The organism is Paraburkholderia humisilvae, assembly GCF_902859855.1.
Classification (GTDB): Bacteria; Pseudomonadota; Gammaproteobacteria; order Burkholderiales; family Burkholderiaceae; genus Paraburkholderia; species Paraburkholderia humisilvae.
Map to the genome: position 1 here is coordinate 114,855 of NZ_CADIKH010000002.1, position 57,671 is coordinate 172,525.

Here is a 57,671-nt window from a genome sequence, read left to right on the forward strand (position 1 = left end):
GCCCGGTCGAGGTGTCGGCGGAGATTCTTGCGACGCTGCGTCAGCGCGCCGAGGATACGCTCGGCGATGAACTGGTCGGCGCCGTGATCACGGTGCCCGCGTATTTCGACGAAGCGCAACGCCAGGCGACGAAAGACGCCGCGCGACTGGCCGGCCTGAATGTGCTGCGCCTGCTGAACGAGCCGACCGCCGCGGCGATTGCCTACGGGCTCGACAACGGCTCCGAAGGGCTCTACGCGGTGTTCGATCTGGGCGGCGGCACATTCGATCTGTCGATCCTGAAGCTCACGAAGGGCGTGTTCGAAGTGCTCGCGGCGGGCGGCGACTCGGCGCTTGGCGGCGACGACTTCGACCATCTGCTATATCGTCATATGCTGGCGCAAGCGGGCATTGCACCGCAAACGCTCACGCCTGAAGACGTGCGTTTGCTGCTCGATACCGTGCGCACGACGAAAGAGGCGCTGTCGAGCACGCCGCAGGCGACGCTCGACGTCACACTTTCGAACGGCGTGCAACTCCATCAGACGATTGACGAGCCCACGTTTGCGGCCGTCACCGAAGCGCTTGTGCGGCGCACGCTCGGTCCGACGCGCAAAGCGTTGCGCGATGCGAAAGTGACGCCGGCGGACATCAAGGGCGTGGTGCTGGTCGGCGGCGCGACGCGCATGCCGGTGATCCACCGCGCGGTCGAATCGTTTTTCGGGCAACCGCCGCTCACCAATCTCGATCCGGATCAGGTCGTCGCGCTTGGCGCGGCGATCCAGGCGGATCTGCTGGCCGGCAACCGCGGCGCCGACGGCGACGAATGGCTGCTGCTCGATGTGATTCCGCTGTCGCTTGGCGTCGAAACGATGGGTGGTCTCACCGAAAAGATCATCCCGCGCAATTCGACGATTCCAGTCGCCCGCGCGCAGGATTTCACGACATTCAAGGATGGCCAGACGGCGATGGCGATCCACGTCGTGCAGGGCGAACGCGAACTGGTGTCGGATTGCCGCTCGCTTGCGCGCTTCGAACTGCGCGGCATTCCGCCGATGGCGGCCGGTGCGGCGCGCATCCGCGTGACCTACCAGGTCGATGCCGATGGCCTGCTATCGGTGTTCGCGCGCGAGCAGCATTCGGGCGTCGAGGCGTCGGTGGTCGTGAAACCGTCGTATGGTCTGGCCGACGACGATATCGCGCGCATGCTCGAAGACAGCTTTAGCGCCGCGGAAGTCGATATGCGCGCTCGCGCGCTGCGCGAAGCGCAGGTCGAGGCGCAGCGGCTGATCGAAGCGACGGATGCGGCGCTTGTCGCAGACAGCGAACTGCTCGACGCCGACGAACGCGGCGCGCTGGATACGCTGCTTGCCGCGTTGCGCAACGTCGCGCGCAGCGACGACGTGGACGCGGTTGAAGCGGCGACGAAGGCGCTCGCAGCCGGCACCGACGAATTCGCGGCACGCCGGATGAACAAGGGCATTCGCCGCGCGCTCGCGGGCCGCAAGCTCGATGAGATCTGAACGCGCCCGGCTGCTGCCCACGATCACGTCACGTCTGTCATGGGGCGCGTGCCAAAATCGGACGCGCTGTCAGTAAAATAACAGGATGCTGCCGGGCTGCGCCAAGCCGGTATCAGGCGCGGCAGCAAAACCGTATCAAGCGGAACCCCCTATGCCTCAAATCGTTGTACTGCCTCACGTCGAACTGTGCCCGGAAGGTGCGGTGATCGACGCCGTGCCGGGCAAGAGCATCTGTGACACGCTGCTCGAGAACGGCATCGAAATCGAGCACGCGTGCGAGAAGTCATGCGCGTGCACGACATGTCATGTGATCGTGCGCGAGGGCTTCGATGCGCTCGAGCCGTCAGAGGAAGACGAGGACGACCTGCTCGACAAAGCCTGGGGGCTCGAGCGCGAGTCACGGCTGTCTTGCCAGGCGATCGTGCCGGAAAGCGACGACCTGGTCGTTGAAATTCCGCGCTACTCGATCAATCACGCGAAGGAAAATCACTAACAAGGAGTACGCAGCCATGAAGTGGACCGATACGCAGGACATCGCAATGGCGTTGACGGACAAGCACCCGGAGATTGATCCGCAACAGGTGCGGTTCACGGATCTGCATCGCTGGATAATGGAACTGGATGGTTTCGACGACGACCCGAACCGGTCGAATGAGAAGATTCTCGAAGCAATCCAGGCCGCGTGGATCGAAGACGCGGATTATTGATTCACGTCGCGACGCAAGTCGGCCGCACACAAAAAAGGCGATTCCTTCGGGACTCGCCTTTTTGCATTCGGCGGCGCGGTCTTAACCGGCGACCAGCGCGCCGTTCTCGATCCGCACGCGCTCGCCTTGCTGGAACGGCGGTGGCTGGTGATACGTGAAGTACCGCATCTTGCCGTTCTCCATCCGTACGCGGACCGAATAGCTGGTTGTCGTGCGCAGGTGCTTTTCGACCGAATTGCCGGCGAAACCGCCGCCAAGCGCGCCGAGCACGGTCATCGCGGTGCGGCCTCCGCCGCTACCGAACTGATTGCCGATCACGCCACCCGCGACCGCGCCACCGACCGCGCCGATTCCAGTGCCGTGACCTTCCTGCTTGACTTCCGATATCGCGACCACGGTGCCGCAACTCGAGCATACGTCTGGGCGAGCGGCCTGTTGCGGCGGCGCGTATTGTTGTTGTGGCTGCTGCTCAGGCGCCGGTTGCGGCTGCTGCGCAGCCTGCGCGGGTGGCTGCGCGGGAACAGGAACAGGGACGGGCACCGGCTGCGGCTGCGCTTGCTGCACAACCTGCGGCTGCGGCTGCTGTTGCGGCTCGTATTGCGCCGGATTGGCGGCTTGCGCCGTGTCGACGACCGGTTGCGAAGCGATTTGCGCGGTTTGCGTCTGATTGGATTGCTCGTTGTCGCTGGACGCTTTCGGGAATACGCCGGTAATCGCGGCGGTAGCGGCGAGGCTCGCGACGATGACCGCGCCTGCGGCGGTCGCGATCAGCGGATGCAGGCGGCGTGGCGACGAAGAAGAGGGGGTGTTGTTCGGCTTGTCCATGTTGGGGCTCCGTCTCTGGCAGAGTCGACCATTGATCATGCATACAGTGTCCGACAACGGGATTGGCGCAGGGTTTCAATTTGTAACGTCTTCTGTATCGAATGAACGATCGCGTCACGTGTCACGTGTCGTGCGGCATGCCGTGCCGCCCCGCACCGCTTACCGATAGTTACAAACGATCAGTCCGGCGCACACAAAAGACAACGCCCGCATACGGTGTCCGACCGTATGCGGGCGTTTGTTTGTGCACGCACGCGAAGGCGTGTGCGCAGTCGTGTCGCCATCCGCCGCGTCAGTCTTCGCGCCGCAGGTGCGGGAACAGGATCACGTCGCGAATGCTTGGGCTGTCGGTGATCAGCATCACAAGGCGGTCGATGCCGATGCCGCAGCCGCCGGTCGGCGGCATCCCGTATTCAAGCGCGCGGATATAGTCGGCGTCGTAGTACATCGCTTCTTCGTCGCCGGCATCTTTCTGATCGACCTGCTTGCGAAAGCGCGCGGCCTGGTCTTCCGGATCGTTGAGTTCCGAAAATCCGTTGGCGATTTCGCGGCCGGTGATAAAGAGCTCGAAGCGCTCGGTGATTCCTTCGACCGAATCCGAAGCGCGCGCAAGCGGCGATACTTCGATCGGATAGTCGATGATGAAGGTCGGCTCCCACAACTGGGCTTCAGCGGTTTCTTCGAAGAGCGCGAGTCGCAGCGAGCCGAGCGCCGCGTTCAGGAACTTCGGCGCACTCGTGTCGACGCCGAACTTCTTCAGTTCCGTGCGCAGGAACGCCGCGTCCGACAATTGCGCTTCCGTGTAGTGCGGTGCGTGTTTAAGGATGGCCTGCGTGATGGTCAGCCGGTGGAACGGCTTCGACAGATCGAGCTCACGCCCCTGGTAGCTGATGGTGGCCGTGCCGAGCGTATCGATCGCCGCCTGGCGGATGCACCGCTCGGTGAAGTCCATCAGCCACTTGTAGTCGGTGTACGCGGCGTAGAACTCCATCATCGTGAATTCCGGATTGTGGCGCGGCGACACGCCCTCGTTACGGAAATTCCGGTTGATCTCGAACACGCGTTCGAAGCCGCCGACAATCAGCCGCTTCAGGTACAGCTCCGGCGCGATGCGCATGAACATCTGCATATCGAGCGCGTTGTGATGCGTGACGAACGGCTTCGCCGCGGCGCCGCCCGGAATCGGGTGCAGCATCGGCGTTTCGACTTCCATGAAGCTCGCGTCCGACATGAACTGGCGGATCGATGAGATCGTCTTCGTGCGCGCGATAAATGTCTTGCGTGCTTCCGGCGTGACGATCAGATCGACATAGCGCTGCCGGTAGCGCATTTCCTGATCGGCGAGGCCATGGAACTTGTCCGGCAGCGGACGCAGCGCCTTCGACAGCAGTCGCAGTTCGGCGCAGCGCACCGACAGCTCGCCCTTGTTCGTGCGAAACAGCACGCCGCGCGCCGCGATGATGTCGCCGAGGTCCCACTTTTTAAACGCTTCGTAAGTCGCTTCGCCGACGTCAGCGGGCGTGACGAAGAACTGGATCTGGCCCGAGCCGTCCTGCACCGTCGCGAAGCTCGCCTTGCCCATCACGCGCTTCAACATCATCCGGCCGGCGAGCGCGACACCGGGCGCCTGCGCTTCGAGCGCTTCCTTGTCCGTTTCGGCGTACCGCGTCTGCAGATCGGCGGCGTGGTGGGTCGGCTTGAAATCGTTCGGGTACGCGACGCCTTGCTCGCGCAGCCCGCGCAGCTTTTCGCGGCGTTCCGCGATGATCGGGTTGTCGTCGTCGGCCGCGGCGGTGGTTGGGGTCGTCGGTTCGGTCATGATGATGGTCGGTAGGCGGGGAGGCTTGCGGGCAAGGCGAACGGTACTCGACGCCACCCCGCGACAAAACACGCGGCCCGGCTATTCATGCCGTGCCGCCGAATCTGCAACTCAAATACCCTGTTTCAGGCTCGCGCTGATAAACGCGTCGAGATCGCCGTCGAGCACGCTCTTCGTATTGCTGATTTCGACGTTGGTGCGCAGATCTTTAATACGGCTGTTGTCGAGCACGTAAGAGCGGATCTGGTGGCCCCAGCCCACATCCGACTTGCCCGCTTCGAGCTTGTCCTGCTCGGACTGGCGCTTGCGCATTTCCGCTTCGTAGAGGCGCGACTTCAGCATCGCCATCGCTTCCGCGCGGTTACGGTGCTGCGAGCGATCGTTCTGGCACTGCACCACGATGCCGCTCGGCATGTGCGTGATGCGCACCGCCGAATCGGTCTTGTTGATGTGCTGGCCGCCGGCGCCGGACGCGCGGAAGGTATCGATGCGCAGGTCCGCCGGGTTGATTTCGATCTCGAACGATTCGTCGATTTCCGGATACACGAAGACCGACGAGAACGACGTATGGCGACCGCCCGACGAATCGAACGGCGATTTGCGCACGAGCCGGTGAATGCCGGTCTCGGTGCGCAGATAGCCGTACGCGTATTCGCCTTCGACCTTGATCGTCGCACTCTTGATGCCGGCGACGTCGCCTTCCGATTCCTCGAGCACTTCGGTCTTGAAGCCCTTGCGCTCGCAATAGCGCAGGTACTGGCGCAGCAGCATCGACGCCCAGTCGCACGCTTCGGTGCCGCCGGCGCCGGCCTGGATATCGATAAACGCGTTGTTCGGGTCGGCCGGGTTCGAGAACATCCGGCGGAATTCGAGGTCTTCGATGCGTGCCTGGAGCTTCGCCACGTCCTCGTCGCAGGCGACGAGTGTCGCTTCGTCATTTTCCTCGCGGGCCATGTCGAACAGGTCCTGCGTATCGCGCAGGTCGTTGTCGAGCGACGCAAGAACGTCGACGACACCCTCGAGCAGCTTCTTTTCCTTACCGAGCGACTGCGCGTGCTGCGAGTCGTTCCAGACGTTCGGGTCTTCGAGTTCCCGGTTGACTTCGACGAGCCTTACCGCTTTGGCGTCGTAGTCAAAGATACCCCCGTAGCTCGCCCGCGCGCGTGCGCAGGTCTGCCAGAGAGGCTTCGATCGCGTTGAGACGTTCCGCTTCCATGTCGATCTTTTGAGGCTTCGTAAAAAGGTGAAATTATAGCCGATCGACGGCCGGCGCCGGCCTGCAACACAGGGATTGCGCACGGATTTACGGCGCATTCGCAGGGATTCCACGCGGGATTCCGGGCGTGAGTCGCGCGTGACGCGTGCCTGACTCGTGCGCGTTTCACGCGCGTTTCGCCCTCGCTTCGCCCTCGCTTCGCCCTCGCTTCGCCCTCGCTTCGCCGATCCCACGCGCGTGGACGCCGCTTGAGACGGCGGCGCGCAGGATGCGTCAGGCGACGTCGCCGAGCGCGTGTTCGACGATCAGTTGCACGCGCGACATGCCGTTCCACGTATCGCGCGAGAGCCGATAGGCGACGGTCGCGCGCGCCGGCAGCGTCTCGGTATGGTTGAACCAGATTGCGTTGAAGCGCTGGCGGCCGCGCGCGAGCTGCAGCTTCAGGTGCTTGTCCTTCACGAGCGCCTGTGACATCACGTCGAACTCGCCGGAAAAGAGCGGCGCTGGAAAGCCCTGTCCCCAGACGGCCGCGTCGAGCATTTCGACGAATTGAGGCGTGAAGTACGCATCTTCGAGATCGCCGTCGGTTTCGACGGTGCGCGCGAGCGCGTCGTCGGTCAGCCACTCGCGGGCGACGGCTTCGAATGCGGCTGCAAAGCGCGGCAGGTCGGCCGTTGCAAGCGTCATGCCGGCTGCCATCGCATGGCCGCCGAAGCGCACGATCAGGCCCGGCTCGCGCTTCGAGATCAGATCAAGCGCGTCGCGCAGATGAAAGCCGGCGATCGAACGGCCCGAACCTTTGATGAGCGTGCCGCTGTCGTCGGCGAGCGCGAACGTGAACGAAGGCCGGTGGAACTTCTCTTTCAGCCGGCCGGCGACGATGCCGATCACGCCCTGGTGCCAGCTTGCGTTGAACAGCGTGATCGTCGCGGTGCCGTCGGGGTTGACCGTGGCGAGGTCGTCGAGCGCCTGCTGCTGCATGCCGGCTTCGATTTCGCGGCGCTCGCGGTTCATGCCGTCCAGTTGCTGGGCGAGCTGCCATGCGCGGCCGACGTCGTCGGTGGTCAGGCACTCGATGCCCAGCGACATATCGGCGAGACGCCCGGCCGCGTTGAGCCGCGGACCGAGCGCGAAACCGAGATCGAAGCCGGCCGCACTGCGTGCATCGCGGCCCGCGGCGCGAAACAGTGCGGCGATGCCTGGCTGCATGCGGCCGTTGCGGATCCGCTGCAATCCTTGCGCGACCAGCACGCGGTTATTGCCGTCGAGCTTCACGACGTCGGCCACCGTGCCGAGCGCGACGAGGTCGAGCAGGCCGTCGAGGCGCGGTTCGGGACGCGCGTCGCCGAATGCGCCGCGTTTGCGCAACTCGGCGCGCAGCGCGAGCAGCACATAGAACATCACGCCCACGCCCGCGATGCATTTGCTCGGGAAGGTGCAGCCCGGCTGGTTCGGATTGACGATCGCGCGCGCGGCGGGCAACGCGTCGCCGGGCAGGTGATGGTCGGTGACCAGCACATCGATGCCGAGCGCGTTTGCCGCGGCGACGCCATCGACACTCGCGATGCCGTTGTCGACAGTGATCAGCAGATCGGGCTTGCCGTTCGGCCGCGCAGCGGCGAGCGCGACGATCTCGGGCGTGAGTCCGTAACCGTATTCGAAGCGATTCGGCACCAGGTAATCGATCTGCGCGCCGAACATCCGCAGTCCGCGTACGGCGACCGCGCATGCGGTGGCGCCGTCGCAGTCGTAATCCGCGACGACCAGCATGCGGCGCCTGGATTCGAGCGCGTCGGCGAGCAATGCGGCGGCTGTGTCGCAGCCGCGCAGCGCGGTCGGCGGCACGAGTCGGGCGAGGCCGGTTTCGAGTTCATCGGGCAGGCATACGCCGCGCGCCGCGTACAGACGCGCGAGCACCGGATGCAGGCCGTGACGGGTGAGGGCTTCGGCGTCGGCCGGTGGGCACGCGCGGGTAACAATGCGAGTCATGCGGGCATGGGCAGGCGGGTATGGCCTGCGGCAAAGAAGGGGAGGGGGACGCAGACCGCAAACGCCGCACGGCGGGCGGCGTGAACGCGGTGTGAGTCGCGGGTGACGGGAGCACTCATGGAAACGCTCATGCGCGGCCGGTCATTCGATGAAAAGCGATGCGAACAGGCGCCGTCGCCAGAACTTGCGCAGATCGCCGCGCGTGACGGACAGCGTGACGGAGCCGGTGTCGCCGCATAGCGTGAGACCGAGTTCGCCCAGTTCGCCTGCTTCGAGCGCGGCGAGCGCCGGGGCGAACCAGTTGCGCTCGAGTGCGGCGAAGGCGGTGTTCCAGTTTGCCCAGTCCTGCGAGATATACGGAATCGAGAATGGGTCGAGTTCGACGAGTGTGGTGGCGGCCGCGCCCGATGGATGCGTCGCATCGCTCATGCGCGTTTCAGCGAATGAAGGCGGTGGCGCATCGATCGCGGCATGCGCGGCGAGCGCGAGGCCGCGCGTCGCGGCGGCTTCGGAGAGCACTCGGGAGAACGGACTCGTCACCGGGCGCACGACCCCTTGCGCGTGAAACCAGATCGAGTTGACCGCGGGCAGCCCGCGCGCTTCGCGTGCTTCGTTGACGGGATGTTCGAACCACGCCATCTGCACTTCGTTCTGCAACTTCATCCACGCGCGCGAGCGTTCGCCCGTGTGCGCTTCGTGCGGCAGCCAGATCTCGATATTGCGGCCGCTGGCGCGCAGCGGCGACGCGCCGGCTAGAGCGCTGAACGCATCGGTCGACAGATACCAGCGCGACGGCTGCGGCGCTTCGATCCGCACACCGAGCTCTTCGATCAGCGGACGGGCGACGGCAAGCAGTGTGGCAGCATCGGCATCGGAGAGTTCGAGCGACGCGGGATCGATCAGCACCAGATGGTCGTGCGCGATCCGCACGTGGACGGGCTGTACGCAGGCCCAGCTTGCGGCGCCCGGATCGCCGCCGTCGGCGAGCAGCATGTAGGGGGCGAGCGGCGCTTCGTCTGCGGCGGACGTGCCGGCGGTGCCAGTGGTGGTGGCCGGCGTTGACGCGTTTGCGCCCGGCAGCGCGCCGAATTGACGTGCGACCCATCGCTCATGCGGCAGCGTGCGCTGGAAGTCTTCGCCGATTACCCGTTCGACCAGCGTCGCGCGCGCGACCAGCTTGTCGAGCGCGGGAGTCTGGAGGTTATGCAGCGCGGTGGAGGCGTCGGCTGCGGACGGCAGCGCGAAAGGGATGAGCAGGTGCAGGCGGTTGGCAGGCATGATGCTGCGCATTGTAGGGCAATCTGTCGGGGGGATCGATTTGCGTTGGGGGGAGTCACGGGAGACAGTCAATTCTTGTTGTTCGTAGTGTCCGAGATCGGCTCCGGGGTAACACTCATGTACTGTTTGATATTCGGCTGTCCGAGCGCGACAAGGTTGAGCATCGCGACGCCAAGCGGTCGTGCAAATTCATCGTCAAGTGCGAAATTGAACTCGTCCAGAAGGATCGGCATTTCGAGCCGGTTTGTCATTAGCGCGGCAAGCTCGGTTGAATTGACTGCCTTTACGGTTAGCAACTGGCGGTCCTCAGCATAGGACGAAACGACAGAGTAGGCTGAGTGATTCATGAATAGGCTCAATTTTCTGTTTCGGGTTCGACTTCCAACGACGACACTTCATCCCACGTTGTACGCTCGGCTTCGATGCGTGCGAGCTGTGCACGATAGCGATCCATGACCGGCACGTCGAGCGCCGCGTCGTAGTTGTCGACACCCCAAAACGAAGACGCTTACGGTTTTCGCGGCGGCCAGGCGAGGCCGGCAACGGGCGGTGCGGGTTCCGGAATCACGACAATCGACCCGCCTTGCACCACATATCCTGCAGCGTCAGGACGATCTCCAAAGCAGGGGCCGTCTTCGCCAGGCGCTCGTGCCAATAAAAGTTGTCGCCCAGAAAGCGTCTCACACGCTTGACCAGATCCGCGTCGTCGGCCCACAGTCAGGGTAGGCCGCCAGCGCAAATTTCTGTCCTGCTGCGATCGCCTCGCGCTCTTCTGTTGACGCAATCACGCTCCGTAAGTACCTCTCGCGCTTGTACAGCATGTACCGGTGCCACGAATCCGTTTTCAGTTCCGTTCCACCTCGCGCTCCCGTAATGAACATGGGCCGGATACGACCCCGAGCGCGGATACTACCGTCTCCACCGTCTCAAAATAGCCCGTCAAGCGCGCCTTCGGCCGATTCGGCGACAATGTATGGCAAACTTCGCGGTCGATTCGGGTCAGGCAAGACTGAAGATTCATCAAAGTGGCGTGGCCAATCCGCCGCGGCGCTGAACCATCCGTCATAATTCGCGCCAAACCACTACGGCGCGGCCTACAGGCCGCAAGGAAACGTCGCTTTCGCAGCACCTGATGGCAAGCCGCGGTGGGCCGGTCGCATCGAGCCGGTCGCAGCCCGCCAGCCGTAGTCCGCTGCGGCCGCCCGACGCGCCGCCGCTGTACACCGCAGTTGCATAACCCGCAGACAAGGATTCGCTTGAAACTTCCGTACGAATGGCAAATTGGCTGGCGCTACACCCGCGCCGGCAAACGCACGACCGGCAACGGCTTTATCTCGTTCATCGCGCTCGTGTCGATGTCGGGCATCGCGCTCGGCGTCGCGGCGCTGATCGTCGTGCTGTCGGTGATGAACGGTTTTCAGAAAGAAGTGCGCGACCGCATGTTATCGGTGCTCGCGCACGTCGAAATCTTTTCGCCGACCGGCTCGATGCCCGAGTGGCAGCTCACCGCAAAGGAAGCGCGTCAGAACAAGGAAGTGATCGGTGCGGCGCCTTACGTCGAAGCGCAGGCGCTGCTCACGCGCCAGGACGCAGTGAGCGGCGTCGCGCTGCGCGGTGTCGATCCGTCGCTGGAACCGCAGGTGTCCGATATCGACAAGGAGATGCGCGCCGGCCGGCTCGCGGATCTGCTGCCCGGCGACTTCGGTATCGTGCTCGGCGCGGACCTCGCCGCGAGTCTCGGCGTGACGGTTGGCGACAAGATCACGCTGGTCGCCCCGGAAGGCACGATTACGCCCGCCGGCATGCTGCCGCGTCTGAAACAATTCAGCGTTGTCGGGGTGTTTGAGTCCGGCCATTACGAGTTCGACAGCACGCTTGCGCTCATCAATATCCGCGACGCGCAGGCGCTGTTCCGTTTGCCCGCGCCGACAGGCGTACGCCTGAAGCTCAAAGATATGCAGCGCGCGCCGGAGGTCGCGCATCAGCTCGCGCGCACGCTGTCGGGCGACCTGTACATCCGCGACTGGACGCAGCAGAACAAGACCTGGTTCTCCGCGGTGCAGATCGAAAAGCGCATGATGTTCATCATCCTCACGCTGATTATCGCGGTCGCGGCATTTAACCTCGTATCGTCGCTCGTGATGACGGTGACCAACAAGCAGGCCGATATCGCGATCCTGCGCACACTCGGCGCGCAGCCGGGCTCGATCATGAAGATCTTCGTCGTGCAAGGCATCACGATTGGTTTCATCGGCACGGCGATCGGTGTCGCGCTCGGCTGTCTGATCGCTTGGAGCATTCCGTGGCTGGTGCCGATGATCGAGCATGTGCTTGGCATCCAGTTTCTGCCGCCGTCGGTGTATTTCATCAGCGAGCTGCCGTCTGAGCTCGTGCCCGGCGATGTGGCCAAGATCGGCGTGATCGCTTTCGTGCTGTCGTCACTCGCAACACTCTATCCGAGCTGGCGCGGGGCAAAAGTTCGTCCGGCGGAGGCGCTGCGCTATGAATGACCGTCCGAATCCGCAAGCTATGCGAAATTCCAGCGATACCAGCGGGCTTCATCCGTACGTGCTCGAAGCGACCGGCATCTCGAAGGCGTTCGTGCAGGGGGGGCTGAACGTGTCGGTGCTGAACAACACGCAGCTGTCGGTGCGGCGCGGCGAGAAGCTCGCGATTGTCGGTGCGTCGGGTTCCGGCAAAAGCACGCTGCTGCACGTGCTGGGCGGCCTCGACGACCCGAGCGCGGGCGTCGTGTCGGTGCTGGGCAAGCCGTTCACGAAGCTCTCCGAGCGCGAGCGTAACGATCTGCGCAACCGCGCACTCGGCTTCGTCTACCAGTTCCATCACTTGCTGCCGGAATTCAGCGCGCTCGACAACGTCGCGATGCCGTTGCGAATCCGCCGGATGACCACCGAGGACGCGCGCCGCGAGGCACTCTCGATGCTCGAACGAGTCGGTCTCGCACATCGCGCGAAGCATCGCCCCGGCGAACTGTCGGGTGGCGAGCGGCAACGCGTCGCGATTGCGCGGGCGCTGGTCACGAAGCCCGCCTGCGTACTCGCCGACGAGCCGACCGGCAACCTCGACGGCGGCACGGCCGATACGGTATTCAACCTGATGCTCGAATTGTCCAGCACGCTCGACACCAGCTTCGTGATCGTCACGCACGATCAGGACCTGGCCGCGCGCTGCGATCGCGTGGTGCGCTTGCGCGACGGCGTGCTGTACGAGGAGCCGCCCGTTCCGGTCTGACCTTCACCTCAGGCAACCGCTGCACTCGCGAGGCCGTTCGCATGTGGATCGATACGCACTGCCATCTTGATGCTTCAGAGTTCGACGCAGACCGCGATGCGATTGCGGCCGCGGCGCGCGATGCAGGCGTCTCGCGTATCGTGATCCCGGGCGTGCAACGCGCGGGCTTCGCGGGCGTGCGTGAGCTTGCGCATCGTGTCGATGGCGGCGCGTACGCGCTTGGCATCCATCCGCTCTACACACCGCATGCGCAGGAGAGCGATCTCGACGCACTGCGCATGGAAATCGAAGCGAGCCTCGACGATCCGCGCTTTGTCGGTATCGGCGAAATCGGTCTCGACTATTTCGTGCCGGGGCTCGACGATGCGCGCCAGCAATTCTTCTATCACGAGCAACTGAAGCTCGCCCATGAGTTCGATCTGCCGGCCATCTGCCATGTGCGCAAATCGCAGGACCAGGTGCTGAAAGGGCTGCGCCGGCAACAGGTGCATCGCGGCATCGCGCACGCGTTCAACGGCAGTTTTCAGCAGGCGCAAGCTTTTATCGACCAGGGCATGCATCTTGGCTTCGGCGGCAATCTGACGTTCGAGCGGGCGCTGCAGATCCGGCGTCTGGCGGCGCAACTGCCGCTTGATGCGATCGTCGTCGAGACCGATGCGCCCGACATTCCGCCTGCATGGCTCTATCGGCAGCGCAATACGCCGGACCAGATTCCCGCGATCGGCGCGAGTCTTGCGCAGCAGCGTCATATCGACGAACACGAGCTTGCACTATGCACAACGGCTAACGCGCATGCCGCGTTGCCGCGGCTCGCTCTTTCCTCTGCATAATCGACAGCGGTGATGCGCAACGGGCGCTGGAGGCCGGCGGCCGCGCGTGCTGAAGCGTGCGGCGGCGCGCTGCCGCTGGCCCGCGCACGCCGTGAGTCGGCGCGGAGGGGGCATGCGGGCAGTGTGGTGCGGGTTTGCGTTGGGTGTCGTGTGGCTGCAGCAGCAGGCGGCGTTGCCCGGATTGTTTGGCGCGACGTTGCTGGTCCTGACGGTTTGCGTCGCGAGCGGCAGCGCGCTTTGGGGGCTGGGCGGCCACGGTGAACGCGTGGCGCGCAGGCGGGCCGCGTGGTGTGCGGTGTGGCTTGCTGCGTTTTGCATTGGCTTTGGCTATGCCGCATGGCGTGCGCACGCGCGCCTCGCGTATGCGCTGCCTGTCGACTGGGAAGGGCGCGATATCGAAGTGCGCGGCCATATCAAAGGACTGCCGAGCTATACCGGCGATCGCGCAGCCAACGGCGATGGGGGCGACGGCGGCGTGCGTTTTCTGTTCGTTGTCGAAGCGGCGGATGCGCCTGTCGAACACTTTCCTCGCACATTGCAGCTGTCGTGGATCCCACAGGGTGCACCGCTGCCCGAAGGGCTCACGCCAGGCGCGCGCTGGCGCCTTGTGGTGCGTCTTAAGCGCGCGCATGGCAATGCGAACTTCGGTGTGCGCGACGCGGAGGCGGCGCTTTTTGCCCGCAACATCCGCGCAACCGGCTACGTCACGCGTCCCGCCGCGGCGCAGCGGCTCGAAGGCGACGCGCGCGGCGTCGGCGTGACCGTGGACCGCTGGCGCGCTGCGTTGCGCGCGCGCATCGATCAGGTGCTCACGAATGCGCCGCATCGGGGCATCGTCATCGCACTGGCGATCGGCGCGCAGGATGCCGTGAGCGCCGCCGACTGGCAACTGATGCGTGCGACCGGCACGAGTCACCTGGTCGCGATCTCAGGACTGCATATCGGCTTTGTCGCTGGGCTCGCCGCCTGGTTTGCCAGTGCCGTCTGGCGGCGCTCCGGCTGGATCGGCGGGCGTCTTTGCATCGCCTGGCCGCTCGTGCTGCCCGCGCAGAAGGTGGCCGCTCCATGCGGCGCGCTGTTCGGCGCGTTTCATGCGGCGCTCGCCGGGTTCAACGTGCCCGCGCAGCGAGCGTTGTGGATGCTTACCGTCGTCGCGCTGTCGTTCGTCAGCGGACGCAGGGTTGCACCGTCCGTCGTGCTGGCATGGGCGCTCGGGCTCGTGCTGCTGATCGACCCGTGGGCCGTCACGGCGGCGGGCTTCTGGTTGTCCTTCTGCGCGGTGGCCGCGATTCTGTTTGCGACGTCGGGGCGAGTGGCGCCGCGCACTGACAGCGATGGACGCGATGGGTCCGGCGGCCTCGATGCGCGCGGCCTGGTCGACCTGGATGGTTCATACACGAGCGGCGCGCACAGGGACGCTGTCGCGCGCGTTGCGAGCAGGCGTCGCGCGAGCCGTATCGCCGCCGCATCGCGTGTGCACGCGCGCACGCTCGGCCGCGCATTCGGCGCGCGTATCCGCAGCGGCGCACACGTGCAGTTTGCTGTCACGGTTGCGCTTGCGCCGCTCACGGCGTACTGGTTTGCGCAGATTCCGTTGATCGGCCCGCTTGCGAACGCGTTCGCGATTCCTTGGGTCAGCGTGCTGGTGACACCGCTCGTGTTGGCTGGCGTCGCGTTGCCCGCACCGCTCGATGGATTCGCGTTCAACATCGCGCACCACCTGCTTGAAGCGCTCGCGGTCGGCTTGCATACGGTATCGGGGCCGGCGTGGGCGCTCTGGCGGCTGCGCCAACCTGACGCGTGGGCGCTGGCCGCGGCGGCGGCCGGTGTCGCATGGTGTCTCGCGCCGCGCGGCTGGCCGCTGCGCTGGGCGGCGCCGCTCGCGTGGCTGCCGCTACTGGTGCCGCCGCCATCGGGGCCGCCACCGGGCACATTCCGGCTGACCGCGCTCGACATCGGCCAGGGTTCGGCGATCGTCGTCGAGACGGCGCATCACGCGTTGTTGTTCGATGCAGGGCCGGGGCCCGAGTCGACCTACGCCGGTGAGCGGGTGGTCGTGCCATATCTGCAGGCAGCCGGTGTGAACACGCTCGATACGCTCGTCATCAGCCACGCCGACTCCGATCACTCGGGCGGCGCGGCGGCGGTGCTCGACGGGGTGGAAGTGCGTCAGTTGCTGGCCGCGTTGCCACCCGATCATGCACTGTGGAGCAGTGCGCGCGCCGCCGGCGCACAGACGCTTCCGTGCGCGGCGGGGCAGCATTGGCAGTGGGACGGCGTCGATTTCACGATGTTGTGGCCGGACCCGGGACCTTTGCAAGGCAGACCCAATGCCCATTGCTGCGTGCTGCGCGTGAGCATAGGCAGCACAAGCAGCACCGTTGCGGCGGCGCCTCGCGAAGTCGCCCCGCCGCTTGCCGCGTTGCTTGCAGCGGACATCGAAGCGCCCGTCGAACGAAGCCTGCTCGCACGCGAGCGCGATGCGCTGCGTGCGCAGATCCTGCTGGTGCCGCACCACGGTAGCAAGACGTCGTCGACCGAGCCTTTCCTCGACTCGATCGATCCGCTGATCGCGGTATTTCAGGTAGGCTATCGCAACCGCTTTCACCACCCACATCCAGGCGTCTTCGCGCGATACGTCGCGCGGCACATCGAGCTGCCGCGCAGCGACGCAGACGGGGCAGTGCGCATTGAAGCCGGCGTGGCCGGACCACGCGTGCTCACGCTCGAATCCTATCGGCGTACGCACCGCAGATACTGGATGGATCCCTAAGCGCGAGCGCGTTGCATCACCTGTCTTCAACGACGCATCCGCAACGGGCGAACAAGACCCTGCAACGACGAACGGAGACAGCAGCGCTTGAAAAACGTCATTCACTTTTCACATGCGAACGGCTTTCCCGCGTCGACCTACCGCACTGTCTTCGCCGAACTGGGCGACGCCTATGAACTGCGTTACATCGAACGCATCGGCCATGATCCGCGCTTTCCGGTCACGCGCGACTGGCCGCATCTCGTCGAACAACTGCTCGATGACATCGGGCGCACGTACGAGCATCCGGTGTGGCTGGTCGGCCATTCGCTCGGCGGCTATCTGTCGCTGATGGCCGCGCTGAAGAAACCCCATTGGGTGCGCGGCGTGGTGATGCTCGATTCGCCGGTGATCGCCGGCTGGCGCAGCGGCATGCTGCGCGTATCGCAGTGGACGGGCCTCGACGAGCGGCTCTCGCCCGCGGCCGTGACGCGCACGCGCCGCATGCATTGGGCGAGCCGCGACGACGCCTGGCGGCACTTCCATGCGAAGCCCGCGTTCGCGCGCTGGGACGAGCGCGTGCTGTCCGACTATATCGATTTCGCCGTGCCGCAGTCGGCGGCCGACGGCGCGCGCACGCTCGCGTTCGACCGCCGCACCGAGTACCTGATTTACCGGACCCTGCCGCACACGCTCGGCTCGCGGCTCGCACACGGCGTGCCGGTGCCGGTCGGCCTGATCGCGGGCACGCACTCGAAGGAGATCCGCCAGGTGGGACTGGCGGCGACACAGCGCGCGACGGGCGGTCATATCGAATGGATCGACGGCAGTCATTTGTATCCGATGGAAAAGCCGCTCGAGACGGCGCGCGCGGTTCAGCGGATGCTGCATGAACTGGAGCGGCGCGCGTAACCGACACCGGCGGGATATCGGCGGGATTAGCGGCCGGACACCGACCGTGCATGCGAGTTGCAATTGCCGCGTAATCCATGCGCAATGACGGCGCGCGCGAGGGCACGGATACCCCGATCGGTTCGTGCATGGAGCGCCTGCCATTCGTCGCTTGCGCGCCGGTTTAAGCTGCACGCGAATGACAGATGAGCGGCACACGGGCGTCGAAAAAACGACACACAAAACGGCCCGGATCGAGGTTTTATCGCTGGGTTGAGCCCTTGCTTTCGGGTATAATCCGTTTTTCCTGCGAGCATCCAGCGATGACCAAATATGTTTTCGTCACCGGCGGCGTAGTGTCCTCCCTCGGCAAAGGTATTGCCGCCGCCTCCCTCGCCGCGATCCTCGAATCGCGCGGTCTCAAAGTCACCCTCCTCAAACTCGATCCCTACATCAACGTCGACCCCGGCACGATGAGTCCGTTTCAGCACGGCGAAGTGTTCGTGACCGAGGACGGCGCGGAGACGGACCTGGATCTCGGCCACTATGAGCGCTTCATCAGCACGAAGATGCGCAAGGCCAACAACTTCACGACGGGCCAGATCTACGAGTCGGTGATTCGCAAGGAGCGCCGCGGCGATTATCTCGGCAAGACCGTGCAGGTCATCCCGCATATCACGAATGAAATCCAGGCGTTTATCGAACGCGGCGCCGCATCGGCGACGTGCGGTGAGCCGGATGTCGCGATCGTCGAGGTGGGCGGCACCGTGGGTGACATCGAATCGCTGCCGTTCCTCGAAGCCGCGCGTCAGATGAGCTTGCGCCTTGGCCGCAACAGCGCGTGCTTCGTGCACCTGACGCTGGTGCCGTTCATCGCCACCGCGGGCGAACTGAAAACCAAGCCGACGCAGCACAGCGTGCAGAAGCTGCGCGAAATCGGTATCTATCCGAACGTGCTGCTGTGCCGCGCGGACCGCCGCATTCCAGATGACGAGCGCGCGAAGATATCGATGTTTTCGAATGTGCCCGAAGACGCGGTGATCTCGGTGTGGGACGTCGACAGCATTTACAAGATTCCGCAGATGCTGCACGACCAGGGGCTTGACGGCATCATCTGCGACGAACTGAAGTTGACGCCGCCGGCGGCGGATCTGTCGATGTGGGCGCAACTGGTTGACAAGCTCGAGAACCCGAAGCACGAAGTGACGATCGGCATGGTCGGCAAGTACGTCGAGCTGACCGAGTCGTACAAGTCGCTGATCGAGGCGCTGCGTCACGCGTCCATCCATACGTCGACCAAGGTCAACATCGAATACATCGATTCCGAAGAGGTCGAAGCGAACGGCGTCGACAGCCTCAAGCATCTCGATGCGGTGCTCGTACCAGGTGGCTTCGGCCGGCGCGGCACCGAAGGCAAGATTGCCGCAATCCGCTATGCGCGCGAAACCAGGGTGCCGTATCTGGGCATTTGCCTTGGCATGCAGCTGGCGGTGATCGAGTTCGCGCGCGACGTCGTCGGCCTCAAGGATGCGAACAGCACCGAGTTCGATGCGGCCACGCCGAACCGCGTGGTTGCGCTGATCACCGAGTGGTACGACCGCGAAGGCAAGGTTGAGAAGCGCAGCGAGGAATCGGACCTGGGCGGCACGATGCGGCTCGGTTCGCAGCGCTGCCCGATCAAGCCGGGCACGATGGCCGCCGAAATCTATGGCAAGGACGTCAACGAGCGGCACCGTCATCGTTACGAAGTCAACAACCGCTTCGTGCCGCAGCTCGAAGCGGGCGGTCTGATCATCAGCGCGCGCACGCCGAGCGAAGATCTCCCCGAAATGATGGAGCTGCCGCGCGATATGCATCCGTGGTTCGTCGGCGTGCAGTTCCACCCCGAATTCACCTCCACGCCGCGTGACGGGCATCCGCTCTTCAAATCGTTCGTCGAAGCCGCTCGTGCACACCAGCAGGCGCATCAGCGGGCGCGCACGGAGGAGAAGAAAGAGGAAAAAGTATGAAGCTCGCCGACTTCGAGATCGGTCTCGACAAACCGTTCTTTCTGATCGCCGGCACCTGCGTCGTCGAGTCGGAGCAGATGACGATCGACACCGCGGGCAAGCTGAAGGAAGTCTGCGCGAAGCTTAAGGTTCCGTTCATCTACAAGTCTTCGTACGACAAGGCAAATCGCAGCAGCGGCAAGTCGTTTCGCGGTCTCGGCATGGACGAAGGCCTGCGCATCCTGTCCGAAGTGAAGCGTCAGCTCGGCGTGCCGGTACTGACCGATGTGCACAGCATCGAGGAGATCGAGCAGGTCGCGGCAACGGTCGATGTATTGCAGACCCCCGCGTTCCTGTGTCGGCAGACCGATTTCATCCATGCATGCGCGCGTTCGGGCAAGCCGGTGAACATCAAGAAAGGGCAATTTCTCGCGCCGCACGACATGAAGAACGTGATCGACAAGGCGCGCGATGCGGCTCGCGAAGCCGGGCTTTCCGAAGACCGCTTCATGGCTTGCGAACGCGGCGCGTCATTCGGCTATAACAACCTCGTGTCCGATATGCGCTCGCTTGCGATCATGCGCGAAACCGGCGCGCCGGTCGTGTTCGATGCGACGCACTCGGTGCAATTGCCCGGCGGGCAGGGCACCAGCTCCGGTGGGCAGCGCGAGTTCGTGCCGGTGCTCGCGCGCGCAGCGGTCGCGACCGGGGTCGCGGGGCTGTTTATGGAAACCCATCCGAAGCCCGCGGAAGCGAAGTCCGATGGACCGAACGCTGTGCCGCTCTCGCGCATGGCCGATCTGCTCGAAACGCTCATTACGCTCGATCAGGCCGTCAAGCGCACGCCGTTCCTCGAACACGATTTCAATTGATGCCGCGCGCCGTGCGTCAGCTGCGTATCCGGAGGACCGTCCGCCCGACAGTCCGCCCGGCAATCCGTATAGACTGCACGCACGCCGCGAGCCGCCCGATGGCCGTCGATCCGCACGGGCGCCGCACCCGCCGCAACGCGGCATTCGCGCCGCACGTTCACAAGCAACGAATCCACCGTAACTTCCTGAGGAAACTATGAGTGCTATCGTAGATATCATCGGTCGCGAGATTCTCGATTCGCGAGGCAATCCTACCGTCGAGTGCGACGTGCTGCTGGAATCGGGCACGATGGGCCGCGCGGCGGTGCCGTCGGGCGCGTCGACCGGTTCGCGCGAAGCGATCGAACTGCGTGATGGCGAAACGGGCCGCTACAGCGGCAAGGGTGTGCTGAAGGCGGTCGAGCACATCAATACCGAGATCTCCGAGGCGATCATGGGTCTCGATGCGTCTGAGCAGGCGTTCCTCGACAAGACGCTGCTTGAACTCGACGGCACCGACAACAAGTCGCGCCTCGGCGCCAATGCGCTGCTCGCCGTGTCGATGGCGGTCGCGAAGGCCGCCGCGGAAGAAGCCGGCCTGCCGCTCTACCGCTACTTCGGCGGCTCGGGCGCGATGCAACTGCCGGTGCCGATGATGAACATCGTCAACGGCGGCGCGCACGCGAACAACAGTCTCGATATCCAGGAATTCATGATCGTGCCGGTCAGCCAGCCGACCTTCCGGGAAGCGCTGCGCTGCGGCGCCGAGGTGTTCCACGCACTAAAGAAAATTCTGTCGGACCGCGGCATGAGCACGGCGGTCGGTGACGAAGGCGGCTTCGCACCGAACTTCGGCAGCAACGACGAGTGCCTGTCGACCATCCTGCAGGCCATCGAAAAGGCCGGCTATCGTGCCGGCGAAGATGTGCTGCTCGCGCTCGATTGCGCGGCGAGCGAGTTCTATCACGACGGCAAATACCAGCTCGCGGGCGAAGGGCTGCAACTGTCGTCGGCGGAATTCACCGACTATCTGGCGACGCTGGCCGACAAGTTCCCGATCGTGTCGATCGAAGACGGCATGCACGAGAGCGACTGGGAAGGCTGGAAGCTGCTGACCGACAAGCTTGGCAAGAAGATCCAGCTGGTCGGCGACGACCTCTTCGTGACGAACACGCGCATCCTGAAGGAAGGCATCGAGAAGGGCATCGCGAACTCGATCCTGATCAAGATTAACCAGATCGGCACGCTGACGGAAACCTTCGCGGCGATCGAGATGGCCAAGCGCGCCGGCTACACGGCGGTGATTTCGCACCGCTCGGGTGAAACCGAAGATTCGACGATCGCGGATATCGCGGTCGGATTGAACGCCGGACAGATCAAGACCGGCTCGCTGTCGCGCAGCGACCGCATTTCGAAGTACAACCAGCTGCTGCGTATCGAGGAAGATCTCGGCGACATCGCGAGCTACCCGGGCAAATCCGCGTTCTACAATCTGCGTTGATTCGCTTAATCTGCTCACGGTTGTCTCGCAGTTGACTGATTGACCCCGCCGCCCTGCGTTTAGCGCAGGGCGGCGCGTATTTACTGCTCAAGCCTTCATGCGCCTTGTCACTGTCGCTTTGGTCGTCTTGTTGGTGCTGATCCAGTTTCCGCTGTGGTGGGGGCACGGAGGGTGGCTCCGCGTACACGAACTGCAACAGCAGTTGGACCAGCAACTGAAGAAAAACGCGGACGAGAAGGTTCGCAACGAGCGTATCGAAGGGGAAGTCCAGGACCTGCAGAACGGCACCGCCGCAGTCGAGGAGCGGGCCCGTTACGAAATGGGGATGGTCAAGGACAGCGAAGTGTTCGTGCAGTTCGTGTCGCCGAATGCGCCATTGCCGGCATCGAATACACCGACGGCGGCGACCTCGACGCGCGGGCAAATGTCGGCTGCGCCGTTGCGCGTGGTGCCGAATCCCGAGTCGCGGCCGAAGGCTGAGCGCAACCGGCACGGTACGAAGAAGGGCGCGGACGAGAGCGACAAGAAAAAAAGCGCGGGTTAAGCGGGCAGGCTCTGCGAAAAATCGAAGCGCGAGTGACTCCGTACGATTCCACGTGGATACGCAGCCATGATCGGCCTTATCACTGGCCCCATCACCAGCCCCATCCCCAGCCGGGACCCCAACCGGTGCCCCAGCCAATCCCGGTGCCCCAGCCGTGTCCCCAGCCGCCGCTGGAATAGCTGCCGAAGACGCTGACCGGCGCGGGGTAGTACCTCGGCCACGCTTGCGCCGCGGCTTCGGCGGCCATCGCCTGATCCTGCTCGGCGAGCACCTGCTGGTCGATCGCGTTGTAGCGCGCGCGTTCCTCAGGCGTCAGCACGTGCGCGGCAGCGATCGCGTCTGCCTGATCGGCAGGCAGACGGCTGTAGATCGGCGACGGGCCGGGCGGATCCATCACACATCCCGCAAGCGCGGCCGCGCTGCCGACGAGCAGCAGCGTCGCGACGGTGCGCATCTGATCAATCCGGTGGAGGGGCAGTGACGAAAGCATACTCATGGCGGCCTCCATCAGTCGGATGCCTGAGTAAAACGGGGAAATGTCGCGCGCATACGGCATAGGGCTGTCGACATGGTGGACCGCGTTCATCTTGCCGCGCCGTCGGGCGGCACGCAAGACGCGGGCGGGGCAGGCGCCGATCGTCGACCCGCCGCGCGTGCCAGGCTCGTGCGTTAGTGCCGCTGATCGGCGGCCGGCGCGACGCCCTCGGAGAGCCCGCTGGCGACGAAAAGCTGCGCGACGTCGACCGGGTCGAACTCGTAGCGCTGATTACAGAACTCGCAGTGAATCTCGACGTGCCCACGTTCCTCCAGCACGCTGTCGACTTCTTCGCGCCCCAGCATCTTCAGCATCCTGCCGACCTTTTCGCGCGAGCATGTGCATTCGAAACGCGTATTCGCCGGCTCGAAATGGTGCACGTTCTCCTGCCAGAAAAGACGCCGGAACAGCGTGGCGGGCTCCTCGCGCAACAGTTCGTCCTGCGACAGCGTGCCGCCGAGCGTGCACACGCGTTCCCACGTATCGGCATCGAGTTCGCCCGGATGCGGGACGATACCGCCGTCGCCCGGCAACTTCTGCAGCAGCATGCCGACTGCGCGATCGCTGTTTGCGGCAAGCCATAGCCGCGTGTCGAGCTGTTCCGAGTGGCGCATGTAGTGCTCGAGCACTTGTGCGATCGATTCGAGCGGGCCGTCTTCACCGGACAGCGGCACGATGCCCTGGTACGGTTGCTGGCCGGGCTGCTTGTTACGCGGGTCCAGCGTAATCACGCAGCGGCCGTGGCCGCTCGCGTTGATGAGCTCGGGGACGTTCGCGTGTTCGCCGATCGTTTGCGCGGCGGCATCATCGGAGAACTGCGCGGAAAACTTCGCGGTCGCGCGCAGCGACAGATCCGAATTGCACTGCACGACCAGCATCTTGACCGGACCGTCGCCGTAAATCTGCATGATCAGCGTGCCATCGAACTTCAGGTTGGCCGATAACAGCGCGCACGCGGCCATCATTTCGCCGAGTATCGTGCGTACCGGCGCCGGATAATCGCGGCGCGTCAGCACCTCCTGCCAGGTGTTACGTAGCGACACGATTTCACCGCGAACAGGCGCCGCGCTGAACATGAATTTTTGCAACTGGTCACTCACAACTTTCCCTCGATAATGTCGCGCAGCGGGGTGCCGCCGGTGTCAACGCCGGCTGACTTACCCGACTCGCACGAGCTGCGCCTTGTAAAATTCGCGACGCGTGATGTAACTCTCCGCGGCGCGCCGCATACCGGCGATATCCGCTTCCGTCAGTTCGCGCACGACTTTCGCCGGTGCGCCGAGAATCAGCGAATTGTCCGGAAACTGCTTGCCTTCGGTGACGACCGCGCCCGCGCCGACCAGACAGTTGCGGCCAATCACCGCACCATTCAAGACCACCGCCTGAATCCCGACCAGCGCGCCTTCCCTGATCGTGCAGCCGTGCAGCATCGCCTGATGGCCAACCGTCACGTTTGCTTCGATGGTCAGCGGGTAACCCGGGTCCGTGTGCAGTACCGCGTTCTCCTGAATGTTACTGCCGGTGCCGACGGTGATCGGCTCGTTGTCCGCACGCAGCGACGCACCGAACCAGATGCTTGCATTCTCTTCGACGGTGACTTTGCCGATCAGCGTCGCGGTATCCGCGACGAACACGCTTTCGTGGACGGTGGGGGCTGCATCGCCAAGCTTGTAGATTGCCACTATGTCTCCCGGGTGATCTGGGTGGGCGCGGCCGCCGACGGCGGCCGCGCCGGCGAAGTGCGGCGGCGCGCCGCAGGGTTGAAGCGCGTATTGTAAACGGTTGCGCATATCCGTCGCGCGAGGTTGCCGCGAGGGTTGCCCGTGAAGGGCACGCAGACCGGTGTTCGGCGCGGGGTTCGACGATATCAGGCCGGCATGCCGCCGATTTTCGGTCTGCTCGATGTCTTTTCGACTATCTGTTCGGCTACCATCGGGCGCCTTGCCGATTTTCTGTTCAACCGACTTCATTCGATGCAACCCGCTGTTCCCGTTACCACTGATTCACCAGCCTGCTGCGCTCGCGCCGAAGCGCTCGCGATTCTGCGCGCGAACAACCCGGCTGCGAAAGCGCAAGCCGCCCAGGCGCTGCACGCGCGCGTGGCCGACGGCAGCGCGCAATGGGACTCGCAGCGCGTCATCGATGAACCGCCAGGCTTGCCTGGGCGTCCGCCGCGCCCCGAACTCGTGGAGCCGCGCAAGCTCGGACGGCGCAGCATGCAATCCGTGGAAGGACGCGCGGTCTTGCTGCACGCGCTCGCGCATATCGAGTTCAATGCGATCAATCTCGCGCTCGACGCGGTCTGGCGCTTCACCGGCATGCCGGTCGCGTTCTACGCCGACTGGCTGCGTGTCGCGGCTGAAGAAGCGCATCACTTTTCGTTGTTGAGCGCGCGCCTCTTCGAGTTCGGCCATGCGTACGGGGATTTCCCCGCGCACGACGGCCTGTGGGAAATGTGCGACCGCACGCGCGGCGATGTGCTTGCACGCATGGCGCTCGTGCCGCGTACGCTCGAGGCGCGCGGTCTCGACGCGTCGCCGCCGATCCGCGCGCGTTTGCAGCAGGCAGGCGATCACGCGTCGGCCGCCATCCTCGATGTGATCCTGCGTGACGAGATCGGCCACGTGTTGATCGGCAACCGGTGGTTCCGTTATCTGTGTGAGCGCGCGCAGCTTGACCCGCATGCGACTTACCTGCGTCTGGCCGACGAGTACCGTGCGCCCAGGCTGCGCGGCCCGTTCAATTTCGACGCGCGTCGCGCAGCGGGCTTCGACGAAGCCGAACTGGCGGCGCTGGTGGGGCTTGATCCGCGACCGGAACTGGAGTCGGCACCGTCGCGGCAAGCGCGGCAAGCGCGAGAATCGGACGACGAAGTTTGAGTCTTTACTCGACTGCGCCTTGACGGATATCCGCGCACACGCTTCGGGGCGTCGATATAATCGAACGATCATTCTTTTTTATCGCGCCGATGACTGAATCCCGTTCCGAATTCGTTTCCGTGCGTGGCGTGCGACTGCACGTGCGCCGTTGGGGCCGCGCCGACGCGCCGATGCTGTTCATGCTGCACGGCTGGATGGATGTGGCGGCGTCGTTCCAGTTCGTCGTCGACGCGCTCTCCGGAGACTGGCACGTGATCGCGCCGGATGCGCGCGGCTTCGGCCTGTCGGATTGGCCGGTTGCGACGCAAGGCGGTGGTCACTACGGGTTCCATGAGTATCTTGCGGACCTCGACGCGTTGCTCGATCACTATGCGCCGTCCGGTGCCGTGAATCTCGTCGGCCACAGCATGGGCGCGAACGTCGTATGTCTCTATGCGGGCGTGCGCCCTGAGCGAGTCAGGCGCGTCGTCGATCTCGAAGGTTTCGGTCTTGCGCCTGCGCATGCCGCACAGGCGCCGCGGCGTTTGCGCGGCTGGCTCGACGACATGCGCGAGCCGCCGCAGCTGCGCCACTACGCGTCGCTTGACGATGTCGCGGCGCGCCTGATCGCGAACAACGCGCGCCTTGACCGGCGGCGCGCGCGCTTTCTCGCGCAGCACTGGTCAAAACCGGACGGAGAGGGCGGCTTCATGCTGCTCGCGGATCCCGCGCACAAAATCCGTAGCCCGCAGTTGTATCGTATCGACGAGGTGATGGCCGTATGGGCACAGGTGCACGCGAAGGTGCTCCACGTCGAGGCGGCCGGCTCGCCTACGCTGGCGAGCCTCGCCGGCGACATCCCGCTCGACGAATTCAAGGCTCGTTTTCGCGCGTTTCCCGATTGGCGCGAAAAGATTGTCGATGATGCCGGCCATATGATTCATCACGATCAGCCGGAACAGATCGCGGCGCTGATCGAGGCATTTTGCGCATGAGTTTTTGCGCATAAAAATCGATGTCCGAGAAAGTGGGACACGGCTCGGACTTCCGTTCAGGCCGGTCGGCCAAGACGTTCACAAATCCCCTGCGTGCACTTAGTGCATTGCAGTAAAATGGTCGGACAACCTTTTTAAGACAGTGATGAACGCCGACCTGCATTGCCATTCCACCGTCTCCGACGGTCAGTTCGCGCCAGCCGACGTTGCGCGCCGCGCGCATGCGTACGGCGTGACGCTGTGGTCGCTGACGGACCACGACGAGGTCGGCGGCCAGGTTGAAGCGCGCGATACCGCGCACGAACTGGGCATGGATTACCTGTGCGGCGTCGAGATTTCGGTGACGTGGGCGTCGCGGACCGTTCATATCGTCGGTCTGCATGTCGATCCCGCCTGCCAGGCGCTGGTCGACGGCCTCGAGCGCACCCGCAACGGTCGTGCGGCGCGTGCCGAGGCGATGGGCGAGCAGCTTGCCGCGCTCGGCATTCCGGACACGTACGAAGGCGCACTGAAACACGCGTCCAATCCGGACATGATCTCGCGTACCCACTTCGCGCGCTGTCTGGTCGAGAACGGTCACTGCAAGTCGACGCAGGAAGCATTCGACCGCTATCTCGCCGACGACAAGCCGGGCTACATCGCGCACCGCTGGGCGAAGCTGGCCGACGCGGTGAAGTGGATCCAGATCGCAGGCGGCGAGGCGATCATCGCGCATCCGGGGCGCTACGACTACACGCCGGTCGAGTTCGACGCGTTGTTTGGCGAATTCATCGACCTCGGTGGCAAGGCGATCGAAGTGGTCACCGGCAGTCACACACCGGACCAGTATCGCGAATACGCGGATGTGGCGCGCCGCTTCGGTTTCGAGGCGTCGCGCGGTTCCGATTTTCACGCGGCCGGTGAAGGACGCGTCGAACTGGGCAGCCTGCCGCCGCTGCCGTCCGACCTGAAGCCGGTCTGGGAACGCTGGTTGTGACGTCCTTGCCGGATGGGCACGCACGGTGCGTGACCCGCCGGATTCCCAGTCTTCCGAACCGCCTGCCACCATGTCCCAATACTTCCGGCTTCATCCTGACAATCCGCAGCCGCGCCTCGTCAAGCAGGCTGCGCAGATCGTCTGTGGCGGCGGTCTTGTCGCGCTGCCGACTGATTCCAGCTATGCGCTCGGCTGCCGCCTCGACGACAAACACGCGGCCGAACGCTTGCGCCGCATCCGCGGCCTCGACGAAAAGGCGCTGCTGTCGCTGCTGGTGCGCGATCTCTCCGAGCTCGCGAGCTTCGCGATGGTCGATAACCGTCAGTACCGGCTGATCAGGTCGGTCACGCCTGGCCCGTACGTATTCGTGCTCGAAGCGACCAAGGAAGTGCCCCGCCGCCTGTCGCATCCGTCGCGCAAGACGATCGGTCTGCGCGTGCCGGATCATGCGATCACGCTTGCGCTGCTCGAAGCACTCGGCCAGCCGCTGCTCGGCACGACGCTGATCATGCCCGGTGAGACCCGGCCGCTGAACGATCCTGAAGAGATCCGTGCGCGTCTCGAACAGCAGATCGATCTCGTGATCGACGGTGGCGCATGCCCGTGCGAACCGTCGACGGTGATCGACCTGACTGGTGAAGAGCCGGTGCTGGTGCGCGCCGGCCGCGGCAGTCTGGCGCCGTTCGGCCTCGAGCAGCCGGCTTGACGCGGGCGCGCACGCAGTCGTGGAAACCGGCCAACCAGAACGATCAACGGCGATGACTGCGGACAATTCGAAAGTAATGACGCAAACCGGACAGACGCGGGCAGCCGCGTTGTTACAATAGCCGCGCTATGAATGCTTCCCTGATACAAACCATCGTCGTCTACGCGCTGCCGGTTGTGTTCGCGATCACCTTGCACGAGGCTGCGCACGGTTACGTCGCGCGCATGCTCGGTGACAATACCGCTTACGTGCTTGGCCGCGTGTCATTCAATCCGATGCGCCACATCGATCCGCTCGGCACGATCGCGATCCCGTTGCTGCTGTATTTCGCGACGAGCGGTGCGTTCATGTTCGGTTATGCGAAGCCGGTGCCGGTCGCGTTCGGCAATCTGCGCAATCCGCGTTGGGGCTCGCTGTGGGTCGCGCTCGCCGGGCCGCTGTGTAATTTCATTCAGGCGCTTGTATGGGGCGTGTTTGGCGTCGCGCTGGCCGCGTTCAATGTCGACGAGCCGTTTTTCACGCGGATGGCGTCGGCCGGTGTTGGCATCAATCTGGTGTTGGGCGTGTTGAACCTGTTTCCGCTGCCGCCGCTGGACGGCGGCCGCGTACTGACCGCGCTGTTGCCGACACGGCCGGCGATCATGCTGGCGCGCCTCGAGCCGTATGGCTTTTTCATCGTGATGGCGCTTGTGCTGACCGGCACGCTGACGAAATTCTGGCTGCGGCCGCTCGTCAGTCTCGGCTACGATGCCGTGACCGCAATCCTGACCCCTCTCGTCTCGCTTTTCTGATCAAACCATGTACCCAGACCGAATTTTCTCCGGCATGCGCCCAACCGGCTCGCTGCACCTCGGCCACTACCATGGCGTACTGAAAAACTGGGTGCGTCTGCAGTCCGAATACCCATGCTTTTTCTGCGTCGTCGACTGGCACGCGCTGACGACGCACTACGAAACGCCCGAGGTGATCGAAAAGAACGTCTGGGAAGTGTTGATCGACTGGCTCGCATCGGGCATCGACCCGGCGCAGGCGACGCTTTTTATTCAAAGCCGGGTGCCGGAACACGCGGAACTCGCGCTGCTGCTCGGTATGAGCACGCCGCTGGGTTGGCTCGAACGTGTGCCGACCTATAAGGAGCAGATGGAGAAGCTGAAGGACAAGGACCTGTCGACGTACGGGTTTCTTGGGTATCCGGTGCTAATGGCGGCTGACATTCTGCTGTATCGGGGCTCGCTCGTGCCGGTCGGCGAAGACCAGGTGCCGCACGTCGAAATGACGCGCGAAATCGCGCGCCGCTTCAACTATCTGTACGGCCGCGAGCCGGGCTTCGAGGAGAAAGCGCTGGACGCCGCGAAGAAGCTCGGCGGCAAGCGCGCGAAGCTGTATCACGAGTTGCGCAACGCGTATCAGCAGGAAGGCGACAACGAAGCGCTCGAAAAAGCGCAAGCGATGCTGCAGGAGTCGCAGAGTCTGTCGATGAGCGATCGGGAGCGCCTGTTCGGCTACCTCGAAGGCTCGCGCAAGATCATTCTCGTTGAACCGCAGGCAATGCTGACGGAAGCGTCGCGGATGCCCGGCCTCGATGGACAGAAGATGTCGAAGTCGTACGGCAACACGATTGGCCTGCGTGAAGACGCGGAGACGATCACGAAAAAAGTCCGCACGATGCCGACTGATCCGGCTCGCGTGCGACGCACCGATCCGGGCGATCCGGACAAATGCCCGGTGTGGCAGTTGCATCAGGTCTATACCGACGAAGCGACCCACGAATGGGTGCAGAAGGGCTGCCGCTCGGCGGGCATCGGTTGTCTCGAATGCAAGCAGCCGGTGATCGAAGGCATCCTGCGCGAGCAGCAGCCGATGCTCGAACGCGCGCAAAAGTACATGGACGATCCGTCGCTGCTGCGTGCGATCGTCGCGGACGGCTGCGACAAGGCGCGCCGTTTCGCGACCGAGACGATGCGCGACGTGCGCGAGGCGATGGGGCTGTCGTACAACTGATGCGCGCGCGTTTTTCGTCGACGGTGCCGGTATGAGTGGGAACAGCGCTCGCGTGGGCGAGCGCACGCCGCACGGGCTCGGGGACGTGTCCCGCTGGGTGCGGCGCTGGACCCACCTGGTCGCGCCGGGCGGCGCGGTGCTCGATGTCGCGTCGGGCGCCGGACGCCATGCGCGCTGGTTCGCCGCACGCGGCCATGCGGTTACCGCGATCGATCGCGATTTCGCCGCCCTTGTGACCATGCGCGACGAGCCGAATATCGCGATCGTCGCCGCGGATATCGAAAACGCCGCGTGGCCGCTCGCTGCCCATGCCACGTTCGCGGCGGTCGTCGTGACGAACTACCTGCATCGGCCGCTTTTTCCGCAGTTGTTGAGCGCGCTCGCGCCAGACGGCGTGCTGATCTACGAGACGTTCGCGCAGGGCAATGAGACGGTCGGCAAACCATCGAACCCCGATTTTCTGCTGAAACCCGGCGAACTTCTCGACGAGGTGCGCGGGCAGTTGCGAGTGATCGCGTACCAGGACGGATTTCTTGCCGATCCGCGTCCGGCTTTCATCCAGCGCGTCTGCGCAGTAAGGGAATCGCGCGGCGCGCTGCCACACGAACCGGAAAGTGTTGCTTTTGAGTCCAACCTGCTGGTTCCCCCGCGTTACGATTTGGCCGGCTAATCCGCTACAATCCCGGTTTATCCAGTCAATTCATCGAGTTCAATGGCAAACGTGACCCAGGGCGGCACCGGCAGCACGTACGGTGCGCGCAACGATAGTATTCGGATTCGCGGCAGTATCCCTGCCATCGTCACCCCGATGCACGAAGATGGCAGCCTCGACCTGCCGGCGTTCCGAAAACTGATCGACTGGCACATCGAAGAGGGCACGAGCGGTCTCGTCGTTGTGGGCACGAGCGGCGAGTCGGCGACGCTGTCGGTCGAAGAGCACGTACTGATGGTGAAGACCGCGGTCGAGCACGTAGCCGGCCGGATTCCGGTCATCGCCGGCGCCGGCGGCAATTCGACCACCGAAGCAATCGAACTGAGCGCGCAGGCGAAGAAAGTCGGCGCCGATGCGACGCTCCAGGTTGTGCCGTACTACAACAAGCCGACGCAGGAAGGCATCTATCGCCATTTCGCGAAAATCGCGGAAAGCGTTGACCTGCCGCTGATCCTTTACAATGTGCCCGGCCGCACGGTTGCGGACATGTCGAATGAGACGATTCTGCGTCTGGCGCAGGTGCCGGGCGTGATCGGCGTGAAGGAAGCGACCGGCAATATCGATCGCGCGGCGAACCTGATCAAGGCCGCGCCCGCGCATTTCGCGATTTTCAGCGGCGACGATCCAACCGCGATCGCGCTGATGTTGCTCGGCGGTCACGGCAATATTTCGGTCACGGCGAACGTTGCGCCGCGTGCGATGGCGCAACTGTGCAAGGCGGCGCTCGACGGCGACGCGAAAACCGCACGAGAGATTCACCTGAAACTGCTGTCGTTGCATAAGAACCTGTTTATCGAATCGAATCCGATTCCGGTGAAATGGGCGCTGCAGCAGATGGGCCGCATGGAAGGCGGCATTCGTTTACCTCTGACACCGCTCGACGCGCGCTACCACGAAGTGGTGCTCGCGGCGATGCGCGAAGCGGGACTGCTGGGATAAAGCGAACCCTGTCGCGAGCTGTGCTGCGCAATGCGCAGGCTCGCGATGCCGGCCGCTCCCGGCCATTGCGATACCGGTAGACCCGGCATCTTGTTTAACCATGACGATCACGCCCACGTTCGGGCACCGAACCAGGCAGCGCGTTCCAGCTTCACGAAGGACCTCATGAAACGTTCCGCTTTTTCCCTCCACGCAACGCGTCTGGCGGCGTTGACGCTTGCGGTGTCGGCGCTCGCCGGCTGCGAGTCGCTGAACGACATGCTCGCCTCGGACCGGGTGAACTACAAGGACACGCCGAGCGCACCACCGCTCGCGGTGCCGAGTGACCTGACCGCTGCACAGATCGATCAGCGTTATGAGGCGCCAGCGGTTGGCACTGCGCTCGGCGGCGCTCCACAGCGCGCGAAGACCGAGGCCGGCAATCTGACCGAAGGCGTGCCGAGTACACAGGATCCGCTCGGGATGCACATCGAGCGCGACGGTGACCGCCGCTGGCTGGTGGTCGACGGACGCACGCCCGATCAGCTGTGGCCGCAGCTGCAGGAGTTCTGGCAGGAGAACGGCTTCTCGCTGAAGACGGATGCGCCGGCCACCGGCATCATGACGACCGACTGGGCCGAAAATCGCGCGAATATTCCCGATGACTGGTTCCGCCGCACGATCGGCCGCGTGATCGATTTTGCGTACTCGTCGGGCACGCGCGACAGCTTCCGCACGCTGATTTCGCGCGATGCGAATGGCGCGACCGATATCTCGATCACGCATAGCGCGATGGAAGAAGTGCTGACGGGGATGGACAAGACCGGGTCGAAGTGGGTCGAGCGGCCGCGCGATCCGGCGCTCGAAGCGGCGTTCCTCGCGAAGCTGATGCAGAAGTTCGGCCTGACCGACGCGCAATCGAAGCAACTGATCACCGACGCGCGGCCGGCGGCCGCAAGCGCGCAGCTGGCAGGCGAAACGACGCTTGATTTGCCTGAATCGTTCGACCGCGCATGGCTGCGCGTCGGTCTCGCGCTCGATCGCACCAACTTCACCGTCGACAATCGCGACCGCGAGAAGGGCATTTACTATGTCCGCTACGCCGATTCGTTGCAGGAAGTGAAGCGCGAAGGACTCTTTGGCAAGTTCTTCAGCGGCAGCTCGAAGAAGCCGAGCCCGGAATTCCTCGTGAACGTCCGCCCGAAGGGCGACACGCTGACGCAGGTGGCGGTGGTCGACGCGAATGGTCAAGTCGACACGTCGTCGGACGCGCAGCGCATCGTGTCGCTGCTGCATGCACAGCTGAACTAACGCGGCCGTGCGATTCGCCAGTCTGGGCAGCGGCAGCGAAGGCAACGCCCTTGTTGTCGAAGCCCACAGCGGCACGACCACCACCCGCATCCTGCTTGATTGCGGTTTTTCGGCGAAGGAAGTTGAACGGCGGCTCGCGCGGCTCGGTCTCGACGCCGCGCCGTTTTCCGCCATCGTCATCACTCACGAACACAGCGACCATATCGGCAGCGCGCTGACGCTTGCGCGCAAGTGGTCGCTTCCCCTGTACATGAGTTGGGGCACGGCCCGCGCGGTCGGCGCCGACGACGCGGAGGTCGAATTGCGCGTGCTGTGGGGGGATGAGGCGGTCGCGATCGGCGATCTGAGCGTGCTGCCTTATACGGTTCCGCACGACGCGCGCGAGCCGTTGCAGTATGTGTTCTCGGACGGCGCGACGCGGCTTGGCGTGTTGACCGACGTCGGCACATCGACGCCGCATATCAGCGCCGTATTAAGCGGCTGCGACGCGCTCATGCTCGAATGCAATCACGATGTGGAGATGCTGGCTGCGAGCCGGTATCCGGCGTCGCTGAAAGCGCGCATCGGCGGTAATCACGGCCACCTGAACAACGATGCGGCGGCCGGCATTCTGGCTTCGCTCGACCGGTCGCGGTTGCGTCATCTGGTCGCAGCGCATCTGAGTCAGCAGAATAATCTGCCGGAGCTGGCCCAGGCGGCGATGGCCGCTGGTCTGGGCGCGGCGGTTACCGACGTCGTGGTCGCATCGCAAGACAATGGTTTCGATTGGCTGACCCTCTGAACGCCGCGTTTCGAATTCCACTCCGAATGTAAAAACGCCCGTGACGATTTGTCGTCACGGGCGTTTTGTCCATCAGGGACAGGCGGTGGCGCAGGTTATTCGCGAGTGACTACGTGACGCGGTACGCCGCCGCTGGCTTTCCGTTATGTCAATTGCGGTTGCCGCCGAAAATACCGAGCAGCGCGAGCAGGTTGACGAACACGTTGTACAGATCGAGGTAAATCGCGAGCGTGGCGGTGATGTAGTTCGTTTCGCCGCCGTTGACGATGCGTTGCACGTCAAACAGCATGTACGCCGAGAAGATCACGATGGCGAGCACCGACACCGTGAGCATCAGCGCCGGCAGATGCAGAAACATGTTCGCGACCATTGCCAGCAGCAGCACGATCACGCCGACGAAGAGCCATTTGCCGAGGCCCGAGAAGTCGCGCTTGCTGACCGTGGCGATCGTCGCCATCGCGGCGAAGATCACACCGGTGCCACCGAACGCGAGCATGATCAGCGACGGACCGTTCGAGAAGCCGAGGATGAAGCTCAAGAGGCGCGACAGCATCAGGCCCATGAAGAACGTGAAGCCTAGCAGCACGAACACGCCGACCGAGCTGTCTTTGGTTTTCTGGATGGCGAACATGAAGCCGAACGCGATCGCGAAGAACGCGAGCATGCTCATCGCGGGGCTGGTGGCGGCGAACAGCGAGAAGCCCGTGGCGACGCCCACCCACGCGCCCAGCACCGTCGGCACCATCGACAGCGCGAGCAGCCAGTAGGTGTTGCGCAGTACACGGTTGCGTGTTTCGGCCGAGGTGACGGCGCCGCCGCGGCCAAAGTTATAGGGGTACTCGTTCATGGTTTCTCCTTGCGTCAGACGCAATGTTGCTCAGTGGTTTGCGATGTCTATTCTACGGTGCCGGCAGGCGGGTTTGCCGCCAGTCACTCGACCCACCAACCTTAAGATAAGCGCGGCGCACAGGAGTTTCAATGCATGCCGCACCGATTGCGATGCCGTTGCCGGGTAACCGTAAGGAGCGGTGGGTACTCTGCTTTGAGTCTTTCAATATTGTAAGGGTTCAATCGCAATCATACCCTGGAACATGCTACAATAGCGGATTCATTTGAATTTGTAACTTCTTAATTTTTTGGAGTTTTTATGGCGATCGAACGCACTCTGTCGATTATCAAGCCGGATGCCGTGGCCAAGAATGTGATCGGCCAGATTTACACCCGTTTCGAAAACGCGGGCTTGAAGATCATTGCATCGCGCATGGTGCAACTGTCGCGTGCCGACGCAGAGAAGTTCTACGCCGTGCACCGCGAGCGTCCGTTCTTCAAGGATCTCGTCGAATTCATGATTTCCGGTCCGGTCGTGGTGCAATGCCTCGAAGGCGACAACGCGATCCTGAAGAACCGCGAACTGATGGGCGCGACGGATCCGAAGAAGGCCGACAAGGGCACGATCCGCGCCGATTTCGCCGACAGCATCGATGCGAATGCGGTGCACGGCTCGGATGCGGCCGAAACGGCGCGTGGCGAAATCGCGTTTTTCTTTCCGGAAGTCAACGTTTACTCGCGCTAAGCCGCAGTCGTGTAGTAACAAAGCAGCAGGAGCGGGCGCGAACGGCAGAAGCGTTCATGCAGCTTGTTGCATGAATGCAGTCTCGCACTGAATGGCAGGATTCGATATGACGAGCAGTCCCACCGTCAACCTTCTCGATCTCGACGCCGAAGGGCTTGTCGCGTATTGCGGCAGCCTCGGCGAGAAGCCGTTTCGCGCCAAGCAGTTGCAACGCTGGATCCACCAGTACAACGCGGCCGACTTCGACGGGATGACCGATCTCGCGAAGTCGCTGCGCGAAAAGCTGAAGACCCGCGCGTCGATCACGATGCCCGGAATTGTCAGCGACCACATTTCCGCCGACGGCACGCGCAAATGGCTGATCGACGTCGGCAACGGCAACGCCGTTGAAACCGTGTTCATTCCGGAAGAAGGCCGCGGCACGCTGTGCGTGTCGTCGCAGGCCGGCTGCGCGGTGAATTGCCGGTTCTGCTCGACGGGCAAGCAAGGCTTCTCGCGCAATCTGACCACTGGCGAGATTATTGGCCAGTTGCGGATGGCCGAATTTGCGCTACGCGCGTCGCTGGGCGTCGACGGCGGGCGCGCGGCAGGTGGCGACGGTAAGGGCGAGCGGGTCGTCACGAACGTCGTGATGATGGGGATGGGCGAGCCGCTTCTGAACTACGACGCGGTGGTTCCCGCGATGCGCCTGATGCTCGACGACAACGCATATGGACTGTCGCGGCGGCGCGTGACGCTGTCCACCTCCGGCGTCGTGCCGATGATGGACCGCCTCGCCGCCGATTTGCCGGTTGCGCTCGCGGTTTCGCTGCATGCGCCGACCGACCCGCTGCGCGACGGGCTGGTGCCGCTGAACAAAAAGTATCCGCTGCGCGAGTTGATGGCGGCGTGTCAGCGGTATCTGCAGGTCGCCCCGCGCGATTTCATTACTTTCGAATATTGCATGCTGGACGGCGTCAACGACAGCGAGGCACAGGCGCGCGAACTGCTCGCGCTGACGCGCGACGTGCCGTGCAAGTTCAATCTGATTCCGTTCAATCCGTTCCCCGAGTCCGGGCTGGTTCGCTCGAAACAGGAACAGATCAAGCGGTTCGCGCACGTGCTGATCGACGCAGGGGTCGTCACGACAGTGCGCAAGACACGCGGCGACGACATCGACGCTGCCTGCGGCCAGTTGGCCGGTGCGGTCAAGGATCGCACGCGGCTTGCTGATCGTATGGGGAAGGCGGCGAAGGTTATCGAAGTCCGTGCCGTGTGACCGTAGGGGCCGGCCCACGCAGGGCGCGGGCAACGACGGCGAAAGAAGTGCAGTTGATGTGCGCAGCGCGGAAGGCGCGAGACACGTGCGATTGAAAGCGGGCCGACAGGCCGCGGACGAATTTGCACACGAGTCCGCAGATTCCGCATACAAACCTGCGCACAGGGCCGCACATTTTGTTATAAACGGTTTGCGATTCCGGCTCGCACGAGCGGCGCAGACGGAACGTACAAAAAAGAATCGACGTGAAAGGATTTGGGATGAGTGAGCCGCAGCACCCGCAACCGCACGACACCGATCGACATGCCGGCCGTCCGACGCCGGTAGCCGCTCCCGCTGCGCTGCAGCCGGCTGTGCAGGTGGGTAATGAGTCGCTTGCATCGGTCGGGGCGCGTCTTACTCAGTTACGCGAAGCGAAAGGCTGGTCGATCGAGGATGTGTCCGCCCGGCTGAAAGTTTCGGTGACGAAACTGCGCGCGCTCGAGGCGGGCGATCTCAGCTATTTGCCGGATACGACCTTTGCGCTCGGCGTGGTGCGTAGCTACGCGAAGATGCTCGGCGCCGATCCGGCACCCTACACGCAGGCGCTGCGCCGCGAGCGTGGCGTACCGGCTCCGGACCTGACCATGCCTGCGTCGGCCGGCGCCGATTTGCCGCGTGGCAAGGTGTCGCTGTCGCTGGGTAACAGCGGGCCGCGACGCCGTTCATGGCTGTGGGGCGTGGCGGCGGTGGTGGTCGCCCTGATCGCGCTGGCGATGTGGCACACGAATGGCGGCGATTCGGGCGCCTGGCTTGCGCGTCTGAAGGCGACCGCGAGCGGTTCGGGTTCGACCCACGCAAGCGCGGCGGGCAGTGCGAGCGGCGCTGCCGCGACGGTCGCGCAAGGCGCGACGACGGTGCAGCCGGCCGATAGTGCTGACGCTGAGGCATCGGGTGCACAGATTGCCGGCGCCGCAGAATCGGCTTCACAGAGTGAGCAGGCGCAAACGCCGGCGACGATGGCGGCCGCACCGACTGCGCCGAACGCATCGAGCGCAGTGAAGCCGGCGACCGCCACGGCCAATAACACCGCTGTACCCGCCAGCGGGGCGACAGCAGCAACTGCCGCGATGGCGAACCCGGCTTCCGCAGACGCGGCCGATGCCACCGAGACCCCGCCCGTCGGCTCGTCGACGGTGGTTGTCAAGGTCACGCAGGACAGCTGGTTCAGCATCCGCCAGAAGGACGGCAAGGAAGTGTTCTCCGGCCTCGTGCATGCAGGCGACAGCAAGGAAGTGAACGGCGCGGGGCCATTCAAGGTGACGATCGGCAACAAGGCCGGCCTCGAATCGATGACGCTGGATGGTCAGCCGGTCGATCCGGCGAAATATGCGTCGGCAAAGGGGAATGTGGCACGCTTCGCATTGCCCTGATCGGCTGACACAGCGCCGCTGGCCGTTCGGCCCGCGGCGCCCCGCTGCGAGGCGACTCGTGTCGTGCGCTACGCTCGATGCATACGGCATTGCATGGTGGTACAAAGCGGGCATGCGGGCACGGCGAAACAACGCCGCCGCCCCGTTCAAAAGTTGTTTTACAGCAGTTGTTTTACAGCAGTTGTTTTACAGCGATCGTTTCACAGCGAGTTTCAACGGCAGATTTCAATAGCCCGCTTCTGCAGCAGGCTCCAAGTCAAGATTTCAAGGCGTAGCCTTCAATGGCGGGTTTATCGATGCACTCCGATCCCATGCAATCCACCACCAGTCAAATTTGCTCGTCTGAACCGATTTTCGGCGGCCATGCGGCGCGCCGCACATCGCACGCGGTCGATGTCCGTTGGGGCGGCAACCTCGTGACGATCGGCGGCGACGCGCCGGTGCGCGTACAGTCGATGACCAACACCGACACCGCCGATGCGATCGGCACCGCGATCCAGATCAAGGAACTTGCGCAGGCGGGCTCGGAGCTCGTGCGTATTACGGTCAATACGCCGGAGGCCGCCGCGGCTGTGCCGGCGATTCGCGAGCAACTCGACCGGATGGGCGTTTCCGTACCGCTCATCGGCGACTTTCACTACAACGGTCACCTGTTGTTGCGTGACTATCCCGCGTGCGCGGAATCGCTGTCGAAGTACCGGATCAATCCGGGCAACGTCGGCCAGGGCGCGAAGCGCGATACGCAGTTCGCGCAGATGATCGACGCGGCGGTCAAATATGACAAGCCGGTGCGCATCGGCGTCAACTGGGGCAGCCTCGATCAGGATCTGCTCGCGAAGATGATGGATGAGAACGCTGCGCGCACCTCGCCGTGGGAAGCGCAAAGCGTGATGTACGAGGCGCTGATCCAGTCGGCGATCGGCTCGGCTGAGCGTGCGGTCGAGCTCGGTCTGTCGCGTCACAAGATCATCTTGTCGTGCAAGGTCAGCGGCGTGCAGGACCTGATCGCCGTGTATCGCGAACTGGCCCGTCGCTGCGAATTCGCGTTGCACCTCGGGTTGACCGAGGCGGGCATGGGCTCGAAGGGCATCGTCGCGTCGACGGCCGCGTTGTCCGTGTTGCTGCAGCAGGGCATCGGCGATACGATCCGCATTTCGTTGACGCCGGAGCCGGGTGCGTCGCGCACCGGCGAAGTGGTGGTCGGCCAGGAAATCCTGCAGACGATGGGCCTGCGCTCGTTCACGCCGATGGTGATCGCGTGCCCGGGCTGCGGCCGCACGACGAGCACGCTGTTCCAGGAGCTTGCGTCGCAGATTCAAACCTATCTGCGTCAGCAGATGCCGGTGTGGCGCGATCAGTATCCGGGTGTCGAGAAGATGCACGTCGCAGTGATGGGCTGCATCGTCAACGGACCGGGCGAGTCGAAGCAGGCGAATATCGGCATCAGCTTGCCGGGTTCCGGAGAGAACCCGGCCGCACCGGTGTTCATCGACGGCGAAAAGGTCAAGACGTTGCGCGGCGAGCGCATTGCCGAAGAATTCCAGCAAATCGTGAGCGACTATGTCGAGCGCCGCTACGGCCGCACCGAAGCGCTCAGCTAAATATCTGCCAATCGAATTCAGATGACTGAACCGAAGAAAAAGCTCGAAAAGCTGTCCGGTGTAAAGGGCATGAACGATGTCCTGCCGCAGGAAGCGCAGTTGTGGGAATTTTTTGAGTCGACCGTGAAGTCGATGCTCCGTTCGTACGGATACCAGAACATTCGCACGCCGATCGTCGAGCACACACAGTTGTTCACACGCGGTATCGGCGAAGTGACCGATATCGTCGAAAAAGAGATGTACAGCTTCACCGACGCGCTAAACGGCGAGAATCTGACGCTGCGCCCGGAGAACACCGCCGCAGTGGTGCGCGCGGCGATCGAACATAACCTGCTGTACGACGGTCCGAAGCGGCTCTGGTACGTCGGGCCGATGTTTCGCCACGAGCGGCCGCAGCGCGGGCGTTATCGGCAGTTTCATCAGGTCGGCGTCGAGGCGCTCGGTTTCACGGGGCCGGACGCGGATGCGGAAATCATTCTGATGTGCCAGCGGCTGTGGGATGACCTCGGCCTCACCGGCATCAAGCTCGAAATCAATTCGCTGGGGGTGGCGCACGAGCGCGCGGCGCATCGCGTCGAACTGATCGCGTACCTCGAGAAGCACCAGCACGTGCTCGACGAAGATGCGAAGCGACGTCTTTACACGAACCCGCTGCGCGTGCTCGACACGAAGAATCCGGCGCTCCAGGAAGTCGCACGCAATGCGCCGAAGCTGATCGATTTTCTCGGCGACGAGTCGCGCGCGCACTTCGAAGGGCTGCAACGAATCCTGAAGGCGAACAACATTCCGTTCACGATCAATCCGCGGCTTGTCCGTGGTCTCGATTACTACAATCTGACCGTGTTCGAATGGATCACCGACAAGCTCGGCGCGCAGGGCACGGTCGCCGCCGGCGGCCGTTACGATCCGCTGATCGAGCAGCTGGGCGGCAAGCCGACGGCCGCGTGCGGCTGGGCGATGGGCGTTGAGCGCATTCTCGAGTTGTTGAAGGAAGAACAACTCGTGCCGGAGGAAGAAGGCTGCGACGTCTACGTGGTTCATCAGGGCGACGCCGCGCGCGACCAGGCGTTTATCATCGCGGAACGCCTGCGCGACACGGGGCTCGATGTGATCCTGCATTGCAGCGCGGACGGTCAGCCGGCCAGCTTCAAATCGCAGATGAAGCGTGCCGACGCCAGCGGCGCGGCTTACGCGGTGATTCTCGGCGAGGACGAGATCGCTAACGGCACGGTCGGCGTGAAGCCGCTGCGCGACATCGGCGCCGCGGACGCAAAGGGCGCGAAAAGCGAACAACAAACCGTGCCCGCCGAAGACTTGACCGAATTTCTAATCAATGCGATGGTTGCGTCCTCCGACGACGGGGACGACTGATCGCGCGATTTTGTGCCGCTTTGCGCGGCCAGAATGGTCAAAAACAGTTGAAAACAGCTAAGACATCGACAAGGAAGGAATCGCTTCGCGATGAGTTACCACGACGAACAGGAATCAATTGAAAGCGTGAAGGCATGGTGGGCGCGCTGGGGCAACGCGACCACGTGGATTCTGCTGGTGGCGGTCGTCGCGGCGGCGGCCTGGAACGGCTGGAACTACTGGCAGCGCCATCAGGCGGCCGGGGCAGCGGTGCTGTACGACCAGCTGCAGCAGGCGGCCGCGGCCGGCGACAAGGCTGACAAGGCGTTGGTCACGCGCATGGCGACCGACATGGAAAACAAGTTCGGCGGCACTGCTTACGCACAGATGAGCGCGCTTGCGGCTGCGAAGGCGCTTTATCAGGCCGGTGATGAACCCGGCGCGAAGGCGCAACTGCAATGGGCGGCGGACCACGCGAAAGATGACGAATTCAAGCAGATTGCGAAGCTGCGTCTCGCTTCCCTGCTGCTTGATGAAAAGGCCTACGACGCGGGGCTCGCGCTGCTCGATCAGCCGCAGTCGGACGCCTTCAAGGGCGTGGTCGCCGATAGCCGCGGCGATCTGCTTGCCGCGCAAGGCAAGCGCGATGACGCCCGCGCGGCGTATAAGCTCGCGCTCGACTCGCTGCCGAAGAACGATCTTTCGACGCGCCAGCTGATTCAATTCAAGCTCGACGCGCTGGGCGGTTAAGCGTCACATGCGCCGTGCGCGACGCTGCGCCTTCACTCCAATCTATAAACCAGACATGCTTCGTTCACCGATGAATCTGCTGAAACGTTACGCCTTGCCCGTCGCATGCACGCTCGTCGTGCTCACGATGGCGGCGTGCTCGTCGTCGAAAGACGAGCGCCGCGTGCCGACGCCGCTTACCGAATTCAAGCCCGTGCTCGACGTGCAGCAGACGTGGAAGGCGAGTGTCGGCAAGGCCGGGCGCTATCTGTTCTCGCCGGTTGCGGTCGGCGATGCGGTGTACGTGGCGGGCGCGAACGGCTCGGTCGCGAAAATCGATGCGAAGACCGGCAACGACATCTGGCGTACGAAGCTCAAGAGCGACCTGTCGGCGGGCGTTGGTTCCGACGGCAATCTGACGGCAGTCGGCGCGCTGAAGGGCGAGGTGTACGTGCTGGGGCCGGACGGCAAGGAGTTGTGGAACGGCAAGGCGCCGGGCGAAATCCTGTCGCCGCCGCTCGTCGGGAATGGCCTGGTGGTCGTGCGCACGATCGACGGCCAGATCGTCGCGTTCAATGCGCAAACCGGCGAGCAGCGCTGGGTATTCCGCAACCGCGCGGTGCCGTTGAACCTGCGGGTGTCGGCCGGCATGATCTTCGCAGGTGATGCGGCCGTGCTGGCTGGCTTCCCGGGCGGCCAGTTCGCGGCCATCAATGTGCAAAACGGCGACGCTTTCTGGCAGACGCCGGTGTCGTATCCGAAGGGCGTGACCGAAGTCGAGCGGATCAACGATGTGACTGGGCCGCCGACGCTGGTCGGCGCCGAAACCTGCGCGGTGACGTTCCAGGGGCAGCTTGGCTGCTTCGATGCGAACTCGGGGCGCGCGCTGTGGGAAAAAGTCTTTTCGAGCACAAGCGGGATTGCCCAGGATGAGCAGGTGGTGGTGGGCGGCGACGACTGGTCGATCGTATCGGCGTTCGATACCACGAGCGGCAAGCAGTTATGGCATAACGACCAGCTGAAAAGCCGCGACGTCAGCGTGCCGGCGCTGCTCGGCCACGCGGTGGTGGTCGGGGACTACGACGGCTTCGTGCACTTCCTGTCGCGCGACGACGGTTCATTTATTGCGCGCATGAAAACGGACGGCAGCGCGATTACCGCGGCGCCGGTGCTCGCGGGCGATACGCTCGTCGTGCAGACGCACGACGGCAATCTGTACGGGTTCCGGCCGCGCTGAATGGGCGCGGTTTGACTCGGCTGCAGGAACGAACAGATCGGGATGACCGCGCTGGGCAACTAGCAGCAAAGGTTCAGGCGCGGCGCGACATCAGTCCCGGGATGTCGGAATGTTGTATCGGTACGGTATGCCGGCACGACATGCAAAACCGTATTCAAGCAGTACCGTGTGCCGCTTTGCGCGAAGGCTGGCACACCTCGACGGCGCCCGCTTCCGCAAGCGCGCGACGCATAGGAATAGCGCGGGGTCGACGCGAACCTGCTCGATGAGCCAAACGGCACGCCGCGCTGATATATCGATGCTTTCGAGCGGCGCCGACGCCGGCGCCGCGCCAGAGGCCAGCCCGGCCTACCGAGCCCGCTGTGTCCCTAACCCGTCCACACCGGTCGCGCATCCGGCGCGGGCGGAATTCGTGCTAATTTGCGACAAATGAAATGCGACGGCGAATGCCGTGCGGCGGCAGCGTCGCAGCGCGTGCCTGGTCGGCCATATCGGCCGCGATGAATCCCGATTGACCAGTCCGCGCTTCACAGTGAACAACATCAGATGAAACCCGTTATTGCCCTCGTCGGGCGCCCCAATGTGGGGAAATCCACCCTGTTCAACCGTCTCACGCGCTCGCGGGACGCGCTCGTCGCCGACCTGCCAGGGCTCACGCGCGACCGTCACTATGGCGAAGGGCGCGTTGGCGACCGGCCGTATCTGGTTGTCGATACCGGCGGCTTCGAGCCGGTTGCGAAAGAGGGCATCCTGCATCAGATGGCGCGCCAGACGCGCCAGGCGGTCGAGGAATCGGACATCGTCGTGTTTATTGTCGATGGCCGCAACGGTCTCGCGCCGCAGGACAAGGTGATCGCCGACTATCTGCGCAAGACCGGCCGGCCGATCTTCCTCGTGGTGAACAAGGCCGAAGGGATGAAGTACAGCGCGGTCGCCGCGGACTTCTACGAGTTAGGTCTCGGCGACCCACGCGCGATCTCGGCCGCGCACGGCGATGGCGTCGCGGAGATGATCGGCGAGGCGCTGGGCGTCGCCTACGCGGGTCAGCCGGAAGAATCCGAAGAGGAAAAGGCGCAGCACGGCGTGAAGATCGCGATTGTCGGGCGGCCGAATGTCGGCAAGTCGACGCTCGTCAACACGCTGCTCGGCGAAGAACGCGTGATTGCCTTCGATATGCCCGGCACGACGCGCGACTCGATTTACGTCGACTTCGAGCGGCAAGGCAAAAAGTACACGCTGATCGACACCGCTGGCCTGCGCCGCCGCGGCAAAGTGTTCGAGGCGATCGAAAAGTTCTCGGTCGTCAAGACGCTGCAGTCGATCACCGATGCGAACGTCGTGATCCTGCTGCTCGACGCGCAGCAGGACATCTCGGACCAGGATGCGCACATCGCGGGCTTCGTCGTCGAGCAGGGACGCGCGCTAGTGGTCGGCGTGAACAAATGGGACGGTCTTGATGCGCACGTGCGTGAGCGCACCAAAGCCGACTTGCAGCGCAAGCTAAAATTTCTCGACTTCGCGAAGTTCCATTTCATTTCGGCTGCGGAAAAGACCGGCATCGGCCCGCTCATGCGTTCGGTCGACGCGGCTTACGCGGCCGCGATGGCGAAGCTGCCGACGCCGAAGCTCACGCGCGCGCTGATCGACGCGGTGCAGTTCCAGCAGCCGCGCCGCAAGGGGCCGGTGCGACCGAAGCTGCGCTACGCGCACCAGGGAGGACAGAATCCGCCGATCATCGTGATTCATGGCAACGCGCTCGACGCGGTGACGGACACCTATAAACGCTACCTCGAAAACCGCTTCCGGGAAACTTTCGCGCTGACTGGGACTCCATTGCGAATAGAGTTCCGATCGTCTGCGAATCCTTTTGCGGACAAGGGCTGAAAGCCCCGTGCACGTTGGGTTTGGGCGGAATAGACCAAATGGCCAGGCAAAGCGCGCATAAAGGAAAATCGGCTATAGTGTAGCGATTGGCGGCGGATCTCTTTTTCTTCGCCGTTAATTAAGTCAACCTGCAAAAAAACACGGAGTTTGCTATGAGCAACAAAGGGCAATTGTTACAAGACCCGTTTTTGAACGCGCTGCGTAAAGAGCACGTGCCGGTCTCGATCTATCTGGTGAACGGCATCAAGCTTCAAGGGAACATCGAATCGTTCGACCAGTACGTTGTGTTGCTCCGTAACACGGTTACCCAGATGGTTTACAAGCACGCTATCTCGACAGTCGTACCTGCGCGTCCGGTGAATTTCCACCCGGATGCCGAAACGTCCTAAACCTCGTCGCGGCCGGTCGACGCGCGCCGCTTGACGGCGTTCCGCACCGGCCGCTCCCATAGCGCCCACTTCGGCCGCTTCCACTTTGACACCCGCCAATTTGACCAACGCAGCGCTTGTCGGCATAGATTTCGGCAAGATCGATTTCGTCGCCAGTCTCGAAGAACTCAATTTGCTCGCGCAAAGCGCGGGCGCCCATCCCGCCGTGACCGTGACCGGGCGCCGCTCGCGCCCGGATGCCGCGCTCTTTGTCGGCAGCGGCAAGGCGGAAGAACTACGCGTCGCCTGTGAAGCGAACGATATCGACATCGTTATCTTCAATCACTCGCTGGCGCCCGCGCAGCAGCGCAATCTGGAGCGCCTGCTTAACAGGCGCGTGATCGACCGCACCAGCCTGATTCTCGACATCTTCGCGCAGCGCGCGCGCAGCCACGAGGGCAAGCTGCAGGTCGAGCTTGCACAGCTGCAATACCTGTCGACCCGCCTTGTGCGCGCGTGGACCCACCTTGAGCGGCAAAAAGGTGGTATCGGCCTGCGTGGCCCCGGTGAAACCCAGCTCGAAACCGACCGGCGCCTGATCGGCGACCGCATCAAGATGCTGAAGTCGCGCCTTGACCGGCTGCGTCGCCAGCATGGCACGCAACGTCGCGCGCGCGAGCGCAACCGCACGATGTCGGTATCGCTCGTCGGCTATACGAACGCTGGCAAGTCGACGCTCTTCAATGCGCTGACGAAAGCGCAGGCGTACGCGGCCGACCAGCTGTTCGCGACGCTCGATACCACTTCGCGGCGTCTGTATCTCGGCGGCGAGATTGGCCAGGTGGTGGTCTCCGACACGGTCGGCTTCATTCGTGAGTTGCCGCACCAACTGGTGGCCGCGTTCCGTGCGACGCTCGAAGAAACGATTCACGCCGATTTATTGCTCCATGTGGTCGATGCATCGAGTGCGGTGCGCCTCGATCAGATCGATCAGGTGAACGAGGTGCTCGCGGGGATCGGCGCGGATACGATCCGCCAGGTGCTGGTGTTCAACAAGATCGACGCGGTGCCTGAGCTGGCGGCCCGTGGCGAAGCGGTCGAGCGGGACGAGTATGGTAATATTTCGCGCGTCTTTTTGAGCGCGCGCACCGGGCAGGGACTGGATGCATTGCGCGCCGCCATCGCCGAAATTGCCACTGCTGAACATCTTTCGGGTGCTGACGGTTTGCTGCCGGACGAACATCCCCGGCCGGAAGCCATCCATGCCGATCGCCACGAAGACCTTCACGAAGAACATCGCGAACCCCGTGGAGTCGCCGAGCCCGGGCATTGACCCTGCGCATTGACCTCCGCATTGACATTGGCCTTTTTCGAATGGCATCGATCCGCTGTCTACTCTGGTGAACGAACACAGGTGAATCAATACAACCCACGGAGTATCTGGCTGCGAATGCGCGCCATGATGTCGCTGAACGACCCGCGGTGGGGCCGGGGAGACGGCAATGGCAGCAATGGCGACCGGCAACGTTCGAACGATTCGAAGCGTCCGCAGAACGGCAAAGGCGGTGATGGTCCACCGGACCTCGACGAAATGTGGCGCGACTTCAACCGGCGCCTGTCGCGTTTCTTCGGCCGCAAGGGCGGCGGTGGCGAGCGCCGGCCGGATAACGGGCGCAGCGCGCGCATTGGCGTGGGCATCGTCATCGGCGTGCTTATCGCGATCTATCTCGGCAGCGGCGTGTACGTCGTCCAGGAAGGGCAGGCGGGCGTCGTGCTGCAATTTGGCAAGTATCGCGGCACGGTCGAGCAAGGCGTGCACTGGCGCCTGCCGTATCCGTTCGAGTCGCATGAGATCGTCAACATCGGGCAGATTCATTCGGTCGAAGTTGGCCGCAGCAATGTCGTGCGGCTCGCGAATGTGAAAGACGCGTCGATGCTCACGCGCGACGCCGATATCGTCGATGTGCGTTTCGCCGTTCAATTTCAGATTCGCAAGCCGGTCGATTACCTGTTTCGCAGCGTCGATCCGGAACAGAGCGTCGCGCAGGCCGCGCAGGCCGCGATTCGCGAGATTGTCGGCGCGCGCAGCACGAACGATGTGCTTTATCAGGACCGCGAAGCCATTCGCCAGCAGTTGACCGATGCGATCCAGCGTTCGCTGGATCAGTACAAGACCGGCCTTGCGGTTACCGGCGTGACGATTCAGAGCGCCCAGGTGCCCGAGCAGGTACAGCCCGCGTTTGAGGACGAAGCGAAAGCGCGCCAGGACCGCGAGCGCGCGAAGCGCGACGCGCAAGCGTATGCGAATGACCTGCTGCCGCGCGCGCAGGCGCAGGCGGCGAATCTGATCGACGAGGCGAAGGCCTATAGCGATCGCGTGGTCGCGCAGGCGCAAGGCGACGCGGAACGGTTCAAGCAGGTTTTCGCCCAGTACTCGAAGGCGCCCGAGGTGATTCGCGAACGGATGTATCTCGACACGATGCAATACATCTATTCGAACACCACCAAGGTGTTCGTCGACAGCAAGGCGAGTAATAACGTGCTGTATCTGCCGCTTGACAAGCTCGTCGCTGACAACCGCGCACGCGCGGCGGAGGCCGCGGCCGCGGCGAATGCCACTGCGGCCGGCGCGGCGAATGGCGCGGGCGCCAGTGCGCCGCAGGCAGCCAGCGCGCCGGGCGTGCAGTCTTTGCAGCAAGGCATACCGGGCACGATCATCGTCGCGCCGCCGACCTCGCCATCCGCGCCGCAGGCGCCCGCGTCCGCGACGCCGGCCAGCCAGCCAGCCGGCGCGAACGACCCGCTGCGCTCGCGCGATGCGTTCCGCAGCCGCGGTCGCGACGACGATTTGCAATAAGGAGCGCGACCCATGAACCGAATTATTGCGCTCGTTATTGCAATCGTGATCGTGCTGTTTGTTGCATCGTCGATGGTGTTCACGGTCGATCAACGGCATATGGCGGTGCTGTCCGCGCGCGGCGACGGCGAACCGACGCTCGTCGGCCCCGGCCTGCATTTCAAGCTGCCGCCGCCGCTGCAGACCGTGACGCTGGTCGACACACGCATCCAGACGCTCGACACGCCTGATGAAGATCACTACACAGCGGCCGATAAGACCGACCTGCTGGTCAACCCGGTAATCCGGTTTCAGGTCACCGACCCGGTGAAGCTGGTCGCCGAAACGAAGGGCGACGTGCAGAGCCTGCCGGACCGGCTTGCACTGATCTCGCGCGGTGCGCTAACCGATGCGTTCGCGAAATCCAACGTACCCGAACTGCTCGCGAACCTGCAGGCGGTCGGCGACAACACGCGCGCAGGCATGGAAAAAGCGGCGGCATCGCTCGGCGTCGAAGTGGTCGATGTGCAGCTGACGCGCGTCGATTTTCCCGCATCGATGACCGATGTCGTCTACAAGCGCATGATCGCCGCACGCGAGCAGATCGCCAACCAGGAGCGCGCGCAGGGCGCCGCGGAAGCAGACAAGATCAGGGCCGACGCGGCGCAGAAACAGCAGGCGCTGCTCGCCGACGCGTACCGGCAGGCGCAGACGATCAAGGGTGACGGCGACGGCAAGGCTGCGTCGATCGCGGCCGACGCGTTCGGCCGTGACCCGCAGTTCTACCGCTTCTATCAAAGCATGCTGGCGTACCGCAACAGCTTCAAGCCGACCGACGTGGTGGTGGTCGATTCGAGCAGCGACTTCTTCCGCTTCATGCGCGGCCCGAACGGCGGGGAGACGATGCCGGGCGACGCCGCGGCATCGCGCAACAAACATTAATAAACGGAAACGCCGCGGCAACCGGATCGCGGTGGCCTCATACGAATGGACATAGCCGGATCGTTATTGCTCGCGATCGCCCTGATGCTGATCATCGAGGGGATGTTCCCCTTTGTGTTTCCGGTCGCGTGGCGTGACACGTTTCGTCGAATAGCGGAGCGTCCCCCACACCATATCCGGATCGGCGGGCTGATCGTGATGGCGCTCGGACTCGTACTGCTGCTGATCGCGACCTGACGCGCACACCGCGCTTCGCAGCGGCTCGCGCGGGCCGCTGCGGCCGCGAAGCGACTGGCGAGCGCTCCAGAAGCTCACTTCGAGCCGAAAGTCCGGATCGAAACAGCGGATCGAAACAGCGGGTGGAAAGCACAACCGGCCGCCGCTATTCTCATCTCATTCGCTGGTGCGCGTAGCGCGCCTTGCATAACGTCGCAGGACCCTATCGATGTCGACCTGGTTACTTCCCGAGAATATTGCCGACGTGCTGCCGTCGGAGGCACGCAAAATCGAAGAATTGCGTCGCCGGTTGCTGGACCGTTTCCGCGCGTACGGCTATGAAATGGTGATGCCGCCGATGCTCGAATATCTCGAGTCGCTGCTGACGAGCGGCGGCGGCGATCTGGATCTGCGCACGTTCAAGCTCGTCGATCAACTATCGGGCCGCACGCTTGGCTTGCGCGCGGACATCACGCCGCAGGTCGCGCGCATCGACGCGCACCTGCTGAACCGGCAGGGTGTGACGCGCCTGTGCTACGCGGGCGTCGTACTGCATACGCGGCCGCGCGGGCTGCACGCGACACGCGAGCAGATCCAGATTGGCGCGGAAATTTACGGCCATGCGGGGCTCGAAGCGGATCTCGAGATCCAGCAGCTGATGCTCGACGCACTGCGTCTCGCGGGTCTCGCGAAAGTGCGTCTGGACCTGTGCCACGCGGGCGTGCTCGCTGCGCTGATCGACATGGAGCCGGCCGCGGCCACAGCGGGCGAGGCGCTTTATGACGCGCTCGCGGGCAAGGATGTGCCGCGCCTCGTGGAGCTCACCGCGCACCTGAAGCCGCTTGTGCGCGACGCGCTGCGCGCGCTGCCGACGCTGTATGGCCACGCGGCCGTGCTCGATGAAGCGCGTGCGCGCCTGCCGGATGCACCGGAAATCGCGCGCGCGCTCGACGATCTTGCCTTCCTCGCCGCGCAGGTCGAAGGCGCCGAAGTGATGATCGATCTGGCCGATTTGCGCGGCTACGCGTACCACAGCGGCGTGATGTTCTCCGCGTATGTCGACGGCGTGCCGAATGCGGTGGCGCGCGGCGGCCGTTACGACCACGTCGGCCAGGCGTACGGCCGGGCGCGCGCGGCCACCGGTTTTTCGCTGGACCTGCGCGAAGTCGCGCGCATTTCGCCGATTGAAGCGCGCAGCAGCGCGATCCTCGCGCCGTGGCAGCACGACGATGCGTTGCGCACGAGCGTCGCCGCGCTGCGCGACGCGGGCGAAGTGGTGATTCAGGCGTTGCCGGGGCACGACCACGGGCTTGACGAATTCGCGTTCGACCGCGTGCTCGTCGAGGAGGGCGGCGCGTGGGTGGTGCGCGCCCGCTGAAAACCGGCCCATACCATTGAGCGCAAAGGAAAATTTGCGACAAAAATGCGGAACCCGCGCGTGAACCCAGGTAAAATACGTTTTTAACCAGCTCAAGAAACAACATGTCTGCCAGTGCTGTGAATGTGAACCCCGGGCGCAATGTCGTGGTGGTTGGGACCCAGTGGGGTGACGAGGGCAAGGGCAAGATCGTCGACTGGCTGACGGATCACGCGCAAGGCGTCGTCCGTTTCCAAGGCGGTCACAATGCCGGCCATACGCTCATCATCGGCGGCAAGAAAACCATCTTGCGCCTCATTCCATCGGGCATCATGCGGCCGCAGGTCGCGTGCTACATCGGCAATGGCGTCGTGTTGTCACCGGAGGCGCTCTTCAAGGAAATCGAAGAGCTCGAGTCCGCCGGCATCAACGTGCAGAAGCGCCTGTTCATCTCCGAAGCCACCACGCTGATCCTCCCGTATCACATCGCGATCGACCAGGCACGCGAAGCGAAGAGCGGCGCAGGCAAGATCGGCACGACCGGCCGCGGCATCGGTCCCGCGTATGAAGACAAGGTCGCGCGCCGCGGCCTACGCGTGCAGGACCTGTTCGAGCCGCAAGCATTCGCGGAACGCCTGCGTGCGAATCTCGATTTCCATAACTTCGTGCTCACGCAGTACCTCGGCGCCGCCGCGGTCGACTATCAGCAGACGCTCGACATGATGCTCGGCTATGCGGATCGCCTGAAGCCGATGGTCACCGACGTGTCGCGCCGTCTCTACGACGAAAACCATGCGGGCCGCAACCTGCTGTTCGAAGGCGCGCAAGGCACGCTGCTCGATATCGACCACGGCACCTATCCGTTCGTCACGTCGAGCAACTGCGTCGCGGGCGCCGCGTCGGCGGGCGCGGGCGTCGGTCCGCAGAAGCTCAACTACATCCTCGGCATCACGAAGGCGTACTGCACGCGCGTCGGTTCGGGCCCGTTTCCGAGCGAACTGTACGACGCGGACAACGCCGCCCGCCAGGCGCCGATCGGCTTGACGCTCGCCACGGTCGGCAAGGAATTCGGCTCGGTCACCGGCCGGCCGCGCCGTACCGGTTGGCTCGACGCGGCCGCGCTGCGCCGCTCGATCCAGATCAACGGCGTGTCGGGCCTGTGCATCACGAAGCTCGACGTGCTCGACGGTCTCGACGAAGTGAATCTGTGTATCGGCTACAAGATCGACGGCAAGCAAACGGATATCCTGCCGCGCGGCGCGTCGGAAGTCGCGCGCTGCGAGCCGGTGTACGAAACCTTCGCCGGCTGGAAGGAAAGCACCATTGGCATCAAGGAATGGGACCAGCTCCCGGCGAATGCGCGCGCTTACCTGGCGCGCGTGCAGGAAGTCGCGGGCGTGCCGATCGACATGGTGTCGACCGGTGCGGATCGCGATGAAACGATCCTGCTGCGCCACCCGTTCAAGGTGTAACCGATGCTTGACGGTGGTCCGATGATCGCGATGAAAGACCCGCGCAACGACGACAAGAACCTCTGGGTCGGCTGGGACGAGTACCACCGGCTGATCGAACTGCTTGCGCTCGCGGTCCACGAGTCCGGCTGGAAATTCGACAAGATCCTGTGCCTCGCGCGTGGCGGCTTGCGCGTCGGCGATCAGATGTCGCGCATCTACGACCTGCCGCTTGCAATACTCGCGACGAGTTCATATCGCGAAGCAGCCGGCACGGAGCAAGGCGAGCTCGATATTGCGCAGTACATCACCATGACGCGCGGCGAACTGTCGGGCAATGTGCTACTGGTCGACGACCTTGTCGATTCCGGCGTGACCCTTGCGCGCGTGCAGCAGCATCTGAAGGAGCGCTATCCGGCGATTACGTCGGTACGTTCAGCCGTGCTGTGGTATAAGGCGTGCTCGAAGGTTAAGCCGGACTACTACGTTCAGCATTTGCCGACCAATCCGTGGATTCATCAGCCGTTCGAAGAATGGGACACGGTGCGTCCGCATAATCTCGGCGCATGGATCAAACGTGGCACACCGCACGAAGCGTGACGAACACGTGACAGCCGGCCGCGAAAATACGAATAGTGTCGTTTGACAACGTCGCGCCATGATGAAACGGAGCCGGGCTGGGCTCCGTTTTTTTGTATGCGCGAATAACGCACACGCATCGCGAGCAGCGGCCAGTACGATAGCGGAACGCGTTCATAGGTGAACGCATGAAGTGCGCATTCGAAACAGAACAGTTGCCGCAGACTTGACCAAAGTGCGGTGCTACACTTCGGACGTTCCAGGACTCACGTGGCATTTGCACAACATGCCGGACGGCTGACTTTCAGCCCCAGTTTAGAATACCGCTCATTTTTGCCGCTGAGGAACGGATTCTTTTCGCGCTTATGACAGACAATCATCACGCGCCCAAGCAGCCCTTGTCCGCGCTCGCGGTCGCTGCGATCGGGGTCGTCTTCGGCGACATCGGCACGAGCCCGCTGTATTCGCTGAAAGAAGCGTTCAGCCCATCACATGGCATTCCACTGACTCAGGATTCGATTCTCGGTGTTATTTCGCTGCTGTTCTGGGCGATCGTCGTGGTGGTGAGCGTCAAGTACGTGCTGTTCGTGATGCGTGCGTCGAATAACGGCGAAGGCGGCGTGCTTGCACTGATGGCACTGGCGCTGCGTTCATTCGATGCACGTACCCGGGCGGCAGGTTTGCTCACGATGCTCGGTATTTTCGGTGCCTGCATGTTCTACGGTGACGCGGTGATCACGCCGGCCATCTCCGTGATGTCGGCGGTCGAAGGTCTCGAGATCGCCGCGCCGAAACTGACCCATCTGGTGCTGCCGCTGACGATGGTGATCCTGCTGCTGCTGTTCTGGATCCAGCGGCATGGCACCGCGACAGTGGGCCGCATGTTCGGGCCGATCATGGTGCTGTGGTTCATCACGCTCGCGGTGCTCGGGCTGTCGCACATTCTGCAGTCGCCGGAAGTGATCGCCGCGCTCAATCCTTACTACGCGGTTTCATTCATGTCTGCGCATCTGCTGCAGGCTTACGTCGTGCTCGGCTCGGTCGTGCTGGTGCTAACCGGCGCCGAAGCGCTCTATGCGGACATGGGCCACTTCGGCGCGCAGCCGATTCGCGTGGCGTGGTATGTGCTCGTGATGCCGTCGCTGGTGCTGAACTACTTCGGGCAGGGCGCGCTGCTGATGCACGACCCGAAAGCGATTGAAAACCCGTTCTATCTGCTCGCGCCCGATTGGGCGTTGCTGCCGCTCGTCGTGCTGTCGACGGTGGCGACCGTGATTGCGTCGCAAGCGGTGATCTCCGGCGCATATTCGTTGACGAGCCAGGCGATTCAACTCGGTTATGTGCCGCGCATGAAGATCCTGCATACGTCGGAGCTGGCGATTGGGCAGATCTACGTGCCGGTCGTCAACTGGATGCTGTTGTTCATCATCATGTGCATCGTGATCGGCTTCAAGAGCTCGGACAATCTCGCGGCCGCGTATGGCATCGCCGTGACCGCGACGATGGTGATCACCACCGTGCTCGCGTGCGTCGTGATGGTCAAGGTATGGAACTGGAACAAGCTGGTGGTCGCGCTGATCATCAGTGGGTTGTTGCTGGTCGACCTCGGCTTCTTTGGTGCGAATCTGCTGAAGGTGGCCGACGGCGGCTGGTTGCCGCTTGGCATTGGCGCGCTACTGTTCTTCCTGCTGATGACGTGGTTCAAAGGTCGCATGATCGTCAAGGAACGCACGGCCGCCGACGGTATTCCGCTGATGCCGTTCGTGCAAGGGCTGCTTGCGCATCCGCCGCATCGTGTGTCGGGCACCGCGATCTATCTGACCGGCAGCGCGTCGCTCGTGCCGGTGAGCCTGTTGCACAACCTGAAGCACAACAAGGTGCTGCATGAGCGCACGATCTTTCTGACTTTTGTCACGCGCGATATTCCGTACGTCGAACAAACGGACCGGCTGACGGTCAAGGATGTCAGTGGCGGCCTCTTTCTTGTGAAGGCCGCGTATGGCTTCAATGAAACGCCCGACGTGAAGGCGGTGCTGGAAGAGGTCGGGCGCATGCACGACATGACCTTCGAACTGATGGATACCTCGTTTTTCCTCGCGCGCGAAACGGTGGTGCCGACGCAATTGCCGGGCATGTCGGTGTGGCGTGAGCGCGTGTTCGCGTGGATGCACCAGAATGCCGCGAAGCCGACCGATTTCTTTAGCATTCCGGCGAATCGGGTCGTCGAGTTGGGGACGAAGATCGAGATTTGACGCATTCGAGCGAGTACGTCGCGGCACCCACCGACGCAAAAGCCCATGCACATCGCGTGCATGGGCTTTTGCTTTTCTGGCTGGGTGCAAGTTGCTAAGGCAGCCCAACGCGCAGTCAAGCGCGCGCAGCCAAACGCGCAGCCACCTCGCGCGTTTTCTCAGCCGTTGGGCTAGCGCTGCTTGAGCTTCGCGAAGGCCGCCGCCATTGCGCCAGTCGGTTCCGGCTCGCGCGAGCGCTGCGCTCCGCGTGCGCCGCCGCCCGGGCGGCCCGCGCCGCCACGGTCGTTCTGTGCGCTGCCGCCACCGCGGGAACTCGTATTGCCAGCCGCGAAGTCGTCATCGAGGCGCATCGTCAGCGAAATGCGCTGCCGCTTCACATCGACTTCGAGCACCTTCACTTTGACAATCTGACCGGCTTTCACGACTTCGTGCGGGTCCTTGATGAACTTCGTCGACATCGCGGACACGTGGACGAGGCCGTCCTGATGGACGCCGACATCGATAAACGCGCCGAATGCCGCGACGTTCGTGACGACGCCTTCGAGCACCATGCCCGGCGACAGGTCCGAGATTTTTTCGACGCCTTCACGGAACGTCGCGGTCTTGAATTCGGGACGCGGGTCGCGGCCGGGTTTTTCGAGCTCCGACAGAATGTCGCGCACGGTCGGCAAACCGAAGCGGTCGTCGACGAACTCGGTCGGCACAAGGCGCGATAGTGCGTCGCGATTGCCGAGCACGTCACTGACCTGCTTGCTGATTCTCGCGAGCATCCGCTCGACGAGCGGATATGCTTCCGGGTGCACCGACGAACGGTCAAGCGGGTTCTCGCCGCTGTTGATCCGCAGAAAGCCGGCGGCCTGTTCGAACGTTTTGTCACCCAGGCGCGGCACCTTGCGCAGATGCTCGCGCGACGGGAACGGCCCGTTCGCATCGCGGTACTCGACGATATTGCGCGCGAGCGTCGCATTGAGACCCGACACGCGTGCGAGCAGCGCAACCGACGCGGTGTTCGCATCGACGCCGACGGCGTTCACGCAGTCTTCGACGACCGCATCGAGCGAACGCGCGAGTTCACGCTGGTTGACGTCGTGCTGGTATTGCCCGACGCCGATTGCCTTCGGCTCGATCTTGACGAGCTCGGCCAGCGGGTCCTGCAGACGCCGCGCAATCGACACCGCGCCGCGCAGCGAGACGTCGAGTTCCGGAAATTCCCGGGCAGCCAGTTCGGATGCCGAATAAACCGACGCGCCTGCTTCGGACACGACGATTTTCTGCAGGTTGAGCTCGGGATGGCGCGCGATCAGCTCGCTGGCGAGCTTGTCCGTTTCGCGCGACGCGGTGCCGTTGCCGATGCTGATCAGCTCCGCCTGGCACTGGGCGGCTATCCGCGCGAGCTTCGCGATCGACCCGTCCCAGTCGCGGCGCGGCTCGTGCGGGTAGATCGTATCGGTGGCGAGCACCTTGCCGGTGCGATCGACGACCGCGACCTTTACCCCGGTACGCAGGCCCGGGTCCAGGCCGATCACCGCCTTCGGGCCAGCCGGCGCCGCGAGCAGCAGGTCTTTCAGATTGCGTGCGAACACGCGGATCGCTTCGTGTTCGGCCTGTTCGCGCAGATTTGTCAGCAGTTCATTTTCGATATGCGGCTGCACCTTCACACGCCAGCACCAGCGGCAGACGTCGGCGAGCCATTTGTCGGCCGGGCGCGCCTGATTCGCGATGCCGAAGTGGTGCGCGATCATCGCTTCGCCCGGGTGCGGCACCTGCGCATCGAGCTCTTCGCCCAGACCGAGCTTCACGAGCAGCACGCCCGCATTGCGACCCCGGAAGAGGGCGAGCGCGCGGTGCGACGGCACGGTCTTGATGGTTTCCGCATAGTCGTAGTAGTCGCGGAATTTTTCGCCTTCTTCGCCTTCCTTGCCCTCGATGACCGACGACGACACGACGCCCTGGTTGAACAGGTAATCGCGCAGTTTGCCGAGCAGTTCCGCGGTTTCGCCGAACTGCTCGGACAGAATGTCGCGCGCACCGTCGAGCGCGGCTTTCACGTCGGCTACACCGTTGTCGGCGTTCACGTACTGCGCGGCTTCGCTTTGCGGGTCGAGCATCGGATTGGCGAGCAGCGCCTGCGCGAGCGGCTCGAGGCCGGCCTCGCGGGCGATCTGCGCACGCGTGCGGCGCTTCGGCTTGTAAGGCAGATAAAGGTCTTCGAGCACCTGTTTGCTGTCCGCGGCTTCGATCGCCGTGCGCAGTTCGTCGGTGAGCTTGCCTTGCTCGTCGATGCTGGCGACGATCGTCGCGCGCCGGTCTTCAAGTTCACGCAGATAGAGCAGGCGTTCTTCGAGATTGCGTAATTGGGTGTCGTCCAGATTCCCGGTGACTTCCTTCCGGTATCGGGCGATGAACGGAACGGTCGAACCTTCATCGAGGAGTTGCACGGCCGCTGCCACCTGACGAGGCTGGACTGACAGTTCGGTGGCGATGCGCTGGACGATCTTGAGTGCTACGGTTTCCGTCATAAGGCTTTGATGTTCCTGCCGGATTCGATCTGGGGCCGCTTCATGCACCTGCATGCGATGTTGTCGCTGGGTGCGCTGTGTGTCGGCGTTGCCGCTTCGGCACGGCGCGCTCGGCGCGTGGCGGCCGGGGTGGCTGACGCTGCGAATGAAGCTCCTGAAGCAGCGGGGCATTTTGCCATAAATGCCGGGGCGCTCAAGCGCAGGATGTTAGAATTTGGGGCATGTCCCGTTGCCTATCTACGACGTTGCCCACCTTCCGTTTTCCGCTTGCCGCGCGTGTGCCGGTTGTCCTGACACCTTTGTTCGCGCGGGTTTCGGCCTCGTGGTTTTGCGCCCGGTTCAGGGTTCCGCTGGTCGTCGTCAAGCGTG

Annotated in this window: 51 protein-coding genes (2 of these 51 cut by a window edge); 40 read left to right on the forward strand and 11 right to left on the reverse strand. The window is 63.7% G+C overall.

From position 1 onward, the window contains the following. From hscA to iscX, 3 genes are all read left to right on the forward strand, one after another. On the forward strand, positions 1–1,502 hold the 3' portion of the coding sequence (gene hscA / locus HV796_RS02210) for a Fe-S protein assembly chaperone HscA (RefSeq protein ID WP_175224739.1). It extends 370 nt beyond the left edge of the window; only the last 1,502 of its 1,872 coding nucleotides appear in the window; its start codon lies beyond the left edge, outside the window; the stop codon is at positions 1,500–1,502. 151 nt (positions 1,503–1,653) lie between these two features. Beyond that, positions 1,654–1,995: an ISC system 2Fe-2S type ferredoxin gene (gene fdx / locus HV796_RS02215; RefSeq protein WP_175224741.1), complete on the forward strand. Its 342-nt coding sequence runs from the start codon at positions 1,654–1,656 to the stop codon at positions 1,993–1,995. A gap of 16 nt (positions 1,996–2,011) precedes the next feature. Beyond that, on the forward strand, positions 2,012–2,209 hold the full coding sequence (gene iscX, locus HV796_RS02220) for a Fe-S cluster assembly protein IscX (RefSeq protein WP_175224742.1): 198 nt from the start codon (positions 2,012–2,014) through the stop codon (positions 2,207–2,209). Between the two features lie 81 nt (positions 2,210–2,290). Here iscX and HV796_RS02225 read toward each other — a convergent pair whose 3' ends face one another. From HV796_RS02225 to HV796_RS02250, 6 genes are all read right to left on the reverse strand, one after another. Then, on the reverse strand, positions 2,291–3,034 hold the full coding sequence (locus HV796_RS02225; RefSeq protein WP_175224744.1) for a glycine zipper 2TM domain-containing protein: 744 nt from the start codon (positions 3,032–3,034) through the stop codon (positions 2,291–2,293). 292 nt (positions 3,035–3,326) lie between these two features. After that, a complete protein-coding gene (gene lysS, locus HV796_RS02230) occupies positions 3,327–4,853 on the reverse strand; it encodes a lysine--tRNA ligase (protein WP_175224746.1) in 1,527 nt (508 codons plus the stop codon). A 111-nt stretch (positions 4,854–4,964) separates the two neighbouring features. Continuing rightward, a protein-coding gene (gene prfB, locus HV796_RS02235) for a peptide chain release factor 2 (RefSeq protein ID WP_175224748.1) occupies positions 4,965–6,069 on the reverse strand; the annotation gives its coding sequence in 2 pieces (ribosomal slippage) (positions 4,965–5,987 and positions 5,989–6,069; 1,104 coding nt in all). 273 nt (positions 6,070–6,342) lie between these two features. Then, complete coding sequence (gene recJ, locus HV796_RS02240) at positions 6,343–8,058, reverse strand: single-stranded-DNA-specific exonuclease RecJ (protein WP_175224750.1); 1,716 nt, start codon at positions 8,056–8,058, stop codon at positions 6,343–6,345. 141 nt (positions 8,059–8,199) lie between these two features. Continuing rightward, positions 8,200–9,348 carry a regulator gene (locus tag HV796_RS02245; protein ID WP_175224751.1) on the reverse strand — a complete coding sequence of 383 codons (1,149 nt, stop codon included), beginning with the start codon at positions 9,346–9,348 and terminating at the stop codon, positions 8,200–8,202. Positions 9,349–9,404: 56 nt separating this feature from the next. Next, positions 9,405–9,683 (reverse strand): hypothetical protein, encoded by a 279-nt coding sequence (locus HV796_RS02250; RefSeq protein ID WP_175224753.1) that lies wholly within the window; start codon positions 9,681–9,683, stop codon positions 9,405–9,407. 909 nt (positions 9,684–10,592) lie between these two features. Between HV796_RS02250 and HV796_RS02255 the strand changes: the two genes are divergently transcribed. The 9 genes from HV796_RS02255 to ftsB all read left to right on the forward strand — a co-directional run bounded on the left by HV796_RS02255 (position 10,593) and on the right by ftsB (position 21,945). Then, positions 10,593–11,846, forward strand: a complete 1,254-nt coding sequence (locus HV796_RS02255) for a lipoprotein-releasing ABC transporter permease subunit (protein ID WP_175224755.1) — start codon at positions 10,593–10,595, stop codon at positions 11,844–11,846. Then, positions 11,839–12,588, forward strand: a complete 750-nt coding sequence (lolD, locus tag HV796_RS02260) for a lipoprotein-releasing ABC transporter ATP-binding protein LolD (RefSeq protein ID WP_175224757.1) — start codon at positions 11,839–11,841, stop codon at positions 12,586–12,588. Before HV796_RS02255 ends, lolD begins: the two co-directional genes overlap by 8 nt. Positions 12,589–12,629: 41 nt before the next feature. Then, the gene (locus HV796_RS02265; RefSeq protein WP_175224759.1) at positions 12,630–13,418 is read left to right on the forward strand and encodes a TatD family hydrolase; all 789 of its coding nucleotides are present in this window, start codon (positions 12,630–12,632) and stop codon (positions 13,416–13,418) included. A 112-nt stretch (positions 13,419–13,530) separates the two neighbouring features. Further along, positions 13,531–16,191: a ComEC/Rec2 family competence protein gene (locus tag HV796_RS02270; RefSeq protein WP_175224761.1), complete on the forward strand. Its 2,661-nt coding sequence runs from the start codon at positions 13,531–13,533 to the stop codon at positions 16,189–16,191. Between the two features lie 87 nt (positions 16,192–16,278). After that, positions 16,279–17,082: an alpha/beta fold hydrolase gene (locus tag HV796_RS02275; protein ID WP_175224763.1), complete on the forward strand. Its 804-nt coding sequence runs from the start codon at positions 16,279–16,281 to the stop codon at positions 17,080–17,082. Between the two features lie 302 nt (positions 17,083–17,384). After that, a complete protein-coding gene (pyrG, locus tag HV796_RS02280) occupies positions 17,385–19,070 on the forward strand; it encodes a CTP synthase (protein ID WP_175224764.1) in 1,686 nt (561 codons plus the stop codon). Continuing rightward, on the forward strand, positions 19,067–19,921 hold the full coding sequence (kdsA, locus tag HV796_RS02285) for a 3-deoxy-8-phosphooctulonate synthase (protein ID WP_175224766.1): 855 nt from the start codon (positions 19,067–19,069) through the stop codon (positions 19,919–19,921). The genes pyrG and kdsA overlap by 4 nt, the downstream gene beginning before the upstream one ends. 196 nt (positions 19,922–20,117) lie before the next feature. After that, positions 20,118–21,401, forward strand: a complete 1,284-nt coding sequence (gene eno, locus HV796_RS02290; protein WP_075156776.1) for a phosphopyruvate hydratase — start codon at positions 20,118–20,120, stop codon at positions 21,399–21,401. Between the two features lie 97 nt (positions 21,402–21,498). Then, positions 21,499–21,945, forward strand: coding sequence for a cell division protein FtsB (gene ftsB / locus HV796_RS02295; protein ID WP_175224768.1), 447 nt, complete (start codon positions 21,499–21,501; stop codon positions 21,943–21,945). 91 nt (positions 21,946–22,036) lie between these two features. On the opposite strand, the gene HV796_RS02300 is transcribed toward ftsB, so the two are convergent. From HV796_RS02300 to HV796_RS02310, 3 genes are all read right to left on the reverse strand, one after another. Continuing rightward, a complete protein-coding gene (locus tag HV796_RS02300) occupies positions 22,037–22,441 on the reverse strand; it encodes a hypothetical protein (RefSeq protein ID WP_175224770.1) in 405 nt (134 codons plus the stop codon). A gap of 173 nt (positions 22,442–22,614) precedes the next feature. Beyond that, on the reverse strand, positions 22,615–23,580 hold the full coding sequence (hslO, locus tag HV796_RS02305; RefSeq protein ID WP_175224772.1) for an Hsp33 family molecular chaperone HslO: 966 nt from the start codon (positions 23,578–23,580) through the stop codon (positions 22,615–22,617). A gap of 57 nt (positions 23,581–23,637) precedes the next feature. Beyond that, the gene (locus HV796_RS02310; RefSeq protein ID WP_175224774.1) at positions 23,638–24,162 is read right to left on the reverse strand and encodes a gamma carbonic anhydrase family protein; all 525 of its coding nucleotides are present in this window, start codon (positions 24,160–24,162) and stop codon (positions 23,638–23,640) included. A gap of 291 nt (positions 24,163–24,453) precedes the next feature. On the opposite strand from HV796_RS02310, the gene HV796_RS02315 reads away from it, so the two are divergent. The 10 genes from HV796_RS02315 to HV796_RS02360 all read left to right on the forward strand — a co-directional run bounded on the left by HV796_RS02315 (position 24,454) and on the right by HV796_RS02360 (position 33,738). Continuing rightward, positions 24,454–25,359 carry a ferritin-like domain-containing protein gene (locus tag HV796_RS02315; RefSeq protein ID WP_175225011.1) on the forward strand — a complete coding sequence of 302 codons (906 nt, stop codon included), beginning with the start codon at positions 24,454–24,456 and terminating at the stop codon, positions 25,357–25,359. An 89-nt stretch (positions 25,360–25,448) separates the two neighbouring features. Beyond that, on the forward strand, positions 25,449–26,333 hold the full coding sequence (locus tag HV796_RS02320) for an alpha/beta fold hydrolase (protein ID WP_175224775.1): 885 nt from the start codon (positions 25,449–25,451) through the stop codon (positions 26,331–26,333). Between the two features lie 145 nt (positions 26,334–26,478). Beyond that, positions 26,479–27,309, forward strand: a complete 831-nt coding sequence (locus HV796_RS02325) for a 3',5'-nucleoside bisphosphate phosphatase (protein ID WP_175224777.1) — start codon at positions 26,479–26,481, stop codon at positions 27,307–27,309. 70 nt (positions 27,310–27,379) lie between these two features. After that, positions 27,380–28,015 (forward strand): L-threonylcarbamoyladenylate synthase, encoded by a 636-nt coding sequence (locus HV796_RS02330; RefSeq protein WP_175224779.1) that lies wholly within the window; start codon positions 27,380–27,382, stop codon positions 28,013–28,015. A 128-nt stretch (positions 28,016–28,143) separates the two neighbouring features. Then, entirely contained in the window at positions 28,144–28,806 is a 663-nt protein-coding gene (locus tag HV796_RS02335; protein WP_175224781.1) for a site-2 protease family protein, read from the forward strand. Positions 28,807–28,813: 7 nt separating this feature from the next. Continuing rightward, the gene (locus HV796_RS02340; protein WP_175224783.1) at positions 28,814–30,016 is read left to right on the forward strand and encodes a tryptophan--tRNA ligase; all 1,203 of its coding nucleotides are present in this window, start codon (positions 28,814–28,816) and stop codon (positions 30,014–30,016) included. 31 nt (positions 30,017–30,047) lie between these two features. Further along, positions 30,048–30,686, forward strand: coding sequence for a class I SAM-dependent methyltransferase (locus tag HV796_RS02345; protein WP_175224785.1), 639 nt, complete (start codon positions 30,048–30,050; stop codon positions 30,684–30,686). Positions 30,687–30,728: 42 nt separating this feature from the next. Then, entirely contained in the window at positions 30,729–31,667 is a 939-nt protein-coding gene (gene dapA / locus HV796_RS02350) for a 4-hydroxy-tetrahydrodipicolinate synthase (protein ID WP_175224787.1), read from the forward strand. A 165-nt stretch (positions 31,668–31,832) separates the two neighbouring features. Next, positions 31,833–32,957: an outer membrane protein assembly factor BamC gene (gene bamC / locus HV796_RS02355; protein WP_175224789.1), complete on the forward strand. Its 1,125-nt coding sequence runs from the start codon at positions 31,833–31,835 to the stop codon at positions 32,955–32,957. 7 nt (positions 32,958–32,964) lie between these two features. Beyond that, the gene (locus HV796_RS02360) at positions 32,965–33,738 is read left to right on the forward strand and encodes an MBL fold metallo-hydrolase (RefSeq protein WP_175224791.1); all 774 of its coding nucleotides are present in this window, start codon (positions 32,965–32,967) and stop codon (positions 33,736–33,738) included. Between the two features lie 148 nt (positions 33,739–33,886). On the opposite strand, the gene HV796_RS02365 is transcribed toward HV796_RS02360, so the two are convergent. Then, positions 33,887–34,585, reverse strand: coding sequence for a Bax inhibitor-1/YccA family protein (locus tag HV796_RS02365; RefSeq protein WP_175224793.1), 699 nt, complete (start codon positions 34,583–34,585; stop codon positions 33,887–33,889). Between the two features lie 300 nt (positions 34,586–34,885). Here HV796_RS02365 and ndk point away from each other — a divergent pair, with 300 nt between their 5' ends. From ndk to HV796_RS02450, 17 genes are all read left to right on the forward strand, one after another. After that, the gene (gene ndk, locus HV796_RS02370) at positions 34,886–35,311 is read left to right on the forward strand and encodes a nucleoside-diphosphate kinase (RefSeq protein WP_175224795.1); all 426 of its coding nucleotides are present in this window, start codon (positions 34,886–34,888) and stop codon (positions 35,309–35,311) included. Positions 35,312–35,417: 106 nt separating this feature from the next. After that, positions 35,418–36,569: a dual-specificity RNA methyltransferase RlmN gene (gene rlmN, locus HV796_RS02375; RefSeq protein WP_175224797.1), complete on the forward strand. Its 1,152-nt coding sequence runs from the start codon at positions 35,418–35,420 to the stop codon at positions 36,567–36,569. Between the two features lie 260 nt (positions 36,570–36,829). Continuing rightward, positions 36,830–37,981, forward strand: coding sequence for a helix-turn-helix domain-containing protein (locus HV796_RS02380; protein ID WP_175224799.1), 1,152 nt, complete (start codon positions 36,830–36,832; stop codon positions 37,979–37,981). 296 nt (positions 37,982–38,277) lie between these two features. Beyond that, complete coding sequence (gene ispG, locus HV796_RS02385) at positions 38,278–39,582, forward strand: flavodoxin-dependent (E)-4-hydroxy-3-methylbut-2-enyl-diphosphate synthase (RefSeq protein ID WP_175224800.1); 1,305 nt, start codon at positions 38,278–38,280, stop codon at positions 39,580–39,582. A gap of 21 nt (positions 39,583–39,603) precedes the next feature. Continuing rightward, a complete protein-coding gene (gene hisS / locus HV796_RS02390; RefSeq protein ID WP_175224802.1) occupies positions 39,604–40,953 on the forward strand; it encodes a histidine--tRNA ligase in 1,350 nt (449 codons plus the stop codon). A gap of 90 nt (positions 40,954–41,043) precedes the next feature. Beyond that, positions 41,044–41,682: a tetratricopeptide repeat protein gene (locus tag HV796_RS02395; protein ID WP_175224804.1), complete on the forward strand. Its 639-nt coding sequence runs from the start codon at positions 41,044–41,046 to the stop codon at positions 41,680–41,682. Between the two features lie 70 nt (positions 41,683–41,752). Beyond that, a complete protein-coding gene (gene bamB, locus HV796_RS02400; RefSeq protein WP_175224806.1) occupies positions 41,753–42,898 on the forward strand; it encodes an outer membrane protein assembly factor BamB in 1,146 nt (381 codons plus the stop codon). Between the two features lie 546 nt (positions 42,899–43,444). After that, the gene (gene der, locus HV796_RS02405) at positions 43,445–44,782 is read left to right on the forward strand and encodes a ribosome biogenesis GTPase Der (protein ID WP_175224808.1); all 1,338 of its coding nucleotides are present in this window, start codon (positions 43,445–43,447) and stop codon (positions 44,780–44,782) included. A gap of 152 nt (positions 44,783–44,934) precedes the next feature. Then, positions 44,935–45,171 (forward strand): RNA chaperone Hfq, encoded by a 237-nt coding sequence (gene hfq / locus HV796_RS02410; RefSeq protein ID WP_035930711.1) that lies wholly within the window; start codon positions 44,935–44,937, stop codon positions 45,169–45,171. 85 nt (positions 45,172–45,256) lie between these two features. Then, complete coding sequence (gene hflX, locus HV796_RS02415; protein WP_175224810.1) at positions 45,257–46,483, forward strand: GTPase HflX; 1,227 nt, start codon at positions 45,257–45,259, stop codon at positions 46,481–46,483. 81 nt (positions 46,484–46,564) lie between these two features. Further along, positions 46,565–48,007, forward strand: a complete 1,443-nt coding sequence (hflK, locus tag HV796_RS02420; protein WP_175224812.1) for an FtsH protease activity modulator HflK — start codon at positions 46,565–46,567, stop codon at positions 48,005–48,007. A gap of 12 nt (positions 48,008–48,019) precedes the next feature. Next, positions 48,020–48,928, forward strand: coding sequence for a protease modulator HflC (gene hflC / locus HV796_RS02425; RefSeq protein WP_175224814.1), 909 nt, complete (start codon positions 48,020–48,022; stop codon positions 48,926–48,928). A gap of 45 nt (positions 48,929–48,973) precedes the next feature. Further along, a complete protein-coding gene (locus HV796_RS02430) occupies positions 48,974–49,165 on the forward strand; it encodes a DUF2065 domain-containing protein (RefSeq protein ID WP_175224816.1) in 192 nt (63 codons plus the stop codon). A 208-nt stretch (positions 49,166–49,373) separates the two neighbouring features. Beyond that, positions 49,374–50,522 (forward strand): ATP phosphoribosyltransferase regulatory subunit, encoded by a 1,149-nt coding sequence (locus HV796_RS02435; protein WP_175224818.1) that lies wholly within the window; start codon positions 49,374–49,376, stop codon positions 50,520–50,522. Positions 50,523–50,626: 104 nt separating this feature from the next. Beyond that, on the forward strand, positions 50,627–51,973 hold the full coding sequence (locus HV796_RS02440) for an adenylosuccinate synthase (protein WP_175224829.1): 1,347 nt from the start codon (positions 50,627–50,629) through the stop codon (positions 51,971–51,973). A gap of 3 nt (positions 51,974–51,976) precedes the next feature. Then, positions 51,977–52,552: a phosphoribosyltransferase gene (locus HV796_RS02445; RefSeq protein WP_175224831.1), complete on the forward strand. Its 576-nt coding sequence runs from the start codon at positions 51,977–51,979 to the stop codon at positions 52,550–52,552. Positions 52,553–52,896: 344 nt separating this feature from the next. Continuing rightward, a complete protein-coding gene (locus tag HV796_RS02450; RefSeq protein WP_175224833.1) occupies positions 52,897–54,783 on the forward strand; it encodes a potassium transporter Kup in 1,887 nt (628 codons plus the stop codon). Positions 54,784–54,953: 170 nt separating this feature from the next. On the opposite strand, the gene HV796_RS02455 is transcribed toward HV796_RS02450, so the two are convergent. Further along, entirely contained in the window at positions 54,954–57,302 is a 2,349-nt protein-coding gene (locus tag HV796_RS02455) for a Tex family protein (RefSeq protein WP_175224835.1), read from the reverse strand. Between the two features lie 221 nt (positions 57,303–57,523). Here HV796_RS02455 and HV796_RS02460 point away from each other — a divergent pair, with 221 nt between their 5' ends. Beyond that, positions 57,524–57,671: the start of a hypothetical protein gene (locus HV796_RS02460; protein WP_246355643.1), read on the forward strand. 926 nt of this gene lie beyond the right edge of the window; 148 of the gene's 1,074 nt are visible here — the first part of the coding sequence; its start codon is at positions 57,524–57,526; the stop codon falls past the right edge of the window.

Bases quoted from the DNA above. Each gene is read 5' to 3' on its own strand.
- bamB (WP_175224806.1), top strand. From the start codon at position 41,753: ATGAATCTGCTGAAACGTTACGCCTTGCCCGTCGCATGCACGCTCGTC.
- lolD (WP_175224757.1), top strand. From the start codon at position 11,839: ATGAATGACCGTCCGAATCCGCAAGCTATGCGAAATTCCAGCGATACC.
- hflC (WP_175224814.1), top strand. From the start codon at position 48,020: ATGAACCGAATTATTGCGCTCGTTATTGCAATCGTGATCGTGCTGTTT.
- HV796_RS02395 (WP_175224804.1), top strand. From the start codon at position 41,044: ATGAGTTACCACGACGAACAGGAATCAATTGAAAGCGTGAAGGCATGG.
- HV796_RS02250 (WP_175224753.1), bottom strand. From the start codon at position 9,683: ATGAATCACTCAGCCTACTCTGTCGTTTCGTCCTATGCTGAGGACCGC.
- HV796_RS02315 (WP_175225011.1), top strand. From the start codon at position 24,454: ATGCAACCCGCTGTTCCCGTTACCACTGATTCACCAGCCTGCTGCGCT.
- HV796_RS02330 (WP_175224779.1), top strand. From the start codon at position 27,380: ATGTCCCAATACTTCCGGCTTCATCCTGACAATCCGCAGCCGCGCCTC.
- HV796_RS02430 (WP_175224816.1), top strand. From the start codon at position 48,974: ATGGACATAGCCGGATCGTTATTGCTCGCGATCGCCCTGATGCTGATC.
- ftsB (WP_175224768.1), top strand. From the start codon at position 21,499: ATGCGCCTTGTCACTGTCGCTTTGGTCGTCTTGTTGGTGCTGATCCAG.
- HV796_RS02335 (WP_175224781.1), top strand. From the start codon at position 28,144: ATGAATGCTTCCCTGATACAAACCATCGTCGTCTACGCGCTGCCGGTT.
- HV796_RS02345 (WP_175224785.1), top strand. From the start codon at position 30,048: ATGAGTGGGAACAGCGCTCGCGTGGGCGAGCGCACGCCGCACGGGCTC.
- HV796_RS02265 (WP_175224759.1), top strand. From the start codon at position 12,630: ATGTGGATCGATACGCACTGCCATCTTGATGCTTCAGAGTTCGACGCA.
- HV796_RS02340 (WP_175224783.1), top strand. From the start codon at position 28,814: ATGTACCCAGACCGAATTTTCTCCGGCATGCGCCCAACCGGCTCGCTG.
- pyrG (WP_175224764.1), top strand. From the start codon at position 17,385: ATGACCAAATATGTTTTCGTCACCGGCGGCGTAGTGTCCTCCCTCGGC.
- HV796_RS02300 (WP_175224770.1), bottom strand. From the start codon at position 22,441: ATGAGTATGCTTTCGTCACTGCCCCTCCACCGGATTGATCAGATGCGC.
- HV796_RS02445 (WP_175224831.1), top strand. From the start codon at position 51,977: ATGCTTGACGGTGGTCCGATGATCGCGATGAAAGACCCGCGCAACGAC.
- lysS (WP_175224746.1), bottom strand. From the start codon at position 4,853: ATGACCGAACCGACGACCCCAACCACCGCCGCGGCCGACGACGACAAC.
- hisS (WP_175224802.1), top strand. From the start codon at position 39,604: ATGACTGAACCGAAGAAAAAGCTCGAAAAGCTGTCCGGTGTAAAGGGC.
- der (WP_175224808.1), top strand. From the start codon at position 43,445: ATGAAACCCGTTATTGCCCTCGTCGGGCGCCCCAATGTGGGGAAATCC.
- hfq (WP_035930711.1), top strand. From the start codon at position 44,935: ATGAGCAACAAAGGGCAATTGTTACAAGACCCGTTTTTGAACGCGCTG.
- dapA (WP_175224787.1), top strand. From the start codon at position 30,729: ATGGCAAACGTGACCCAGGGCGGCACCGGCAGCACGTACGGTGCGCGC.
- ndk (WP_175224795.1), top strand. From the start codon at position 34,886: ATGGCGATCGAACGCACTCTGTCGATTATCAAGCCGGATGCCGTGGCC.
- HV796_RS02440 (WP_175224829.1), top strand. From the start codon at position 50,627: ATGTCTGCCAGTGCTGTGAATGTGAACCCCGGGCGCAATGTCGTGGTG.
- bamC (WP_175224789.1), top strand. From the start codon at position 31,833: ATGAAACGTTCCGCTTTTTCCCTCCACGCAACGCGTCTGGCGGCGTTG.
- HV796_RS02435 (WP_175224818.1), top strand. From the start codon at position 49,374: ATGTCGACCTGGTTACTTCCCGAGAATATTGCCGACGTGCTGCCGTCG.
- rlmN (WP_175224797.1), top strand. From the start codon at position 35,418: ATGACGAGCAGTCCCACCGTCAACCTTCTCGATCTCGACGCCGAAGGG.
- HV796_RS02320 (WP_175224775.1), top strand. From the start codon at position 25,449: ATGACTGAATCCCGTTCCGAATTCGTTTCCGTGCGTGGCGTGCGACTG.
- HV796_RS02380 (WP_175224799.1), top strand. From the start codon at position 36,830: ATGAGTGAGCCGCAGCACCCGCAACCGCACGACACCGATCGACATGCC.
- HV796_RS02245 (WP_175224751.1), bottom strand. From the start codon at position 9,348: ATGCGCAGCATCATGCCTGCCAACCGCCTGCACCTGCTCATCCCTTTC.
- fdx (WP_175224741.1), top strand. From the start codon at position 1,654: ATGCCTCAAATCGTTGTACTGCCTCACGTCGAACTGTGCCCGGAAGGT.
- eno (WP_075156776.1), top strand. From the start codon at position 20,118: ATGAGTGCTATCGTAGATATCATCGGTCGCGAGATTCTCGATTCGCGA.
- iscX (WP_175224742.1), top strand. From the start codon at position 2,012: ATGAAGTGGACCGATACGCAGGACATCGCAATGGCGTTGACGGACAAG.
- HV796_RS02450 (WP_175224833.1), top strand. From the start codon at position 52,897: ATGACAGACAATCATCACGCGCCCAAGCAGCCCTTGTCCGCGCTCGCG.
- HV796_RS02365 (WP_175224793.1), bottom strand. From the start codon at position 34,585: ATGAACGAGTACCCCTATAACTTTGGCCGCGGCGGCGCCGTCACCTCG.
- recJ (WP_175224750.1), bottom strand. From the start codon at position 8,058: ATGACTCGCATTGTTACCCGCGCGTGCCCACCGGCCGACGCCGAAGCC.
- ispG (WP_175224800.1), top strand. From the start codon at position 38,278: ATGCACTCCGATCCCATGCAATCCACCACCAGTCAAATTTGCTCGTCT.
- HV796_RS02270 (WP_175224761.1), top strand. From the start codon at position 13,531: ATGCGGGCAGTGTGGTGCGGGTTTGCGTTGGGTGTCGTGTGGCTGCAG.
- HV796_RS02325 (WP_175224777.1), top strand. From the start codon at position 26,479: ATGAACGCCGACCTGCATTGCCATTCCACCGTCTCCGACGGTCAGTTC.
- HV796_RS02455 (WP_175224835.1), bottom strand. From the start codon at position 57,302: ATGACGGAAACCGTAGCACTCAAGATCGTCCAGCGCATCGCCACCGAA.
- kdsA (WP_175224766.1), top strand. From the start codon at position 19,067: ATGAAGCTCGCCGACTTCGAGATCGGTCTCGACAAACCGTTCTTTCTG.
- HV796_RS02225 (WP_175224744.1), bottom strand. From the start codon at position 3,034: ATGGACAAGCCGAACAACACCCCCTCTTCTTCGTCGCCACGCCGCCTG.